Annotated in this window: 67 protein-coding genes and 9 tRNA genes (2 of these 76 cut by a window edge); 3 read left to right on the plus strand and 73 right to left on the minus strand. The window is 24.1% G+C overall.

The features are described 5' to 3' along the window. From rpsD to rpsU, 49 genes are all read right to left on the minus strand, one after another. On the minus strand, nt 1–540 hold the 5' portion of the coding sequence (gene rpsD, locus PAD_RS00575) for a 30S ribosomal protein S4 (protein WP_219848787.1). Its footprint begins 75 nt before the window's first position; only the first 540 of its 615 coding nucleotides appear in the window; it begins with the start codon at nt 538–540; its stop codon lies off the left edge, out of view. Between the two features lie 21 nt (nt 541–561). Further along, nucleotides 562–939, minus strand: coding sequence for a 30S ribosomal protein S11 (gene rpsK, locus PAD_RS00580; RefSeq protein WP_219848788.1), 378 nt, complete (start codon nt 937–939; stop codon nt 562–564). 24 nt (nt 940–963) lie between these two features. Then, a complete protein-coding gene (gene rpsM / locus PAD_RS00585) occupies nt 964–1,326 on the minus strand; it encodes a 30S ribosomal protein S13 (RefSeq protein WP_219848495.1) in 363 nt (120 codons plus the stop codon). Nucleotides 1,327–1,338: 12 nt separating this feature from the next. Beyond that, complete coding sequence (gene rpmJ / locus PAD_RS00590) at nt 1,339–1,452, minus strand: 50S ribosomal protein L36 (RefSeq protein WP_219848496.1); 114 nt, start codon at nt 1,450–1,452, stop codon at nt 1,339–1,341. After that, nucleotides 1,452–2,714 carry a preprotein translocase subunit SecY gene (gene secY / locus PAD_RS00595; RefSeq protein WP_219848789.1) on the minus strand — a complete coding sequence of 421 codons (1,263 nt, stop codon included), beginning with the start codon at nt 2,712–2,714 and terminating at the stop codon, nt 1,452–1,454. The genes rpmJ and secY overlap by 1 nt, the downstream gene beginning before the upstream one ends. Continuing rightward, nucleotides 2,714–3,148, minus strand: coding sequence for a 50S ribosomal protein L15 (gene rplO / locus PAD_RS00600; protein ID WP_219848498.1), 435 nt, complete (start codon nt 3,146–3,148; stop codon nt 2,714–2,716). Before rplO ends, secY begins: the two co-directional genes overlap by 1 nt. Before the next feature lie 2 nt (nt 3,149–3,150). Next, nucleotides 3,151–3,330 carry a 50S ribosomal protein L30 gene (gene rpmD, locus PAD_RS00605; protein WP_219848790.1) on the minus strand — a complete coding sequence of 60 codons (180 nt, stop codon included), beginning with the start codon at nt 3,328–3,330 and terminating at the stop codon, nt 3,151–3,153. Then, nucleotides 3,330–3,842: a 30S ribosomal protein S5 gene (rpsE, locus tag PAD_RS00610; protein ID WP_219848791.1), complete on the minus strand. Its 513-nt coding sequence runs from the start codon at nt 3,840–3,842 to the stop codon at nt 3,330–3,332. The genes rpmD and rpsE overlap by 1 nt, the downstream gene beginning before the upstream one ends. Before the next feature lie 24 nt (nt 3,843–3,866). Continuing rightward, the gene (rplR, locus tag PAD_RS00615) at nt 3,867–4,226 is read right to left on the minus strand and encodes a 50S ribosomal protein L18 (protein ID WP_219848792.1); all 360 of its coding nucleotides are present in this window, start codon (nt 4,224–4,226) and stop codon (nt 3,867–3,869) included. A 17-nt stretch (nt 4,227–4,243) separates the two neighbouring features. Next, nucleotides 4,244–4,771, minus strand: coding sequence for a 50S ribosomal protein L6 (rplF, locus tag PAD_RS00620; RefSeq protein WP_219848793.1), 528 nt, complete (start codon nt 4,769–4,771; stop codon nt 4,244–4,246). A 29-nt stretch (nt 4,772–4,800) separates the two neighbouring features. Continuing rightward, nucleotides 4,801–5,184 carry a 30S ribosomal protein S8 gene (gene rpsH / locus PAD_RS00625; protein WP_219848794.1) on the minus strand — a complete coding sequence of 128 codons (384 nt, stop codon included), beginning with the start codon at nt 5,182–5,184 and terminating at the stop codon, nt 4,801–4,803. A 21-nt stretch (nt 5,185–5,205) separates the two neighbouring features. Then, on the minus strand, nt 5,206–5,511 hold the full coding sequence (gene rpsN, locus PAD_RS00630; RefSeq protein ID WP_219848795.1) for a 30S ribosomal protein S14: 306 nt from the start codon (nt 5,509–5,511) through the stop codon (nt 5,206–5,208). A gap of 20 nt (nt 5,512–5,531) precedes the next feature. Next, the gene (rplE, locus tag PAD_RS00635) at nt 5,532–6,065 is read right to left on the minus strand and encodes a 50S ribosomal protein L5 (RefSeq protein WP_219848796.1); all 534 of its coding nucleotides are present in this window, start codon (nt 6,063–6,065) and stop codon (nt 5,532–5,534) included. Next, on the minus strand, nt 6,062–6,364 hold the full coding sequence (gene rplX, locus PAD_RS00640; protein ID WP_219848797.1) for a 50S ribosomal protein L24: 303 nt from the start codon (nt 6,362–6,364) through the stop codon (nt 6,062–6,064). The genes rplE and rplX overlap by 4 nt, the downstream gene beginning before the upstream one ends. A gap of 18 nt (nt 6,365–6,382) precedes the next feature. After that, nucleotides 6,383–6,754, minus strand: coding sequence for a 50S ribosomal protein L14 (gene rplN / locus PAD_RS00645; RefSeq protein ID WP_219848798.1), 372 nt, complete (start codon nt 6,752–6,754; stop codon nt 6,383–6,385). Between the two features lie 15 nt (nt 6,755–6,769). Next, a complete protein-coding gene (gene rpsQ / locus PAD_RS00650; protein ID WP_219848508.1) occupies nt 6,770–7,027 on the minus strand; it encodes a 30S ribosomal protein S17 in 258 nt (85 codons plus the stop codon). Beyond that, the gene (gene rpmC / locus PAD_RS00655) at nt 7,024–7,224 is read right to left on the minus strand and encodes a 50S ribosomal protein L29 (RefSeq protein WP_219848799.1); all 201 of its coding nucleotides are present in this window, start codon (nt 7,222–7,224) and stop codon (nt 7,024–7,026) included. Before rpmC ends, rpsQ begins: the two co-directional genes overlap by 4 nt. Nucleotides 7,225–7,227: 3 nt before the next feature. After that, nucleotides 7,228–7,641, minus strand: a complete 414-nt coding sequence (gene rplP, locus PAD_RS00660) for a 50S ribosomal protein L16 (RefSeq protein WP_219848510.1) — start codon at nt 7,639–7,641, stop codon at nt 7,228–7,230. A 1-nt stretch (nt 7,642) separates the two neighbouring features. Continuing rightward, a complete protein-coding gene (gene rpsC / locus PAD_RS00665) occupies nt 7,643–8,314 on the minus strand; it encodes a 30S ribosomal protein S3 (protein WP_219848800.1) in 672 nt (223 codons plus the stop codon). A 16-nt stretch (nt 8,315–8,330) separates the two neighbouring features. Then, the gene (gene rplV / locus PAD_RS00670) at nt 8,331–8,654 is read right to left on the minus strand and encodes a 50S ribosomal protein L22 (protein ID WP_219848801.1); all 324 of its coding nucleotides are present in this window, start codon (nt 8,652–8,654) and stop codon (nt 8,331–8,333) included. A 3-nt stretch (nt 8,655–8,657) separates the two neighbouring features. Beyond that, entirely contained in the window at nt 8,658–8,933 is a 276-nt protein-coding gene (rpsS, locus tag PAD_RS00675; protein ID WP_219848513.1) for a 30S ribosomal protein S19, read from the minus strand. Nucleotide 8,934: 1 nt separating this feature from the next. Further along, entirely contained in the window at nt 8,935–9,756 is an 822-nt protein-coding gene (rplB, locus tag PAD_RS00680) for a 50S ribosomal protein L2 (protein WP_219848802.1), read from the minus strand. A 9-nt stretch (nt 9,757–9,765) separates the two neighbouring features. After that, a complete protein-coding gene (gene rplW, locus PAD_RS00685; RefSeq protein ID WP_219848803.1) occupies nt 9,766–10,050 on the minus strand; it encodes a 50S ribosomal protein L23 in 285 nt (94 codons plus the stop codon). Nucleotides 10,051–10,052: 2 nt separating this feature from the next. After that, nucleotides 10,053–10,667: a 50S ribosomal protein L4 gene (gene rplD, locus PAD_RS00690; protein ID WP_219848804.1), complete on the minus strand. Its 615-nt coding sequence runs from the start codon at nt 10,665–10,667 to the stop codon at nt 10,053–10,055. Then, a complete protein-coding gene (gene rplC, locus PAD_RS00695; protein ID WP_219848805.1) occupies nt 10,664–11,293 on the minus strand; it encodes a 50S ribosomal protein L3 in 630 nt (209 codons plus the stop codon). The genes rplD and rplC overlap by 4 nt, the downstream gene beginning before the upstream one ends. A 2-nt stretch (nt 11,294–11,295) precedes the next feature. After that, a complete protein-coding gene (rpsJ, locus tag PAD_RS00700; RefSeq protein WP_219848517.1) occupies nt 11,296–11,610 on the minus strand; it encodes a 30S ribosomal protein S10 in 315 nt (104 codons plus the stop codon). Nucleotides 11,611–11,619: 9 nt separating this feature from the next. Then, a complete protein-coding gene (tuf, locus tag PAD_RS00705; protein WP_219848806.1) occupies nt 11,620–12,813 on the minus strand; it encodes an elongation factor Tu in 1,194 nt (397 codons plus the stop codon). A gap of 15 nt (nt 12,814–12,828) precedes the next feature. After that, complete coding sequence (gene fusA, locus PAD_RS00710) at nt 12,829–14,964, minus strand: elongation factor G (RefSeq protein WP_219848807.1); 2,136 nt, start codon at nt 14,962–14,964, stop codon at nt 12,829–12,831. 34 nt (nt 14,965–14,998) lie between these two features. Continuing rightward, nucleotides 14,999–15,472, minus strand: coding sequence for a 30S ribosomal protein S7 (rpsG, locus tag PAD_RS00715; protein WP_219848808.1), 474 nt, complete (start codon nt 15,470–15,472; stop codon nt 14,999–15,001). A 3-nt stretch (nt 15,473–15,475) separates the two neighbouring features. Continuing rightward, nucleotides 15,476–15,847 carry a 30S ribosomal protein S12 gene (gene rpsL, locus PAD_RS00720; RefSeq protein ID WP_219848809.1) on the minus strand — a complete coding sequence of 124 codons (372 nt, stop codon included), beginning with the start codon at nt 15,845–15,847 and terminating at the stop codon, nt 15,476–15,478. Between the two features lie 54 nt (nt 15,848–15,901). Further along, entirely contained in the window at nt 15,902–20,071 is a 4,170-nt protein-coding gene (gene rpoC / locus PAD_RS00725) for a DNA-directed RNA polymerase subunit beta' (protein ID WP_219848810.1), read from the minus strand. A gap of 37 nt (nt 20,072–20,108) precedes the next feature. Beyond that, complete coding sequence (gene rpoB, locus PAD_RS00730) at nt 20,109–24,188, minus strand: DNA-directed RNA polymerase subunit beta (protein WP_219848811.1); 4,080 nt, start codon at nt 24,186–24,188, stop codon at nt 20,109–20,111. 42 nt (nt 24,189–24,230) lie between these two features. After that, on the minus strand, nt 24,231–24,602 hold the full coding sequence (rplL, locus tag PAD_RS00735; RefSeq protein ID WP_219848812.1) for a 50S ribosomal protein L7/L12: 372 nt from the start codon (nt 24,600–24,602) through the stop codon (nt 24,231–24,233). Between the two features lie 15 nt (nt 24,603–24,617). Continuing rightward, nucleotides 24,618–25,127, minus strand: coding sequence for a 50S ribosomal protein L10 (gene rplJ, locus PAD_RS00740; protein WP_219848813.1), 510 nt, complete (start codon nt 25,125–25,127; stop codon nt 24,618–24,620). A gap of 11 nt (nt 25,128–25,138) precedes the next feature. Further along, nucleotides 25,139–25,825 carry a 50S ribosomal protein L1 gene (locus tag PAD_RS00745; RefSeq protein ID WP_219848814.1) on the minus strand — a complete coding sequence of 229 codons (687 nt, stop codon included), beginning with the start codon at nt 25,823–25,825 and terminating at the stop codon, nt 25,139–25,141. Continuing rightward, nucleotides 25,822–26,271, minus strand: coding sequence for a 50S ribosomal protein L11 (gene rplK, locus PAD_RS00750; protein ID WP_219848527.1), 450 nt, complete (start codon nt 26,269–26,271; stop codon nt 25,822–25,824). Before rplK ends, PAD_RS00745 begins: the two co-directional genes overlap by 4 nt. 36 nt (nt 26,272–26,307) lie before the next feature. After that, a complete protein-coding gene (nusG, locus tag PAD_RS00755) occupies nt 26,308–26,832 on the minus strand; it encodes a transcription termination/antitermination protein NusG (protein ID WP_219848825.1) in 525 nt (174 codons plus the stop codon). Nucleotides 26,833–26,847: 15 nt separating this feature from the next. Continuing rightward, entirely contained in the window at nt 26,848–27,216 is a 369-nt protein-coding gene (gene secE / locus PAD_RS00760) for a preprotein translocase subunit SecE (protein WP_219848815.1), read from the minus strand. A gap of 11 nt (nt 27,217–27,227) precedes the next feature. Continuing rightward, nucleotides 27,228–27,299: transfer RNA gene (locus PAD_RS00765), tRNA-Trp, on the minus strand. Between the two features lie 12 nt (nt 27,300–27,311). After that, a tRNA-Thr gene (locus tag PAD_RS00770) sits at nt 27,312–27,383 on the minus strand. Nucleotides 27,384–27,395: 12 nt separating this feature from the next. Next, a tRNA-Gly gene (locus PAD_RS00775) sits at nt 27,396–27,466 on the minus strand. 5 nt (nt 27,467–27,471) lie between these two features. Beyond that, nucleotides 27,472–27,552 (minus strand) — tRNA-Tyr (locus tag PAD_RS00780). 58 nt (nt 27,553–27,610) lie between these two features. Next, on the minus strand, nt 27,611–28,462 hold the full coding sequence (gene cyoE / locus PAD_RS00785) for a heme o synthase (RefSeq protein ID WP_219848816.1): 852 nt from the start codon (nt 28,460–28,462) through the stop codon (nt 27,611–27,613). Beyond that, a complete protein-coding gene (locus PAD_RS00790; protein ID WP_219848817.1) occupies nt 28,452–28,745 on the minus strand; it encodes a hypothetical protein in 294 nt (97 codons plus the stop codon). The genes cyoE and PAD_RS00790 overlap by 11 nt, the downstream gene beginning before the upstream one ends. A gap of 6 nt (nt 28,746–28,751) precedes the next feature. Then, nucleotides 28,752–29,345, minus strand: a complete 594-nt coding sequence (locus PAD_RS00795) for a cytochrome c oxidase subunit 3 (RefSeq protein WP_258172088.1) — start codon at nt 29,343–29,345, stop codon at nt 28,752–28,754. After that, nucleotides 29,317–31,272 (minus strand): cytochrome o ubiquinol oxidase subunit I, encoded by a 1,956-nt coding sequence (cyoB, locus tag PAD_RS00800; RefSeq protein ID WP_219848827.1) that lies wholly within the window; start codon nt 31,270–31,272, stop codon nt 29,317–29,319. The genes PAD_RS00795 and cyoB overlap by 29 nt, the downstream gene beginning before the upstream one ends. An 18-nt stretch (nt 31,273–31,290) precedes the next feature. After that, a complete protein-coding gene (gene cyoA, locus PAD_RS00805; protein ID WP_219848584.1) occupies nt 31,291–32,109 on the minus strand; it encodes a ubiquinol oxidase subunit II in 819 nt (272 codons plus the stop codon). Between the two features lie 34 nt (nt 32,110–32,143). Beyond that, nucleotides 32,144–33,790 carry an RNA polymerase sigma factor RpoD gene (rpoD, locus tag PAD_RS00810; protein WP_416352730.1) on the minus strand — a complete coding sequence of 549 codons (1,647 nt, stop codon included), beginning with the start codon at nt 33,788–33,790 and terminating at the stop codon, nt 32,144–32,146. A gap of 107 nt (nt 33,791–33,897) precedes the next feature. Beyond that, entirely contained in the window at nt 33,898–34,113 is a 216-nt protein-coding gene (gene rpsU, locus PAD_RS00815; RefSeq protein WP_219848828.1) for a 30S ribosomal protein S21, read from the minus strand. A gap of 42 nt (nt 34,114–34,155) precedes the next feature. On the opposite strand from rpsU, the gene tsaD reads away from it, so the two are divergent. Then, nucleotides 34,156–35,184, plus strand: coding sequence for a tRNA (adenosine(37)-N6)-threonylcarbamoyltransferase complex transferase subunit TsaD (gene tsaD, locus PAD_RS00820; RefSeq protein ID WP_219848586.1), 1,029 nt, complete (start codon nt 34,156–34,158; stop codon nt 35,182–35,184). On the opposite strand, the gene rsmA is transcribed toward tsaD, so the two are convergent. The 17 genes from rsmA to PAD_RS00905 all read right to left on the minus strand — a co-directional run bounded on the left by rsmA (nt 35,185) and on the right by PAD_RS00905 (nt 47,960). Beyond that, nucleotides 35,185–35,967 carry a 16S rRNA (adenine(1518)-N(6)/adenine(1519)-N(6))-dimethyltransferase RsmA gene (gene rsmA / locus PAD_RS00825; RefSeq protein WP_219848587.1) on the minus strand — a complete coding sequence of 261 codons (783 nt, stop codon included), beginning with the start codon at nt 35,965–35,967 and terminating at the stop codon, nt 35,185–35,187. Nucleotide 35,968: 1 nt separating this feature from the next. Continuing rightward, nucleotides 35,969–37,327: a replicative DNA helicase gene (dnaB, locus tag PAD_RS00830; RefSeq protein WP_219848588.1), complete on the minus strand. Its 1,359-nt coding sequence runs from the start codon at nt 37,325–37,327 to the stop codon at nt 35,969–35,971. Next, nucleotides 37,327–37,761 carry a 50S ribosomal protein L9 gene (rplI, locus tag PAD_RS00835; protein ID WP_219848278.1) on the minus strand — a complete coding sequence of 145 codons (435 nt, stop codon included), beginning with the start codon at nt 37,759–37,761 and terminating at the stop codon, nt 37,327–37,329. Before rplI ends, dnaB begins: the two co-directional genes overlap by 1 nt. Before the next feature lie 17 nt (nt 37,762–37,778). After that, a complete protein-coding gene (rpsR, locus tag PAD_RS00840) occupies nt 37,779–38,000 on the minus strand; it encodes a 30S ribosomal protein S18 (RefSeq protein WP_219848279.1) in 222 nt (73 codons plus the stop codon). A gap of 12 nt (nt 38,001–38,012) precedes the next feature. Further along, the gene (rpsF, locus tag PAD_RS00845) at nt 38,013–38,300 is read right to left on the minus strand and encodes a 30S ribosomal protein S6 (protein WP_219848589.1); all 288 of its coding nucleotides are present in this window, start codon (nt 38,298–38,300) and stop codon (nt 38,013–38,015) included. Between the two features lie 31 nt (nt 38,301–38,331). Further along, nucleotides 38,332–38,404: transfer RNA gene (locus PAD_RS00850), tRNA-Asp, on the minus strand. A gap of 5 nt (nt 38,405–38,409) precedes the next feature. Continuing rightward, nucleotides 38,410–38,482: transfer RNA gene (locus PAD_RS00855), tRNA-Val, on the minus strand. 658 nt (nt 38,483–39,140) lie between these two features. Next, nucleotides 39,141–40,292: a 2-oxo acid dehydrogenase subunit E2 gene (locus tag PAD_RS00860; protein ID WP_219848590.1), complete on the minus strand. Its 1,152-nt coding sequence runs from the start codon at nt 40,290–40,292 to the stop codon at nt 39,141–39,143. Nucleotides 40,293–40,308: 16 nt separating this feature from the next. Further along, the gene (gene aceE / locus PAD_RS00865; protein ID WP_219848591.1) at nt 40,309–42,981 is read right to left on the minus strand and encodes a pyruvate dehydrogenase (acetyl-transferring), homodimeric type; all 2,673 of its coding nucleotides are present in this window, start codon (nt 42,979–42,981) and stop codon (nt 40,309–40,311) included. A 28-nt stretch (nt 42,982–43,009) separates the two neighbouring features. Next, nucleotides 43,010–43,888, minus strand: coding sequence for a 4-hydroxy-tetrahydrodipicolinate synthase (gene dapA / locus PAD_RS00870; protein ID WP_219848592.1), 879 nt, complete (start codon nt 43,886–43,888; stop codon nt 43,010–43,012). A 14-nt stretch (nt 43,889–43,902) separates the two neighbouring features. Beyond that, nucleotides 43,903–44,997: a DNA polymerase III subunit gamma/tau gene (dnaX, locus tag PAD_RS00875; RefSeq protein ID WP_219848593.1), complete on the minus strand. Its 1,095-nt coding sequence runs from the start codon at nt 44,995–44,997 to the stop codon at nt 43,903–43,905. 21 nt (nt 44,998–45,018) lie between these two features. Beyond that, nucleotides 45,019–45,948 (minus strand): phosphogluconate dehydrogenase (NAD(+)-dependent, decarboxylating), encoded by a 930-nt coding sequence (gnd, locus tag PAD_RS00880; protein ID WP_219848594.1) that lies wholly within the window; start codon nt 45,946–45,948, stop codon nt 45,019–45,021. A gap of 33 nt (nt 45,949–45,981) precedes the next feature. Then, nucleotides 45,982–46,065: transfer RNA gene (locus tag PAD_RS00885), tRNA-Ser, on the minus strand. Nucleotides 46,066–46,072: 7 nt separating this feature from the next. Beyond that, entirely contained in the window at nt 46,073–46,846 is a 774-nt protein-coding gene (locus tag PAD_RS00890; RefSeq protein ID WP_219848595.1) for an ABC transporter permease, read from the minus strand. A gap of 17 nt (nt 46,847–46,863) precedes the next feature. Next, entirely contained in the window at nt 46,864–47,787 is a 924-nt protein-coding gene (locus PAD_RS00895) for an ABC transporter ATP-binding protein (protein WP_219848596.1), read from the minus strand. Nucleotides 47,788–47,802: 15 nt separating this feature from the next. Continuing rightward, a tRNA-Gly gene (locus PAD_RS00900) sits at nt 47,803–47,874 on the minus strand. A gap of 14 nt (nt 47,875–47,888) precedes the next feature. Further along, nucleotides 47,889–47,960: transfer RNA gene (locus PAD_RS00905), tRNA-Glu, on the minus strand. Between the two features lie 104 nt (nt 47,961–48,064). Between PAD_RS00905 and infA the strand changes: the two genes are divergently transcribed. Further along, entirely contained in the window at nt 48,065–48,283 is a 219-nt protein-coding gene (gene infA, locus PAD_RS00910; RefSeq protein ID WP_219848597.1) for a translation initiation factor IF-1, read from the plus strand. Then, the gene (gene mnmA / locus PAD_RS00915; protein WP_219848598.1) at nt 48,283–49,371 is read left to right on the plus strand and encodes a tRNA 2-thiouridine(34) synthase MnmA; all 1,089 of its coding nucleotides are present in this window, start codon (nt 48,283–48,285) and stop codon (nt 49,369–49,371) included. Before infA ends, mnmA begins: the two co-directional genes overlap by 1 nt. On the opposite strand, the gene PAD_RS00920 is transcribed toward mnmA, so the two are convergent. The 7 genes from PAD_RS00920 to mutL form a co-directional block, all read right to left on the minus strand. Beyond that, nucleotides 49,368–50,612, minus strand: coding sequence for an aminotransferase class V-fold PLP-dependent enzyme (locus PAD_RS00920; protein ID WP_219848599.1), 1,245 nt, complete (start codon nt 50,610–50,612; stop codon nt 49,368–49,370). The genes mnmA and PAD_RS00920 overlap by 4 nt on opposite strands. Before the next feature lie 9 nt (nt 50,613–50,621). After that, the gene (locus PAD_RS00925; RefSeq protein WP_258172080.1) at nt 50,622–51,707 is read right to left on the minus strand and encodes a SufD family Fe-S cluster assembly protein; all 1,086 of its coding nucleotides are present in this window, start codon (nt 51,705–51,707) and stop codon (nt 50,622–50,624) included. After that, on the minus strand, nt 51,691–52,431 hold the full coding sequence (gene sufC / locus PAD_RS00930) for a Fe-S cluster assembly ATPase SufC (RefSeq protein WP_219848600.1): 741 nt from the start codon (nt 52,429–52,431) through the stop codon (nt 51,691–51,693). The genes PAD_RS00925 and sufC overlap by 17 nt, the downstream gene beginning before the upstream one ends. A 13-nt stretch (nt 52,432–52,444) precedes the next feature. Continuing rightward, nucleotides 52,445–53,869 (minus strand): Fe-S cluster assembly protein SufB, encoded by a 1,425-nt coding sequence (gene sufB, locus PAD_RS00935; protein ID WP_416352731.1) that lies wholly within the window; start codon nt 53,867–53,869, stop codon nt 52,445–52,447. A gap of 194 nt (nt 53,870–54,063) precedes the next feature. After that, entirely contained in the window at nt 54,064–55,245 is a 1,182-nt protein-coding gene (locus tag PAD_RS00940; RefSeq protein ID WP_258172081.1) for an ATP phosphoribosyltransferase regulatory subunit, read from the minus strand. Between the two features lie 22 nt (nt 55,246–55,267). Then, nucleotides 55,268–56,206, minus strand: a complete 939-nt coding sequence (gene miaA / locus PAD_RS00945; protein ID WP_219848602.1) for a tRNA (adenosine(37)-N6)-dimethylallyltransferase MiaA — start codon at nt 56,204–56,206, stop codon at nt 55,268–55,270. A 2-nt stretch (nt 56,207–56,208) separates the two neighbouring features. Then, nucleotides 56,209–57,671, minus strand: partial view of a DNA mismatch repair endonuclease MutL gene (gene mutL, locus PAD_RS00950; RefSeq protein ID WP_219848603.1) — the 3' portion only. 208 nt of this gene lie beyond the right edge of the window; the window shows 1,463 of its 1,671 coding nt (coding positions 209–1,671); the start codon falls outside the window, past its right edge — the gene reads right to left on this strand; the stop codon is at nt 56,209–56,211.

A 57,671-nucleotide genomic window follows, 5' to 3' on the forward strand; every position in this document is an offset into this window, starting at 1 on the left:
TAAAATTCCTTCCATCTTTTTTTCATCTACCTGAATCCAATTTGCCCTATTATTAGCTATCGAAAGTGCATTTTTTATTCTTATTTGGTTCCTAGATTTTTCCCTTATAGATATCACATCTCCTATATTAACTTTATAAGAAGCTATATTTACTATTTTTCCATTAACTTTAATAGCTTTATGATTTACTAATTGTCTGGCTTCAGCCCGGGTAACGCTAAAACCCATTCTATAAACTATATTATCTAATCGAGTCTCTAAACTTTGCAATAACTCTTCTCCAGGGTCACCTTTTTTTTTAGCTGCTTTTTTATAATAAATTTTAAACTGTTTTTCTAATATTCCATAAATTCTACGAACTTTTTGTTTTTCACGTAACTGTTTTCCATATTCTGTTATTCTATTCCGATGTATTTTATTTTGCCCTGGCATCTTATCTCTTTTACATTTTTTTTCAATAGATACAATCCCACTTTTTAAAAACAAATCTGTTCCTTCCCTTCGAGCTAACTTACATTTGGGTCCTAAATAACGTGCCATAATTCTTTCCTTTCTATTTTTTTATACTCTTCTTCTTTTAGGGGGCCTACATCCATTATGTGGTATTGGTGTTGCATCAGTAATACTTTTTACATTTAATCCATGAGCATTTAATGCTCTGACAGCTGAATCTCTACCTGGACCAGGTCCTTTAACGATAACATCTATATTTTTTATTCCGTATTCTGATGCTGCTTTTGCTGCTCGTTCACTTGCGATTTGTGCTGCAAATGGAGTACTTTTTCTCGATCCTCTAAATCCTGAACACCCTGACGTTGCCCAAGCTAAAGTATTTCCATTTATATCTGTAATAGTAACAATAGTATTATTAAACGAAGCATTTATATGCGCGATTGCATCCACAATTTTTTTTTTTATTTTTTTCTTAACTTTCTTCATCTAATATTTCTTCCTTTCTTATTTTTATATTTCTTCCTTTCTTATTTTTGTCTTTTTTTTACAAGTCCTAGCATTCGTCTTTGTACGTTGGCCTCGTACTGGTAGATTTCTTTTGTGTCTCAAACCTCGATAACAACCTAAATCTATTAATCTTTTTATATTAATCGATACTTCACGACGTAAATCCCCTTCTACTATAAATTTACTAATTTTTTTCCGTAACTTCTCTAATTCTTTAGAATTCAATTCTCTTACTTTTATATTTTTTTCTATACCAAGTTTTTTACAAATAAGATTAGATCTATATTTTCCTATCCCATATATATATCTTAACGCTACCGATACACTTTTATTATCTGGTATATTAACTCCTGCGATCCGTGCCATCTATACCTTCTCCTAACCCTGACGTTGCTTATGACGCAAATCTTTACATATAACTCTTATTTTTCCTTTTCTACGTATCACTTTACAATTTATACAGATTTTTTTTACTGATGTTCTAACTTTCATTAAATTTCCTTTTTATTTCTATATCCTACTATTTCATACTTCTTTGACATTAAATAAGATTGTATTTGAGTTATAAAATCCATTACAACTACTACCATTATTAATATTGATGTTCCTCCAAAATAGAAAGGTATAGTACAATATACCATAATAATTTGTGGGATTAAAGAAAAAAATGTAATATATATAGCGCCAAATAAATTTAATTTTTTTGTTACTTTCTCTATATATCTAGCTGTTTTTTCACCTGGCCTTATACCTTGTATAACCCCTCCCGTTTTTTTTAAATTAAATGCCACTTCTTTTGAATTAAAAATTATTGAGGTATAAAAAAAAGAAAAAAATATTACAGAAACTACAAAAAATATGATATATAAAGGCTTGCCTGGACTTAATGCTTGTATTATTCCATTTGACTTATTTATCCACTGCCCTAATGAAGCTGTAAATAACAAAATACTTGAAGCAAATATAGGGGGAATTACCCCAGCCATATTAACTTTAATTGGTAAATAACTACTTTGACTTGCATACATTTTCTTTCCTATTTGATGACGTGGATAATTTACCTTAATTCTTCTTTGACCACTCTCTATTAATACAATTAGGGCAATCTTTATTATTACTAATATTAATAATTCAAATATTGGGATTAGATCCCATGAATTATCTTTTCTTGTCAAATATAATGTTTTTTTTAAAGCATTAGGAACACCTGCTAATAATCCTGAAAATATTATTAATGAAATCCCATTACCTATTCCTTTTTCTGTTATTTGTTCTCCCAACCACATTAAAAATATAGCGCCAGTAACAAATGTTAATATTATTGTCAAATAAAAAATCAACCCCTTGTAATTTAGTACCTTTCTTCCTACTAATCCTAATGCTATACCTGTTGATTGTATAAAAGCTAATATTACTGTACTATATCTTATATATTTTGTTATCTTATTTTTTCCTAATTCTCCTTCTTTTTTTAATTTTTCAATTTTTGGAAAACTTACTGACATTAATTGTATTATTATTGATGCAGAAATATAAGGCATCAACCCAAGAGAAAAAATACTCATTCTTTCTAATGCCCCACCAGAAAACATATTAAATAAACTAATTATATTTGCATTATTTTCTTTAAATAATATAGATAATTGATATGTATTAATTCCTGGTACTGGAATATGCACACCTATTCTATAAATTATAATTGAAACTAAAATAAAACGAATTTTTTTCAAAAGTTCTTTATATATATTAATCATTAATTCTTAATTTTTCCCCCATTTTTTTCAATTTCATTACGTACTCTTCTAGTTACATTTATTCCTCTAATAATAACTGGTTTTTTAAATTCACCTGAACTAATTATTTTAACAAATTTCGTTGATTTTTTTATTACTTTAGCTTTTTTTAAAGTACTTATATCAATAAAATTACTTTTAACTTTTGCCAATTTTAAAATACCTATTTCTTCTGAAAATAACGATTTTTTTGAAAAAAAACCAAATTTAGGGACTATACGTTTTAATGGTAATTGACCACCTTCAAAACCTGGTTTTATTTTTTTTCCTGATCTTGCTTTTTGGCCTTTATGCCCTCTTCCGCAAGTTTTTCCTTTACCTGAACCTATCCCCCTACCTAATCTTTTTTTTTCTTTTTTAGAACCTCTTTCAGGTTTTAATTTATTTAATTTCACTTTTACTTTTCTCCTTTTATTTGCACAATTTTTTTTACTTTTCGCAACATCCCTCTAGTTTCTAGATTATCTTTTATTTCTACTGTTTTATTAATACCTTTTAAACCTAATCCTTTTACGTTTGCTCTTTGTTTTTTTTTTCTTCCAATAATACTACGAATTTGAGTTACTTTTAATTTCATTATATTCTCCTATTTTTTATTACATTTATATCTAATCCTCGTTTTTTTGCTATATATTCAGGATAATACATTTTTTCTAATCCTTTTAAAGTTGCTTTTACTACATTTATTGGATTAGTAGATCCATAACATTTAGCTAATACATCATATATCCCTGCTAATTCCAATACTGCTCTCATTGCTCCGCCGGCAATAATTCCTGTTCCTTTATATGCTGGTTGCATAAATATTTTAGAAGCTCCATAAATCTGATATATTTTATGTTGTAAAGTACGCCCATTTAATCTAATTTTTATTAACTTTCTCCTAGCTTTATCAATAGCTTTCTGAATTGCAAATGATACTTCCTTAGCTTTTCCACTTCCTAACCCAATTATTCCTTTTCCATTACCTATTACTACAGTAGCTGAAAATCCAAATATTCTTCCTCCTTTTACTACTTTAGAAACACGATTTATCTTTACTAATTTTTCTTTAAACTCATTTTGTTTTTTTTCTGTATTAATAACCATTTTTTTAAACCTTAAAAACCTATCTTAAAATAATAACCCACCTTTCCGAGCTGCTTTTGCTAATGCTTTTACACGTCCATGATATTTAAATCCAGATCTATCAAAAGCTAATTTTTTATTAAACCCTATCCTTTTTGCACGGGTAGCTAACATTAATCCTACTTTTTTTGCTGCTTCCATTGGTTTTATATCTTTTATTTCTTTTTTTATATCTTTATCTAAAGTAGAAGCACTAACCAAGACGTTTTTACCATCTCCAGATATTATTTGTGCATATATATTTCTTGAAGTTCTATTAACACATATACGGTCAATCATTTTTTTCCGTATTTTTAATCTTACTCTTTTTGCTCTATTTATACGAATTTCTTTTTTTAATTTCATATTTTTAACTCTTGCTCTTATTTTTTCTTAACTTCTTTATATCTAATCTTTTCTTGACTATAACGTATTCCTCTACCTTTATAAGGTTCAATAGGACGCAAAGCACGAATTTCTGCAGCAACTTTACCTAGTTTTTGTTTATCCGCACTTTTTAAAATTATAATAGTATTGCTAGGCGTTTCTGCTAATATATTTTTAGGTAATTTATATTCAAGAATATGTGAATAACCAAGCATTAAATTAATTTTTCGCCCATTTATTTTAGCTCTATATCCTACTCCATTAATTTCTAATTTTTTAGTAAATCCTTTATCTACCCCAATTATCATATTATTTACTAAGGCTCTCATTGTACCTGCCATAATCCAATTGTTTTTAAACTTCGAATTAAATATTAATTTTTTATTTTCTTTTTTTATTAAAACTGATGTATGTTTTTTTAAATATAATCTTCCATATTTCCCACTTATTACTATAATTTCTTTATCCAAATTTATCTCAACTTTATCAGGTATTTTAATTGGACATTTTGCTATTTTTGACACTTTTACTTTTCTCCTTTATACTGCCTTAACTAAATTACTGTACAAATCACCTCGCCACCTATCCCTTTTTTTCTTGCTTCATAAGATGTCATTACACCCCTTGACGTTGATATTATAGCGATACCCAACCCATTTTCGACTGTTATGAAGTTACCTTTTCCTTGATAAATACGTAAAGAAGGTTTAGAAATACGTTTTATTTTCTCTATTACAGGTTTTCCTTTAAAATATTTTAATTTAATTTTTATATTTTTCTCATCATCTTCATAATCTATAATATAACCTTCTTTTTTTAAAATTCTTGTTATCTCTAATTTTATTTTAGATTTTGGTATAAAAACTGTTTCCAGATAAGCTATTTGTGCATTCCGAATTCTTGTTAACATATCTGCTATAGTATCTTGCATATTCATTTTTTTATACTCCTATTTTTTTTACCAACTTGCTTTAGTTAAACCAGGTATATAGCCCATCATTGCAACTTCGCGTAGCTTGTTTCGGCACAAGCCAAATTTCTTATAATATCCTCTTGGTCTTCCTGTAATGCAACATCTATTTCTTTGTCTTATTGGATTTGAATCTTTTGGTAATTTTTGCAATTTTAGTTGTGCTTTAAATTTTTCTTCATCTGATGTTTTTATACTACTAATTATTTTTTTTAATTTCTTTCTACGTACTGAATATTTTTTTACTAGACGTCTTCTCTTAACTTCTCTTACTATAATACTCTTCTTTGCCATAACAATCCCTCTTTCTTTTATTATTTTTTAAATTTAAATTTTAACGCCCTAAGAAGCTCAAAACATTCTTTATCTCTTTTTGCTGTTGTTGTTATTGTAATATTCAAACCACGTATTCCACTTATTTTTTCATAATCAATTTCGGGAAATATTATTTGTTCCCGTAAACCTATTGTATAATTTCCTTTTCCATCAAAAGATTTTTTATTTAAACCACGGAAATCTCTTATTCTTGGAATAGCAATATTCACTAATCTATCTAAAAATTCCCACATCCGTTTTCTTCTTAAAGTTACTTTAACTCCAATTGGAAGAGCCACACGTAGTTTAAAACTAGCGATAGATTTTCGTGCTTTTGTTCTTATTGGTTTCTGTCCTGTAATCAGTTTTAAATCATTTTCTGCATTTTCAATTATTTTTTTATCATTTACTGCTTTACCTAAACCCATATTTAAAGTAACTTTACTTATCTTTGGTATTTGCATTATATTCAAATAATTTAATTTTTTTTTTAATTTAATACTTATTATATTATATTTTTTTTTTAAATTCATTTTATTGGCTTCTTATTTTTTTTATAACTTCGTATTTTAACACCATCTTTATTTTTTTTAATTATTTTATCAGCTTGCCCTGTTTCTACATTTAATATAGCTATATTTGAATAATTTATTGGTGCTTCTTTCTTTATTATACCTCCTAATTTTTTTCCTTTATTTTTTTTATGATACTTCCTTATATTTATCCCTCCAACCCAAACTTTATTATTTTTAATCCGTTCTACTTTTCCACATTTACCTTTTTCATTACCTGTTATTACTATTACTTCATCATTCCGTTTTATCTTATACATACATCTTACTCTTATTTATTATAAGACTTCATTTGCTAATGAAACTATCTTCATAAATTTACCCGTCCGCAATTCTCGTGTAACTGGTCCAAAAATTCTAGTCCCAACTGGTTGTTCTGTAGTATCGTTTAATAATACTACTGCATTACTATCAAACCTAATTATTGACCCATCCATACGTCTAATCCCATTTTTTGTACGGACAACTACAGCTTTCATTACTTGCCCTTTCTTTACTTTTCCTTTAGGTATAGCTTCTTTTACAGTTATTTTTATCAAATCACCTATTTTAGCATATCTACGACGTGATCCTCCTAAAACTTTAATACATTGTACTTTTTTTGCTCCACTATTATCTGCTATTTCTAAAATAGTTTGTGTTTGTATCATTATTTTAAATCCAATTTATTTAAATTTTTTCAAAATTTTATTTAAAATCCAAGATTTTTTTTTAGACACTTTTAAAGTTTCTATACATTCAACTAAATCACCTATTTTAGCTTTATTTCTTGCGTCATGTACACTTATTTTATTTGATTTTTTTATATATTTTCCATATCGTTTGTGTTTTATAATCCTTTCAATTAAAACTACAATTGTTTTATCCATTTTATCACTAACTACTTTCCCTTTTATTTTTTTTACCGGAATATTACTTTTCATACTACTTTACCTAACTTTTCATTAATTCGAGTTTTAAATCTTGCAATTTTTCTGCGGATCTTTTTAAATAAATGAATTTTATTTAATTGTCCTATATTTTTTTGCATTCTTAACTTAAATTGTTCATTTAATAATAAAATTACTTTTTTCTTTAATTCTTCAATATATTTTTTTTTACTATTTTCTTCATTTAACATAACTTACATAATTACCTTTTTAACAAAATTAGTAATAAATGGCATTTTTTGAGATGCTAATTCTAAAGCTTCTTTTGCTAATTCTTCATTTACTCCTTCTATTTCATAAATTATTCTCCCTGGTTTTATTTGTGCTATCCACTCTTCTACTGACCCTTTCCCTTTTCCCATCCGTACTTCAAGTGGCTTCTTTGTTATTGGTTTATCTGGAAATACACGTATCCAAATTTTCCCTCCACGTTTTAAATGTCGAGTAATAGCTCTACGCCCTGCTTCTATTTGTCTTGATGTTATTCTACTATGAACTAATGCTTTTATTCCATATTCACCAAATTTAACCTCATTTCCACGATTTGATAAACCTCTATTTCGTCCTTTCTGTTGTTTCCGATATTTAGTCTTTTTAGGTTGTAACATTTTAATCCTTATTTTTTTTCTTATAATTATTTACTTCTTTCATCCCTCCTAATATTTCTCCTTTAAATACCCATACCTTTACACCTATTACACCATACTTAGTATATGAGACTTCATTATAATAATCTATATTTGCACGTAAAGTATGTAAAGGTACTCTACCTTCTTTATACCATTCTTTTCTAGCTATTTCTGATCCACCTAATCTACCTGACAATTTGATTTTCACACCTTGTGCCCCAATCCTCATCGCATTTTGTACTGCTCTTTTCATAGCACGGCGAAACATTACACGTTTTTCTAATTGTAATGCAATATTTTGAGATATTATTTTAGCTTCTAATTCTGGTTTTCTTATTTCTTCAATTTCAATATGTACTTTTACTCCCATAATTTTATTTAATTCATCTCTTAATTTCTCTACATCTTCTCCTTTTTTTCCAATTACAAGACCTGGTCTAGCTGTATGAATAATAATACTTGCATTATTTGCACTACGTTCTATACATATTCTGCTAATATTAGCTTTTTTTAAACGGTTTTCTATAAATTTTCTAACTTTAATATCTTTTTTTAATTTTTTTACATAATATTTTTTTTCTGCATACCAAATTGATAGGTGATTTTTTATAATCCCTAATCTCATGCCTATCGGATTTACTTTTTTTCCCATTTTTTATACCTATTTTTTATTTTCCTATTATATTTATATGACAAGTCCGCTTCAGAATCCTATCCATCCGACCTTTTGCTCTTGGTAAAATTCTTTTAAAACTTTTTCCTTCATTTACCCAAATCCTATATATTATTAATTTTTCAATTTTCATCCCTTTATTTTTTGCATTAGAAATTACTGATTTTAATGTTTTCTTTATTATATATGCTGCTTTTTTTGATGAAAACTTTAAAATTTCTAATGCTTTATATACTGATTTTCCTCTAATTTGATTAGCTACTAATCTAGCTTTTTGGGCTGACAACCTCACTCCACATAACTTTGCAATTACTTCCATTTTTTACCACTTAACTTTTTTATCAGCTGCATGACCTTTATAAGTTCGCGTGATAGCAAACTCCCCTAATTTTCTCCCTACCATTTCTTCTGTAATATAAACTGGTATATGTTTCCTGCCATTATGTATTGATATCGTTAATCCAACCATATTAGGCAAAATCATAGACCTTCGAGACCAAGTTTTTATAGGTTTTTTATCTTTTTTTTTTAAAGCTTTTTCTATTTTTTCTAAAAGATGTTTATCTATAAAAGGTCCTTTTTTTATAGACCTCGGCATATTATCTTTTCCTTACAATAAATTTGTTCGTCATTTTATTTTTTCGAGTTTTATAACCTTTAGTTGGTTTACCCCAAGGGCTCACTGGATGTCTTCCACCACTTGTCCGGCCTTCACCGCCACCGTGTGGATGATCTACTGGATTCATTGCAACTCCTCTGACCGTAGGACGTATACCTTTCCATCTTTTAGCACCAGCTTTCCCTAATTTACAAAGATTATATTTTGCATTATTTATTTCCCCAATTGTTCCTCGACAATTTGAATTTATTTTCCGAATTTCCCCAGACCTCAAACGTATAATTACATACCTTCCATCTCTAGAAATTATTTGTGCATAATTTCCTGCACTCCGAACTAATTTAGCTCCTTTTCCTGGTTTTAATTCTATACAATTAATTTTCGTTCCTAAATGTATATTTTTTAATGGTAAGCAATTCCCAATTTTTACAGCGACATTATTTCCTGATTCTATCTTACTACCTATTTTCATACCTTTATTTGAAATTATATAACTTCTTTCTCCATCTTTATATTTTATTAATGCTATCATTGCATTCCTATTAGGATCATATTCTATTCTTTCAACTCTTGCTGTAATATTATCTTTTTTTCTTTTAAAATCTATTTTTCTATAATATTTTTTATGTCCACCTCCTACATGCCGCACAGTTATTCTACCTTTATTATTACGACCCCCATGTTTCTTTTTTATTTCTATCAAATGCTTTATTGGCCTACCTTTATATATTTTTCTTTTTTTTAATTTTATAGCATGCCTAAGTCCAGCTGATGTAGGTTTTAATTTAACTAATACTGACATTTTATACTCCTAATTAACTCCCCCATTTAGATTAATCTCTTCTATACTTTCACCTTTTACTAATTTTACATATGCTTTTTTATACCTACCTTTTTTCTTTTTTTTTGGTATATTAACAATTCTAACTCTATCTACTTTTTTTTCAAATAATAAATTAACAGCTTTTTTTATTTCTTTTTTTATAGCTTTTTTAGATACTTTAAATACATATTGACCTTTAGATATGTTTAATAAAGCTTTTTCACTCATATACGGACCTAATAAAACTTTCAATATTTTTTCTTTATATTTCATCATTATATCTTTAATATTTGCTCTAATTTCCGTAAAGCTGATACTGTTATTAATACTTTATCTGTTTTTATAAGACTTAATGGGTTTATTAACCTTAAATTAATTGTATTAATATTAGGTATATTACGTGAAGCTAATTCAATTTTTTTATCAAACTTTTCAGTTATTATGATAATTTTAAACTTCTTAATATTTAAATCTTTCATTTTCATAATTATTTGTTTTGTTTTTATAATCTTTACATCTATTTCTTTTATTGCTATTAAACTCTTCTGGCGTATTAACTCTGATATTATTGAACACATTGCTAATCTATACATTTTTCTATTTACTTTTTTATAATATTTCTTTTTTTTTGCTGCAAAAGTTTTACTACCACCTCTCCACAAAGGTGACCTTATACTCCCTGCCCGGGCCCTTCCTGTTCCTTTTTGTCTCCAAGGTTTTTTCCCCCCACCCCTTATATTAGTATATTTTTTTTGTGCTTTTGTTCCTTGTCTTGAATTTGTTATATATGATGTTACTACTTGATGAATTAATGATTTATTGAATTTTTTATAAAATACTTCTTTTGATAATTTTATTTTTTCACTTATATTTATAATTTTTAAATTCATTTTTTAATCTTTTTTATTTTTTTTATAATTACTTTATTTCCTGAATATCCTGGTATAGAACCTTTAATTATAATTAAATTCAACTCTATATTTATTTTTACAATTTTTAAATTTTTTACTGTAATTTTCTCATTTCCCATTCTACCTGCCATCTTTTTCCCTTTAAATATTCTTCCTGGTGTTTGACATTGTCCTGTGGATCCAGCTTTACGATGAGATAGTGAATTTCCATGACTCTTATCTTGAGATTTGAAGTTCCACCTTTTTATAGTGCCTTGAAATCCCTTCCCTTTAGAAATTCCACTAACATTAACTTTTTCATCTATTTTAAACATAGATACTTTTAATTCACTACCTATTTTTTTTATATCTTCATTACTTATTTTAAATTCTTTTAACTTTGATCCACATCCTATATTTTTTAATTGTCCTAATATTGATTTAGATCTCTTTTTCTTTTTTAATCCACCTTCTGTAATTTGTATTGCATCATAACCATCTTTTTTTTTTGTCTTAATATTAACTATCCTGTTCGGCAATACTTCTATTATAGTAACAGGTATTGAAACCCCTTTATCTTTCAAAATTATACTCATTCCTATTTTTTTTCCTATTACTCCAATCATATTTAATTTCCTACCTTAATTTGTACTTCTACACCTGCTGATAATTCTAAATCCATCAACGCATCAACCGTTTTCTCTGTTTGTTCTGTAATATCTAATAATCGTTTATGTGTACGAATTTCATATTGATCACGCGCATCTTTATCTGCATGTGGAGATATTAAAATTGTATACCTTTCTATATCTGTAGGTAAAGGAATAGGTCCTTTTACTTGTGCTCCAGTCCTTTTTGCTGTCTCTACTATTTCTTTAGATGATTTATCTATTAATAACTTATCAAAAGATTTTAACCTTATACGAATTTTTTGATTTTTCATTTTTCTCTCTTATTCTAATATTTTAACTACTATCCCAGCTCCTACAGTCCTTCCTCCTTCTCTTATAGCAAATCTTAACCCTTCCTCCATTGCAATCGGTACTATTAATTTTATTATCATTTTTATCTTATCTCCTGGCATTACCATCTCTACACCTTCTTTTAATTCACATGTTCCAGTAACATCTGTCGTTCTAAAATAAAATTGTGGTCTATATCCATCCAAAAATGGTGTATGTCTTCCACCTTCTTCTTTATTTAAAATATAAACTTCTGATTCAAATTTTGTATGTGGGGTTATTGAACCTGGTTTCGCTAAAATTTGACCCCTTTCAACATCTTCTCTTTTAATTCCACGCAGTAAGGCACCAATATTTTCTCCAGCACGCCCTTCATCAAGTATTTTTCTAAACATTTCTATTCCTGTTACAGTTGTTTTTATAGTATCCTTCAACCCTATTATTTCAACTTCTTCTCCTGTCTTTATTATTCCACGATCTACTCTACCTGTAACTACTGTCCCTCTTCCAGATATTGAAAATACATCTTCTATTGGCATCAAAAATTGTTTATTTATTGCTCTTTCAGGTAACGGTATATATTTATCTAATTCTTCTACTAATTTTAGTATTGCACTTTTTCCCATACCTTTTTCATCTTTACCCTCTAAGGCCATTAAAGCCGAACCTTTTATTATTGGGGTTTTTTCTCCTGGAAACTCATATTCTGATAATAATTCTCTAATTTCTATTTCTACCAACTCAATCAATTCTTCATCATCTACTAAATCTGCTTTATTTAAAAAAACTACAATATACGGAACTCCTACTTGACGTGCTAATAAAATATGTTCACGAGTTTGCGGCATTGGACCATCAGCTGCAGAACATACTAATATAGCTCCATCCATTTGAGCTGCACCTGTTATCATATTTTTTATATAATCTGCATGTCCTGGACAATCTACATGGGCATAATGTCTTTTTTTTGATTCGTATTCTACATGTGCTGTAGCTATTGTTATTCCTCTTTCTTTTTCTTCTGGAGCATTATCTATTGTATCAAATTTTCTCCATTCCCCACCATAAATTTCTGAAGATACCCTAGTTAATGCCGCTGTTAAAGTGGTTTTTCCATGATCTACATGTCCGATTGTCCCAACATTAACATGCTCTTTATCCCTATTAAATTTTTCTTTAGCCACTAATCTTACCCTCTTTTAATAATATTTATTCTTTTTTATAACTTCTTTAACCACTCTATCTGGTGCTTCATCATATCTTTCAAATTCCATTGTATAACTTGCTCTGCCTTTAGTATTAGATCTTAGATCTGTTGCATATCCAAACATTTCATTCAATGGGACCATTGCCGTTATAATTTTTCCATAATAAGTATCTTCCATACCTTGGATAATCCCCCTGCGTCGATTTAGATCCCCTACTACTTCTCCCATAAATTTTTCTGGGCTTATAATTTCTACTCTCATAATTGGTTCTAATAAAACTGCTTCAGCTTTCTTTGCTCCTTCTTTAACTGCTATTGACGATGCAATTTTGAAAGCATTTTCATTAGAATCTACTTCATGATATGATCCATCAAATACAGTTACTTTTACATCTATCATTGGGTACCCAGCTAAAACCCCATTTTTTAATTGATCAAATGCACCTTTTTCTATAGCTGATATATATTCTTTTGGGATTGCTCCACCTACTATTTCTGAATTAAATTTTAAATTAATTTCTTTATTTTTTCTTTTTTCTAATTTATTTAATGGTTCAATTCGTAACCAAACATGCCCATATTGTCCTCTACCTCCTGATTGTCTAATAAATTTTCCTTCTTGCTTAACTACTTTTTTAATTGTTTCACGATATGCTACTTGTGGTTTGCCTATATTTGCTTCTACTTTAAATTCTCTACGCATCCTCTCTACTAGAATCTCAATATGCAATTCACCCATTCCAGATATTATTGTTTGTCCACTTTCCTTATCATAACTTACTTTAAATGAAGGATCTTCTTTTTCTAATTTATTAAGGGCAATTATCATTTTTTCTTGATCATCTTTATATTTAGGTTCTATTGCAACTGAAATTACTGGTTCTGGAAAATCTATTCTTTCTAAAATTATATTTCTTTTTGAACTTGAACAAAGTGTATCACCTGTTGCCGTTTCTTTCAAACCTACACAAGCTCCTATATCACCTGCTAAAATTTCTTTAATTTCTTCTCTTGAATTTGCATGCATTTGAACTATTCTTCCAATTCTCTCTTTTTTTTCTTTTACTGAATTATATACTTTATCTCCAGATCTAATTTTTCCTGAATAGACTCTGATAAATGTTAAATTTCCTACATATGAATCTGTTGCTATTTTAAATGCCAAAGCTGCAAATTCTGCACTTTCATCAGCTATATAATTTTTTATCTCTGATTTTTTTATTAATAATTTTTCTTTTCCTTTAAAAATCTCAATATCTAAAGGTGACGGTAAATATTCTATTACCGCATCTAATAAAGCTTGAACACCTTTATTTTTAAAAGCAGAACCACAAGTTACTAAAACAATTTCATTTTTTAAAGTACTAATTCGTAAACCTTTTTTTATTAATTTTTTAGATAATTTACCTTCTTCTAAATATTTTTCTAATATCTTTTCATCTGATTCTGCTGCTAGTTCTAATAAAATATTATTATATTTTTTTGATATTTTTTTTAGTTCTGAAGGTATTTCTACTCTTTCATATTCCATACCATTATTCTTTTCTAACCATGAAATAGCTTTCATTTCAATTAAATCTATTATACCTTTAAATTTTTCTTCACTTCCCCAATTTAGTTGTATTGGAACTGCTTTACAATTTAATCTTTCTTCAATTTGTTTTAAAACTTTTAAATAATTTGCTCCAGGTCTATCCATTTTATTTATAAATATTATCCGTGGTACTTTATATTTATTTGCTTGTCTCCACACTGTTTCTGTTTGTGATTGTACTCCTGATGAACCACATAATATTACTATTGCTCCATCTAAAACTCTTAATGACCTTTCTACTTCTATAGTAAAATCAACATGTCCAGGTGTATCAATTATATTAATTCTATGGTTTTTATATTGTCCTTTCATTCCTTTCCAAAATGTTGTTACTGCTGCTGATGTTATTGTTATCCCTCTTTCTTGTTCTTGCTCCATCCAATCTGTTGCTGCTGTTCCTTCGTGCACTTCTCCTAATTTATGAGTACTTCCTGTATAATATAATATTCTTTCTGTTGTTGTAGTTTTGCCTGCATCAACATGTGCAATTATTCCTATATTTCTATATCTTTTTATAGGTGTTTTTCTACTCACTTCCTCTTTTCCTTTTTTTTTTAACCCTATAATTTTAAAACCTATAATGTGCAAAAGCTTTATTAGCTTCTGCCATTCTATGAACTTCTTCTCTTTTTTTTACTGCTATACCTTTTCCTTCTAGAGCATCTAATATTTCTCCATATAACCGTTTTTCCATTGTTTTTTCTTTTCTTTCTCGTGATGCTTTAACTAACCATTTCATTGCTAATGAATCTCTTCTGGCAGATCTTATTTCTACAGGTATCTTATACTTTGCCCCACCAACACGTCTTGATTTTACTTCTACCATAGGTTTTATTATTTCTAACGCTTTTTCAAACATACTTAGTGCGACATTATTTTTAAATTTTTTATTTATTCTATTTAATGCACCATAAACTATGCCCTCCGCTCTTGCTTTTTTCCCATCAATCATTATATGATTTATAAATTTAGCTAATACAATACTTTTAAATTTCTTATCTGGTTTTATTTCTCTTTTGATCGATATATTCCGTCTAGACATTCTTTAACCTAGTTTTCTTTTAGTTCCATATTTTGATCGTGAACTTTTTCTCTTTTTTACACCAAATGTATCCAAAGCACCCCTTACCGTATGATATCTTACCCCTGGTAAATCTTTTACTCTCCCGCCTCTAATTAAGACTACAGAATGTTCTTGAAGATTATGTCCTTCTCCACCTATATAAGAGGTTACTTCAACTCCATTAGTTAATCTAACTCTACATACTTTTCTTAAAGCTGAATTTGGTTTTTTGGGCGTTGTTGTATAAACCCTTGTACAAACTCCTCTTTTTTGTGGCCCAGATAATGCAGGAACACCACTTTTTTTTATTGGTTTTTTACGTTTTTTTCTAATTAATTGATTTATTGTTATCATTTTTTTATTATAAATTTCTTTTTTTTTTATGTCAATTTATAGTAATCTCTTAACTTACTTTAATTCTAAATCTCTAAATTCTTCTATACTTTCTTTTATATATTTTTTATTTCTTCTACGACGTTCATTATGATAAGCTAAACCTGTTCCTGCTGGAATTAATCTGCCAACAACTACATTTTCTTTTAATCCTCTTAATTTATCATATCTACCATTAACTGCTGCTTCTGTTAAAACACGGGTTGTTTCTTGAAAAGATGCTGCTGAAATAAATGATTCTGTTGCTAATGAAGCTTTTGTAATCCCCAATAATATTCTTTCATATATAATTATTTTTTTTTTCAATTTATATAATTTTATATTTTCTTCTAAAACAGATACTAATTCTAGTTGATCTCCTTTAATAAAATTACTATCTCCTGAATCTATAATTTTTACTTTCCGTAACATTTGTCTTACTATAACTTCAATATGTTTATCATTTATTCCAACACCTTGTAATCTATATACTTCTTGTATTTCATTTATAATATACTTTGCTAATTTCTCTACTCCTAATAACCGTAAGATATCATGTGGATTACTTGGACCATCAGAAATTATTTCTCCTTTCTCTACTTTATCACCTTCAAAAACACTTATTTGACGGCCTTTGTTAATTAATATTTCTTTTTTTTCTTCATTTACTTCTGATTTTATTATTATTCTACGTTTCCCTTTTGTTTCTTTCCCATATTTTATTATCCCTGCTATTTCTGCCATTATTGAATATTCTTTTGGTTTTCTTGCTTCAAATAAATCAGATACTCGTGGTAATCCACCTGTAATATCTTTATTTCCTAATGCTTCAACAGGAATTCTAGATATGACTTCACCAATACCGATTTTGCTCCCATTTTCTACTGAAATCAAAGCTTTTCCTGGTAAATTATATTGTACCGGGGTATTATTACCTGGTAAATATATATTCTTACCTTCTTTGTCTTGTAATATAATTCTTGGTCTTTTATCTCTACCTGAGGCGGGTCTACTACCAATTTCTAATATTTCTATAGAAGATATTCCTGTCATTTCATCTACTGTCCTGTGCATGGTTAACCCTTCTTCTAAATCAATAAACTTTATATATCCTGATAATTCTGAAATTATAGGATGTGTATGAGGATCCCAATTAGCTATGATTGTACCTGAACTTACAAAGTTTCCTTCTATTATATTTAACTCTGTGCCATAAGGTAATCTATAATACTCACGTTCTCTGCCTTTTTTATCAATAATATATATTGCACTGTAACGAGAAACGACAATTAATTTTTTATCATTTCTTTCTACTGCTTTCATATTATGAAAGCGTACTCTCCCACCATACTTAACTTGAACACTATCTTTTATTAAAGTTCGGGACGCAGCCCCACCAATATGAAAAGTTCGCATAGTTAACTGAGTCCCAGGTTCGCCTATAGATTGAGCAGCTATTACACCTACTGATTCTCCAATATTTACTAAATTTCCTCTTGATAAATCTCTACCATAACACATTACACAAACTCCATATAAAGTTTCACAATTTATTATACTACGTACCTCAACCTCATCTATACCTAATCTATATATTTTATTACACCAATCTTCATCTAATAATGTACCAGCTTTTATTAATACTTTCCCTTTAAAATCTAAAATATTTTTTGCTAATATCCTACCTAATATTTTTTCAGTTATTGATACAATTATATCCCCTCCTTCTATTTCTGAATACATTAATAATCCTTTTTCTGTATTACAATCTATTTCAGTAATTACTACATCTTGTGCAACATCAACTAACCTTCTAGTTAAATATCCTGAATTAGCTGTTTTTAAAGCTGTATCTGCTAAACCTTTTCTAGCTCCATGAGTTGATATGAAATATTGTAATACATTTAATCCTTCCCGAAAATTTGCTGTAATTGGGGTTTCAATAATTGAACCATCTGGTTTTGTCATCAATCCACGCATTCCCGCTAATTGTCTAATTTGCGCGGCACTTCCTCGCGCCCCTGAATCTGCCATAATAAATACACTATTAAAAGATTCTTTTTCAATTTTTTTACCTAATTTATCTAATACTACATCTTTTGATATCACCGTCATCATAGCTTTCGCAACTTTATCATTAGCTTTTGACCAAATATCTATAACTTTATTATATTTTTCTCCTAATGTTACAAATCCATAAATATATTGATTACCTATTTCTTTTACTTCTTTTTCTGCTTTATTTATTATATCTTCTTTTGAACTAGGTATAACAAAATCATTAACACCAATAGAAGCACCTGACCAAGTTGCTAAGTTTAAACCTGTATACATAAGTTTATCTGCTAAGTCTACAGCTTCTTTTAATCCAAGATTTCTATAAACTAAATTTATTAATTTAGATATTACTTTTTTTTTCATAGGTCTATTTATTAATTCAAAACTCATTCCTTTTGGTAACATCTTATATAATATAGCACGACCTACTGTAGTACTATGTATTGATGTCTGTTTTATTAATTTTTCTTTTTCATCTTTTATCCAATCTGTTAACCTTACTTTAATACGAGCATGCAAATCAACTTTTTTATTACTAAAAGCCAATTCTACTTCACTTATATTAGAAAATATCATCCCTTCACCTTTTACATTACATTTGTCCCTTGTCATATAATATAAACCTAATACTACATCTTGTGAAGGCACAATTATTGGTTCACCACTTGCAGGTGATAATAAGTTATTTGTTGACATCATTAATTTTTTAGCTTCTAATTGGGATTCTAAGGTCAATGGAACATGAACTGCCATTTGATCTCCATCAAAATCCGCATTATATGCCGCACAAACTAATGGATGTAATTGTATAGCTTTACCTTCTATCAAAATAGGTTCAAATGCTTGTATACCTAATCTATGTAATGTTGGTGCTCTGTTTAACAAGACTGGATGTTCACAAATTACATCTGCTAATATATCCCATACTTCTGTCACTTCTTTTTCAACCATTTTTTTTGCTGCTTTTATTGTTGCTGCATGTCCATTTCTTTGCAACTTTGAATATATAAAAGGTTTAAATAATTCAATCGCCATTTTTTTAGGTAACCCACATTGATTTAATCTTAAATTCGGACCTACTGTTATTACAGATCTACCTGAATAATCTACACGTTTTCCTAATAAATTTTGACGAAACCTACCTTGTTTCCCTTTAATCATATCCGCTAATGATTTTAACGGTCTCTTATTTGAACCAATAATTGCTCTTCCCCTTCTTCCATTATCTAATAATGCATCGACGGCTTCTTGTAACATTCTCTTTTCATTACGTACAATTATTTCTGGAGCTTTTAATTCTATTAATCTTTTTAATCTATTATTACGATTTATAACACGTCTATATAAATCATTTAAATCTGATGTTGCAAATCTTCCTCCATCTAATGGTACGAGAGGTCTTAAATCTGGAGGTAAGATAGGTAAAACATTTAAAATCATCCAACTAGGTTTATTTCCTGAATTATTAAAAGATTCTATTAATTTTAACCGTTTAGATAATCTTTTCATTTTATTTTCTGAACTAATTTCTTTTATTTCTTTTCTTAATTTTTTTATTTCTTCTTCTAAATCTAGATCTTCTAATAATTTTTTTATAGCCTCTGCTCCCATTATTGCATTAAACTCATCACCATATTCTTCTATTGATTCAAAATATTTTTCTTCATTTAATAATTGTCCTTTCTTAAGCTTAGTCATTCCAGGCTCTATCACTACAAATGCTTCAAAATATAAAATTCTTTCTATATCTCTTAAGGTCATATCTAATAACATGCCTATACGACTTGGTAATGATTTTAAGAACCAGATATGTGCTACAGGAGATGCTAACTCTATATGACTCATCCTTTCTCTACGAACTGAGGTTTTTGTAACTTCTACACCACACTTTTCACATATTATTCCCCTATGTTTCATTCTTTTATATTTACCACAAATACATTCATAATCTTTTATAGGTCCAAAAATTTTAGCACAAAATAAACCATCTCTTTCTGGTTTTAAGGTCCGATAATTAATCGTTTCAGGTTTTTTGACCTCACCATATGACCAAGATCTTATCATTTCAGGAGAAGCTAATGAAATTTTTATTGCATCAAACTCTTCATAATACGTTTTAGATTTAATTTTTTTTACCAAATACTTCATAAGTTTGTACCTAACTAAATCATAATTATTATTTTTCTCATTCCATTTCTACATCTATACCTAATGATCTAATTTCTTTTACTAATACGTTAAATGATTCAGGCATACCGGCCTGCATAGTATAATCTCCATCTACAATACTTTTATAGATTTTTGTACGCCCTCCTACATCATCTGATTTAACGGTTAACATTTCTTGTAATGTATAAGCTGCTCCATAAGCTTCTAAAGCCCATACTTCCATTTCCCCAACTCTTTGTCCTCCAAATTGAGCTTTTCCACCCAAAGGTTGTTGAGTTACTAATGAATATGATCCAGTTGAACGCGCATGCATTTTATCATCCACTAAATGATTTAATTTTAACATATACATATAACCTACTGTTACTTCTCTATCAAATTTTTCTCCTGTCCGTCCATCAAATAATCTTAATTGTCCTGATTCTGGTACTCCTGCCATTTTTAATAACCCTTTTATTTCTTTTTCTGTTGCGCCGTCAAAAACTGGGGATGCAATAGGCACTCCTTTTGATAAAATTTTAGCTAAATTTCTTAGTTCATTATCAGTTAAAATATCTATTTTTTCTTTACACCCTCCTGTTTTATTATAAATTTTATCTATTAATTTCCTTATTTCTTTTGGTTTACTAATATTTTTTAACAGTTTCTCAAGTTCTAAACCTAAACAATGAGCTGCCATTCCCAAATGTGTTTCTAATATTTGTCCAACATTCATTCGAGAAGGAACACCCAAAGGGTTCAGCACAATATCTACTGGTTCACCTTTTTCATCAAAAGGCATATCTTCTACAGGTTTTATAGCTGATATTACTCCTTTATTACCATGACGACCTGCCATTTTATCACCAGTTTGGATTTTTCTTTTTATAGCTAAAAAAACTTTTACAATTTTTAAAATTCCTGGCGCTAAATCATCACATTGAATTAATTTTCGTTTTTTTTCTATAAAATACCTTTCCATTTCTTCGTGTAGTTTTTCTATTTGATCTTTAGTTTTTTTTATTTTTTTATTTAAATTCTCATCTTTCATTTTTAATTTATACCATTTGATATAATTTAATTTTTTTAAATATTCCTCATCGACTATCTCACCTTTTTTTATATTTGGACCTTTAAAAGCTTCTTTACCTTTTATTGCTAATTTTAATCTTTTTATTGTTGCTTCTTCTGTTATACAAAAAGCTTCTTTTAAATCTTTACTTATTTCTTCTATTTTTCTTTTTTCTATTTCTCTTGCTCTTAAATCTTTTTTTATTCCATCTCTTGTAAAAATTTGTACATCTATTACCGTTCCTACAGTTCCTGAATTTGCACGTAAAGATGTGTCTTTTACATCTGACGCTTTATCACCAAATATAGCACGTAATAATTTTTCTTCGGGGGTTAATTTATTTTCACCTTTAGGTGTTACTTTACCTACTATAATATCTCCTGCTTTAATTTCAGCTCCTATATAAACTATCCCTGATTCATCTAATTTACTTAAAGCAGATTCACTAACGTTTGGTATATCTGATGTAATTTCTTCTGGACCTAATTTTGTATCACGAGATATACAATTTAATTCTTGTATATGAATAGTAGTAAATCTATCTTCTTTTACTACTCTTTCTGAAATTATAATAGAATCTTCATAATTATAACCATTCCAAGGCATAAACGCTATTCTCATATTTTGTCCTAACGCTAAGTCGCCTGTCTCTACTGCTGTGCCATCAGCTAAAATATCTCCTACTTTTATTTTATCTCCTTCATTTACTATTGTTCTTTGATTTTGACATGTATTTTGATTAGAACGCATATATTTTTTTAAGTTATATATATCTACACAAATTTCATTTTCTTTTATTTCTTTTTCATTTACACGAATAACAATTCTTTTTGCATCTACAAATTCTACAATCCCACTACGTTTAGCCAATATACATACCCCAGAATCTTTAGCTACTACCTTTTCCATACCGGTACCTATTAAAGGTTTTTCTGATCTTAATGTTGGAACTGCCTGTCTTTGCATATTTGAACCCATTAAAGCCCTGTTAGCATCGTCATGTTCTAGAAAAGGAATTAAAGCAGCAGCTACTGAAACTATTTGACACGGTGAAACATCCATTAAATTTACTTGAGTTGATTGCATAAAAGTTGTTTCACCTTTATTTCTTACTTGTACTAAATCATCTATTAATTCTTTATTTTTATTAACTTTTGCAGAAGCTTGTGCAATTACATAATCTGATTCTTCTATTGCAGATAAATGGATTACTTCTTTTGTAACTTTATTTTTTACTACTCTTCTGTAAGGAGTTTCTAAAAAACCATATTTATTTATTTTACTATATGTCGCTAAAGAATTTATTAAACCTATATTTGGTCCTTCAGGAGTTTCGATAGGACATAATCTTCCATAATGAGTTGAATGAACATCCCGAACTTCAAATCCAGCTCTATCTCTTGTTAAACCCCCTGGTCCTAAAGCTGATATTCTTCTTTTGTGGGTTATTTCAGCCAACGGGTTATTTTGATCCATAAATTGTGATAATTGACTTGAAATGAAAAATTCTTTCATAGAGGCAGTAATAGGTTTTGCATTTATTAAATCTTTAGGCATTATTTTTACATCTGTTTCTGTTAAAAATAACCTTTCTCGTATTGATTTTTCTACACGTAATAAGCCTGCTTTTAAATTATTTTCTGCCATTTCTCCAACACTACGAACTCTTCTATTGCCTAAATGATCTATATCATCTATTACACCAAACCCATTTCTAATTTTTATTAATTCTTTAATTACATCTATTATATCATTAGCATTTAATATCCCACTACCTTTATTTTTTAATCTATTTAATCTTCTATTAAATTTCATTCTTCCTACTTCTGAAAGATCATAACGTTCAAGAGATAAAAATAAACTTTTAAATATTAATTCTGCTGTATCTTTATTTGGCGGTTCTCCAGGTCTCATTATACTAGAGATTTCCAATATTGCTTCCATTTGTGAATTTGTTGTATCTATTTTTAATGTATCTGATATAAAAGAACCAGTATCTAAATGATTTATATATAATGTTTTTATTTTTTTTATCTTATGTTTAAATAATTTATTTAAAAGTTCTAAACTTATTTTATTATTACTATTACATATATTTTCTTTTGTATTTTTATTAACCTGTTTATTAACTAATACTTTTCCTAATAAATATTCTAGTGGGACTTTTAATTTTTTTATATTTAATTCTTTTAATTTTAAAATTTTTTTCTGAGTTATTCTACATCCTTCTTCTATTATAACTTTATTTAATATAGGATCTCTTATATTCAAACTTGCTATTTCTCCTCTTAATTTAGAAGGATTAAAATCTTCCCAATAAATATTATTTTTATCTTTAATATTAAAAGTATTAATTTCAAAAAAACTTTTTAATATTTTTTCATTATTTAAACCTAATGCACGTAATAAGACAGTGACAGGAATTTTCTTTCTTCTATCTATTCTAACATAGATATTATCACGTTGATCAAATTCAAAATCTAACCAAGAACCACGAGAAGGTATTATTCTTGCTGTTGCTATTAATTTTCCTATCGAATTACTTTTATTTTGATCATAATCAAAAAATAAGCCTGGGCTTCGATGCAATTGAGAAACTACTACCCGTTCTGTGCCATTTATCACAAATGTCCCATTTTTAGTCATTAATGGTATATCACCCATATATACTTCTTGTTCTTTTATATATTTTATAATTCTTTTTTTTTCAAATTCATCAAAAATTACTAACCTCATTTTTACTCGTAAATTTGTAGAATATGTCATTCCTCGTATCTGACACTCTTTTACATCAAATAATGGCTTCATTAATTTATAATCTAAATATTCTAATATAGATTTTCCAGATAAACTTTTTATAGGAAATATTGAATTTAATGCGGCATTTATTCCTATATTTTTCTTTTTTTCACTTTTTTTTTCATTTTGTAAAAATTTTTTATATGATTCAATCTGAATTTCTAACAAGTACGGTACATCAACAAGATGAGGGATTTTACCAAAATTTTTACGAATACATTTTTTCTCAGTATATGAATAAACCATTTATATTACACTCCTCAACTTCAATTATTTTTTTTTACTTATTTACTTTATTTCTACTTTTGCACCAACCTTTTCTAATTTTTTTTTTATATTTTCTGCTTCTTCTTTTGATATTGCTTCTTTTATTTTAACTGGTGCACTTTCTACTTTAATTTTAGCTTCTTTTAAACCTAATCCTGTTATTTCACGTACAATTTTTATTACACCAATTTTTTTATCCCCTATTGATTTTAATATCAAATCAAATTCTATTTTTTCTTCTTTCTTTTCTTCTTTCATTTCATTTTTATTGCTTATATTATTAAAAAAATATTCTTTTTTTATATCAAATCTTTTTTCCATTTCGGACACTAATTCAATTATTTCAACTACATTCATTTTGGAGAGTATATTAATTATTTCTTCTTTATTCATTTTTAGAATTCCTTTTTATAATTCCTTTTTATAACTACAAATATTTTTTTTATTTATTAAAAACATTAGTATATATATTAATTTTCCAATAGTTATTAACTTAAGCATATTAACTATATTAAAGAATATTATTTTTTTCTTAGGCATATTTGCAATAACTTTTATTTTATTTTTTTCAACTACTTTACCGTTATATACAATTACTTTAATTTTTTCTTCTTTTAATTTTGTTTTATTCCATAAATCTACACTATTTTTTAAATTTTTTTTAGAATAAAAAATCATTAACTGACCGTTAATATAAGATTTTAAAAATTCATATTTTGTTCCTTTTATTGCTTTTATAAATAATTTATTTCTTATAACATATAAATTCACATATAATTTTTTTCCTTTTATATGTAATTCATTCATAATATTTGAATTAATATTTTTATAATTTACTATTATAAGTGATCTTGATTCTCTTATATTTTTATTTATTTTTTTTACTATTATTTCTTTTTTTTTCAAATTTTTTTTCAAAACTTTTACTCCTAATTTGATTTTTTTATAACTAGTTCTTTATTATCTACGATTAAACTTGGCCCCATTGTTGAAGATATATATATTTTTTTTATATATGAACCTTTAACTTTTCCTTGTTTTTTATTTAATAAATCTTTAATTAAAACATAAAAATTTTCTTTTATTTGTTTTATAGAAAAATTTATTTTTCCTATACCTATATTTAGTATACCATTTTTATCTGTACAATAATTTATTTTTCCTTCTTTTATTTCTTTTACTTTTTTAAATATATCTTTTGTAATACTTTCTTTTTTAAGTTTTATACCTTTTGATTTTAATATCTTTTTTATTTTTTTTAATTTTTCAAAACTTTCTGGGTCACATAAAATTACATTAAATTTTATTTCTTTTTTTTTTATATTTTCTATTAATGCATTTATTCCTATTATATATACACCTAATTCTAAGAATTTTTTTTTTTCATTCAAATCACAATTATTTAAAACAACAATTATTTTTTTATCTAAACTAGATGGTAATTTTATATTATTTTTTTTTAAATTTTTTCCTAATTTTATTACTAAATCTATTGTCTCACAAAATTTTACGAAAGTAACTTTTTTTAATATTTCTATAGCTTCTACTAAGCTATATTTTTTATTTGTTTCTATAATCTTATTTATTAAAACTTTTCTTTTTGAAATATATCTCATATATTTTTTTCTTCCTCTTTTATATCTATCCCCATACTTTTTGCTGTACCAATTATACTTTTTATTGCTGATTTTATTTCAATTATATTCATATCTTTTTTTTTAATTTTTGCAATTTCTTTTATTTGTTTTTTTGTTATTATTCCTACTTTTTTTTTCTTATTTTCATTAGACCCTTTATTTATACCTATAATTTTTTTTAATAAACTAGATACTGGAGGGTTTTTTATAATAAATGTAAAACTACGATCTGAATATATACTTATTATTACTGGGATAGGCATACCTTTTTCTATATTTTTTGTTTCTAAATTAAAACTTTTACAAAACTCCATTATATTTATTCCTTGTTGTCCTAATATTGGTCCAATAGGAGGACTAGGATTTGCTTTTCCTGCTTCAACTTGTAATTTTACTATATTTATTATTTTTTTTTTCTCACTCATTTAATTTTCCTTACTCATTTAATTTTCCTTACTCATTTAATTTTCCTTAATTACTTTATGAAAATCTAATTCAACTGGAGTTGATCTCCCAAATATTAAAACACTAACTTGTATTTTTTTTTTTTCATAATTTATTTCTTCTATAATACCTGTAAAATCCGTGAAAGGTCCTTCTATTACTCTTACTCTTTCTCCTAAATTAAAACTATTATTTTCAATACCTTTTTTTATATTTTTTAATATATTTATTAATTCATTTTTTTTTATAAATTCTGGTTTTATTGCGTTTGCTCCTATAAATCTAACTACTCTTTTTGTTTCATTTACTAAATTCCATGTTTTATCATTTAATTCCATTTCTATTAATATATATCCTGGATAATATTTACGTTCAATTTTACGAAGTTTACCTGAGATATTTTCAATTTTTTTATCTGAAGGCACTATCATTTTTCCAAAATATTTTTCTAACCTTGATAATTTTATTCTATTTTTTAAATCTAAAATAACTTTTTTTTCAGAACCTGAATATATATGTATAACATATAATCTTTTTTTCAATTTTTTATCCATTAACTAGTTTTTATTTATAATAATTGCTATTAACCCACTAATTAAAGTATCTAATATCCATATTAGTATACCTAATATAAATATAAAAAATACTACAATTAAAGTAGTTTTTATTATTTCTTTTTTTTTTGGCCAAAATACAAATTTTATTTCTTTTTTTGCATTTTTTCCTAAAAATATTAATTCTTTCCCTTTTATAGTAATTAACATTAAATATATACTAAAACTATATAAAAAGATTATACATATCTCAGATATTAATAAATATCTATATAAATATCTATTAGAGCTATTTATTAATATTGCAAATATAATACTTATTATAGAAAAAAACCATTTTAAAAATTCAGATTTTATATTTTTTTTTATCATTTTTTTCTTCTCAGGCCAGGAGGGACTTGAACCCACAACCTGCGATTTTGGAGACCGCTGCTCACCCATTAAGCTACTGACCTTTATTAAATTAAGACTCATGAACAGACTTGAACTGTCGACCTCACCTTTACCAAGGGTGCGCTCTTCCTCTGAGCTACATGAGCAAAAAATATTTTAGCGAACAACGGGAATCGAACCCATATCATCAACTTGGAAGGCTAATGTTTTACCATTAAACTATGTTCGCTTTTTTGGAGAGAGAAGGATTCGAACCTACGAAGCTTCCGCGGCAAATTTACAGTCTGCTCCTTTTGTCCACTTAGGTATCTCTCCTTTTTTTATTTTATAATATAAAAATAATTATACAATATTTTCTTTATCTTACTTATTTTCAATGTTTTTTTACATCAATAAATATCATTAAATTAAAAATTATAATAAGAAAGATTGATATTAAAAATAATTTTTTTATAATTTCACTTTTTTTATTTTTATAATTTATAATAGCGATTAATAACCAATAAAGGCTAAATAACGTAATTAAAATTAAATACATATATCCAGTATAACCATTTAAAAATAACATGATTTCTGAAATAATAAATAATATAATATATATTATTATATGTTGCTTTGTTATTAATAAACCTTTATTTATTGGAAATACTGGTATTGATGCTAACAGATATTCTTTTTTTTTTAATATCGCTATAGAATATGAATGTGGAATTTGCCATAACCAATAAATTAATAAAATTATTATTGCTGCTAAATCTATCTTCTTGCTAATTGAACAATAACCCAAAATCGGAGGAAGAGATCCAGCAAAACTACCAACTAAAGTACTGTATGGAGAATTTCTTTTATAATATAAACTATATAATAATAGATATATAATTATTCCTATTAAGGCTAAACATACAACTAAGATATTAGTTATATTATAAAGTAAGAATATCCCTATTAGTAACAAGATATAAGCATAATTAATAGCATTTTTAATAAAACTAAATTCTCTAACTAATACTCTTTTTCTAGTTCTCAACATTATACTATCAATATCTAGATCTATATAGTTATTTATTATACAACTTGCCGCTATAATTAATATAATTCCTAACACACTACCAAACAATATTTTTATATTCCATTTATAAGATAAAAAAATCCCTCCTAATATTGATATTAAATTTCCTATTATTATTTTAGGTTTAATTATTAATAAATAATTTTTATTTACCATTTATATTATACATGATCCATAAAGACCCACCTATTATTATCATTATTATAAATATTGTAAATATTAAAGATCCTATATATAAGTTAATATCTATTTTTGAAATTTCTTTTATATTTATAAAATAAATAATTTGTGAAATTATTTGTATAATTGCACATAAAATAATTAATATTTTAATAAAAAATATTGGAAATATTAGTTTTACTGCTAAAATATATGCGATTATTGTTAAAAACAAAGATATAAATAATCCTTTTATACAATCATTTACATGTTTTTTCATAGAATTTTATTTTATTAACCCATATAAATATACTATTGTATAAATGCAAACCCATATTATATGTAAAAAATGCCAAAAAATACTTAAACATAATAAACTAGTTCTAGTTTTAATATTTAAACCATTAAATAAAATATTAAATAATAAACATATTCCCCAATATATACCTATTATTATATGTATACAATGTATACCAACTAAGGCTAGATATGCTGAAAGTAAGCTATTTATTTTATGTGTAATATATATATTTCTTATTTCATTTATTTCTAATATCACAAATAAAACTCCTAACAATAAAACAAAAAATAAACTATAGAAAAGTTGATTTTTATTAAAAAATAATATAACTATCCCTATAGTAAAACTACTAAACAGCAATATTAATGTTTCTAGATTTACAATATACATATTAAAAAGATTTTTTATATTCATATATTTAATACTTAATACCACATAAACAGAAAATATTCCAGAAAATAATATACAATCACTTAAAATATATATCCAAAAACCTAATAATACTTTACTATTATATTTTTTTTTATTTAAACTTTCTAAAGTATACATTTTAATACCATTTTTTATAACTCTTTTCATTTTTTTTTATTTCTTCAATACTTATATAATAAGATTTATTTTTACTATACATATAACACATATATATAATTAATATTCCAAAGAAACTTAAAATAGATAACCACCAAATATACCAAACCATTGAAAAACTAAAAATTAAACTAAATAAAGATATTATAAAACCTTTACTTGTATTTTTAGGCATTTTTATTTTTTCATATTTTATTTTTTCTACATATTTTTGTTTTTTTATATACCAAAAGTGATCCCGTACAAGGATTTTTGGGATATATGAAAAATTATAAACTGGTGGAGGAGAAGATATACTCCATTCTAAAGTTCTACCATTCCAAATATCTCCTACTTCTTCAGTTTCATCTTTAGAGGTTATACTTATAATTAATTGTAAGATTTGAAATATTATACCCAGTAATATTAGTAATGTTCCAAATAACGCAGTTAATAATAATAAATGCCAATTATGATCATTATAATAACTCAGTCTTCTTGTCATACCTAAAAAACCTAAAATATATAAAGGAATAAAAGCAAAAAATAAACCTATTACCCAACAAAAAAATGTATATTTACCTAATCTTTCATTTAATTTAAAACCAAAGATTTTAGGAAACCAATAATTTAATCCAGATAAATAACCAAAGATTACTCCACCTATAATTACATTATGAAAATGTGCTACTAAAAATAAACTGTTATGTAATAAATAATCTATTCCAGGTATAGATAATAAAACTCCTGCCATTCCACCTATACTAAAAGTTATTAAAAATCCTAAAGTCCAAAACATCGGAATACTAAATTCTATTTTTCCTTTATACATAGTAAATAACCAATTAAATATTTTTACTCCAGTAGGAATTGAAATTATCATGGTCGAAATTCCAAAAAAAGCATTAACATCTGCACCAGCTCCCATTGTAAAAAAATGATGTAACCATACTAGAAATGATAAACCTGTAATTACACAAGTGGCATAGACTAATGAATTATAACCAAATAATTTTTTTTTACAAAATGTTGCCACTACTTCAGAAAATATACCAAAAGCCGGTAAGATTAATATATAAACTTCTGGATGACCCCAAGCCCAAATAAGATTTATATATATCATTGGATTTCCACCAAAATGATTAGTAAAAAATTGCATACCTAAATATCTATCTAATGTTAACAATAAAATAGTAGCAGTTAATATAGGAAATGACATTATTATTAAAATATTACTGCATAAGATTGTCCATGTAAAAATAGGTAATCTCATAAAATCCATACCTGGAGCACGCATTTTTATTATTGTTACTAAAAAATTTATACCTGAGATTAAAGTTCCTATCCCAGATAATTGTAAACTCCATATCCAATAATCGACTCCAACTCCTTTACTAAACTCTATACCAGATAATGGTGGATATGCTAACCAACCTGTAGAAGCAAACTCACCTATAAATAAAGAAATATTAATTAATATTCCAGAAAATACAGTTAACCATAAACTCAAGGAATTTAAAAACGGAAATGCCACATCTCTAGCACCAATTTGTAAAGGTATAATTATATTCATTAACCCAAAAAGAAAAGGCATTGCCATAAAAAATATCATTATTACCCCATGAACTGTAAATATTTGATCATAATGAGAAGAAGGTAAATAACCTATATTATCTTTATAAGCAATAGCTTGCTGAAATCTCATCATTAGGGCATCTGTAAAGCCACGAATTAACATAATTAATGCAAAAATTATATATATAATCCCTATTTTTTTATGATCTAATGTTTTTATCCAATTTTTCCATATATATAACCACTTTTTGAAATATGTTATTATAAATATAATAAATATACTAATAAAAAAAACTATACAAGCTGTAAAGACTATTATTGGTTCTTTATATGGTATAGATTCCCAATTTAATCTACCTATCAACATCTTTATACTCCTTTATCAATTAAATTTATTTATCAAAACTTTTAAAGAATTATTTTCTAAAGATGAATAATATTCTATTTTAGAATTTATACTTTTATTTAATAAAATTTTATAATTTATTTGTTTTCTATATTCTTTTATTTTTTTTATCCATATTTCAAAATTTTTTAAAGATACTACTAAAACTTTAAATTTCATACCTGAAAATCCTTTGCCACTAAAATTAGTGGACATTCCTATATAATTACCTTTTTTGTTAGATATTAAAAAATTTTTACTAATCATACCCGACATTGAATAAATTTGACTAGATATTTGAGGTATAAAAAAAGAATTCATTACCGTATTAGACGTTATTTTTAATTCAATAGGAACATTTATTGGTAATACTAATTGATTTATTGTCGCAATTCCTACTTTATTATAAATAAATAACCATTTCCAATCTAATGATATTACTTCAATATTAATTAAATTTTTATTATTATTTAAAACTTTTTTTCCTGGATCTAATTCATGTGTACTTTTCCATGTAATTATTCCTAATATTAAAATTATAAAAATTGGTATCAACCACACTACAATTTCAATTTTTTTTGAATAATCCCATTCAGGTTTATATTTTACATTTTTATTTTTTTTTCTAAATTTATATGAAAAATAAAAAGTCATAAATATAACAGGGATAACAACAATTAACATTAACAATGTAGATATTAAAATTAAATATTTTTGTTTTAAACATATCGGACTACTTGGTTTTAAGATACTTATATATCCTACATTATTTAATATTAATATAATTAATAAACTTAAATATATTTTTTTTATCATTTATATTTCCAATTTAAATTTCATTTTTCTTTTTTTATTCTTCAATAAATGACCTTAAGGCTTCAGAGCGTGAAGGATGTCTTAATTTTCTTAAAGCTTTTGCTTCTATCTGACGAATTCTTTCCCGAGTTACCTCAAATTGTTTGCCAACTTCTTCTAAAGTATGATCTGTATTCATATCTATTCCAAATCTCATTCGTAAAACTTTTGCTTCTCTCGCTGTTAATTCACTTAAAACATTTCTTGTTGCTTCTACTAAGCCCTCATCTGTCGCTGCTTCTATTGGTGATGCAGTTATATTATCTTCTATAAAATCACTTAAATAATAATCTTCATCTTCGCCTATTGGTGTTTCTATAGATATAGGTTCTTTTGCTATTTTCATTATTTTTCTTATTTTTTTTTCTGAAATTTCTAGTCTATTGCTTAACTCTTCAGGTGTAGGTTCTCTACCTCTTTCCTGCAACAGTTTTCTAGATAACCTATTTAATCTATTTATTGTTTCTATCATATGTACTGGGATTCTTATTGTTCTTGCCTGATCTGCTATTGATCTAGTAATAGCTTGACGTATCCACCATGTAGCATATGTAGAAAATTTATAGCCTTTGCGATATTCAAATTTCTCAACTGCTTTCATTAAACCTATATTCCCTTCTTGTATTAAATCTAAAAATTGTAAACCACGATTCGTATATTTTTTTGCTATTGATATTACTAATCTTAAATTTGCTTCAATCATTTCTTTTTTTGCTTTATGAGCTTTAGTTTCTCCTATTAAAAATTTTTTGTTTATTTCTTTTAATTCACCAACAGATAAATTTATTTGTTGTTGTTCTAATAAAATTTTTTTTTGTGCTTTAACAATCTCACTTCTATATTTTTTTATACTATTTTTTTTATCTGAATTCTTATATATAAATTTATCTAACCAGTTTAAATTAGTTTCATTACCTATAAAACTATCTATAAATTTTTTTCTTGAGTAGTTTCCATATTTTACCATATATTTTAATATTAATTTTTCTTGACTTCTTATATTATCTATACTAAATTTAACTTTATTTAATAAACATTCAAAATGTTTTGGTAATAATTTTATATGTGAAAATAAATTAGATAGCAATTTTAATTCTATTTTTGTTTCTTTTGATTTATATCCATATTTAAACATGGTTTTTTTTACTTTTTTATTTTGTTTACGAATTTTTTCAAACTTTATATTTGTTAATATTGGATCTGGTCCTTCATTCTGATAAGTTTTATTATTAGAATTTTCATTATTTTTTTTTATATCTTTTTTTTCTAAATTTATAAAACCTGTAAATAAATCATAAAAATTTTCCCCTGATTCTTTTTTTATTAAATCATAAATTTCTATTATATAATCTACTGCACCTGGCAAATAAACTATTGCTGCCATAATTTCTTTAGTACCTTCTTCTATTTTTTTTGCTATTTCTATTTCCCCTTTTCTATTTAATAATTCTATATTTCCCATTTCTCTCATGTATATTCGTACAGGATCATTATTACGTATATCACTTTCTTTATTCCAAGAAACTAATTCCTCTGTTTCTTCAATATTATTATAATTTTTATATCTTAATGTATCTTCTTCAGATAATTTATCAAGAAGATTAATTCCTTTTTCTTTAAACATACTAATAATATCCTCTATTTATTTTATCTTACATAATATAAATTATTATTCTTTTATTTTAAACTCCATATTTCTCAGTCACTATTTTTTATCCAATAATTTTTATCAATCTTCAAATTGAGTAGTTAATATTTCCGTTCAAACCGTTTTCGCTCTCGGTTAATTTTTTTCATATATCTTTTTATAGCCGCTGCTGCTTTTCTTTTCCGAATTGTTGTTGGTTTTTCATAAAATTCTCTACGACGTACTTCTGATAAAATACCTACTTTTTCACAAGATCTTTTAAATCTTCTTAAAGCAACATCAAATGATTCATTTTCTTTAATTTTAATATAAGGCATTTTTTCTCCTTTCATTTATAAATAATATATAATATATATTATATGATTATTTTAGGAATAGAAACATCTTGCGATGATACATGTGTAGCATTATATGACACTAAATTTGGTTTAATTGCAAATAAAAAATATAATCAACCTATACATCAAGTTTTCGGAGGAGTTTTACCTAATTTATCATCTATTTATCATTTAAATAAATTAATCCCTATTATTAATAAATTATTCTTGTTATTAAATATAAAAAAAAAATATATAAAAGCAATTGCTTATACTGCTGGACCTGGTTTATATAATTCCTTATTTATTGGAGCTTATATTGCATATAGTATTTCATATACACTTAATATACCTATTATTGGAGTTAATCATTTAGAAGGACATATTTTTTCTCCTATGCTTAATAAAAAAAAACCTAAATTTCCTTTTATTTCTTTATTAATTTCTGGAGGAAATACGCAGATAATTGATGTAAAAAATATAGGGAATTATAAAATTTTAGGATATTCTATAGATGATTCAATTGGAGAAACATATGATAAAATAGCCAAAATGCTTAATTTAGATTATCCAGGAGGGAAAAAATTATCTAATTTAGCTAAAGTAGGAAATAATAAAAAATTAATATTTCCTAAATCTTTTTTATATGAAACTAATTTAAAGTTTAGTTTTTCTGGAATTAAAACATATATTTTTAATATATTAAAAAATAAAAAAAACAATTCTCAATATAAAGCTAATTTAGCAAAATCTTTTGAAGAATATATTATTAATATACTAAGTATAAAATCTTTTCATGCTTTAAAAAAATATGGTAGAGTTAATCTTTTAGTTTCTGGAGGAGTAAGTGCAAATAAGAATTTACGTAATAAGTTAAAAAAACAATTAAAAAAATATATAAATAAATTAAAAATTTATTTTCCAAATAAAAAACTTTGTACAGATAATGCGGCAATGATTGCTTATCTAGGTGCTCTTCGTATAAATTCAGGAGAAAAAGTATATAAGAATATTAAGATATTTCCTAAATGGCCTTTAGAAAAACTAAAATATCCTTTATATAATAATTAGTTAATTTAATTCTATTATTTTATTAGTTAATTTTACAAATTCATTTATACTTAATGTTTCTGCTCTTCTTTCTGGATTAATTTTTAATAACTTCAGATTAAAAGAATCTATTAATCCTTTTAAATTATTTTTTAAGGTTTTTCTTTTTTTTGAAAAAGATTTTTTTACTATAAAAAAAAATCTTTTTTTATTAGTTACAATAAAAGGCAATTTTTTATATGGGATTAATTTAATCAGAGTCGAATCTACTTTAGGTTTTGGAATAAAGTTTTCAGAACTTAAATCAAATATTTTAAAAACCTTAAAATAATATTGTATAATTACAGTAAGACCTCCCCAATATTTTTGTCCTTTTTTTGCTAAAATTCTCATTGCTACTTCTTTTTGAAACATTAAATACATATCTTTTATATTTTTTTTATAAATTATTAATTTAAATAAAATTTTTATAGATATATTATATGGTAAATTGCCTAAAACTCTAATATTATTAATATTTAATTTATTTAAATTTAAATTAATAATATTTTTTTTATAAAGATAATAATTAGGATAAAAATAAAATTTATTTAATAACATAATTATTAAATCATTATCAATTTCTATTGAATATAATTTATTTGTAATATCTAAAATTTTTTGTGTTATTAAACCTATACCTGAACCAATTTCTAAAATATTATCATATTTATTAATCTTAATTATCTTTATCATATTTATTATTATTTTTTTATTAATAATAAAATTTTGACCGAACTGTTTTTTTATTTTTAAATTCAACATCTTATTTTAAATTTTCAAATTTAGTATATTTACCTATAAATCCTATATTTATGACACCAATTGGCCCATTTCTTTGTTTCCCTATTATTATTTCTGCTATTCCTTTATTATCTATCTTATCTGTATTATATAATTCATCTCTATAAATAAATAAAATTAAATCTGCATCTTGTTCTATTGCACCAGATTCTCTTAAATCTGAAATTATTGGCCGTTTATTTATACGTTGTTCTAAAGATCTATTTAATTGTGATACCGCTAATACTGGACAATTAAATTCTTTAGCTATACTTTTTAAAGATCTAGATATTTCTGATATTTCAGCAGTTCTGTTATAAGATAATCCAGAAATATGCATCAGTTGTAAATAATCTATCATTATTAAACTTATTTTTCCTGTTTCTCTTATAAATCTTCTTATTTTATTTCTGATTTCTATAGGTGAAAGCATAGGAGTGTCATCTACATATAATTTACAATTTTTAATTAATTTTAATGATTCCGTTAATTTTAACCAATCATCTTCTCCTATTTTACCTTTTCTTATATTATTTTGATCTATACGACCCAATGAAGACAACATTCTTAATATTATTTGTTCAGCAGGCATTTCCATAGAAAATATTATTACAGGATCTTCTTTATTATTGAGGATTATATATTCTACAATATTCATTGCAAAACTAGTTTTGCCCATTGAGGGCCGTCCCGCTATTATTATTAAATCTGATTTTTGAAAACCAGATGTTAGTTCATCTAAATCTGTAAAACCAGTAAATAAACCTGTCAGGTAACTCTTTTTATTATACATTTTATTTATACGATCAAGAGTTCTATTTAATAAATCATTAATATTTAATATATTATTACCTCTAAATCTTGATTCTGATATTTTAAATATTAATTTTTCTGCTTGATTTATAATTTCTTGTATACTTTTCCCATCTCTATTAAAAACATCTTCTGATATTTTATTTGCTATCGTTATTAACTTACGTAATATTGCACGCTCTCTTACTATATCTGCATATGCTACTATATTATTTATAGAAGGAATATTTCTAGATAATTCTGCTAAATAACTAATACCACCAATTTTTTCTAAATTATTTTTTTTTTTTAAATATTCTGCAACTGTTACTATATCTATCGTATTATTTTTTGAAGCTATATCTTTAATAGCTTCAAAAATATATTTATGTTCTATACTATAAAAATCTTCATTTATAATAATTTCTGATATTTTATTCCATGCTTCATTATCAAGCAGCAAGCCACCTAATATTGATTGTTCTGCTTCTAATGAATGAGGAGGAATTTTTAATTTAATTAAATCTTTATCAGAAATTATTTTTTTCATTAACATTTTACATTTATTATTATATTTATTTTTTCATATAATTTTATTGTATATTTTCCAATTTTTTTTATTATATTCTTATTTAGATTTATTTCGTTTTTATTTATTTTTATACCATATTTTTCATAAAAAAAATTAGATAAATAGCGTCTTCCTATTGAACCAAATAATTTTCCAGTTGGTCCCGATTTTAAAAATAAATTTATATTTAATTTTTTTAATTTTTCTAAAATTTTTTTATTTTTTTTTATACGCAACTTATATAAATTTATAAATGAATTACGTTTTTTATTAAAAAAATCTATATTTAATTTATTTGCAATTATTGCTAACTTTTTTTTTAGTAAATAATTTCTAGCATATCCTTTTTTTACATTTACTAAATCACCTAACTTTCCAAGTTTAAGATTTTTTTCAAGTAATATAACTTTCATATACTTAATTTCCTTTTTTATATTTTTTTATCAATATAAGGTAATAAACCTAAATATCTTGCTTTTTTTATTGCTTTTGTTAATTTTCTTTGATATCTTGCTTTTGTACCTGTTATTCTACTTGGAATTATTTTTCCATTTTCAGAAATATATATTTTTAATAGATCTACATTTTTATAATCTATTTCTTTTATTTTTTCAGCAGTAAATCTACAATATTTTTTTTTTCGAAATAACATTAATTTTTCCTATTAATTTTTTTTTAACAAAACAATTATATGTCTAATTATAAATTCATTATATTTTATTATTTTTTCTAATTTTTTTATAACATTTTTATTACATTCTATATTTAATATTATTAAATTAGCTTTTTTTTGATTTTTAATAAAATAATATAAATTAATATTTCCTAAATCTTCACAATTTTTTATTAATCCTTTATATTCAATAATTAAATTTATTATTTTTTTTATAATCTCAGATTTTATTATATTTTTATTTATATAAAATAAAATAACTAATTCATAATTAATCATTTTTATAACTTCCTTATAATAATTTTATTGACGGATCGGACGGGACTTGAACCCGTGTTTTCGGTTCGACAAACCGATATTCTATCCTTCTGAACTACCGATCCTTTTTTGGGTAGTGCAAGATTCGAACTTGCGACCCTCAGTTTGTAAAACTGATGCTCTTCCTTCTGAGCTAACCACCCTTGATTTAATAAATTATATAATGCTAAACGAATAATATAATTTGATTCTGGGAGACGTTCTATATCTAAGATTTTTATATATTTATTTATTTTTTTTATTCTATTTAAATATAAAACTCCTCTTCCTGTACAAACAAATTTTTTTAAAATAATGTTTTTTATATTATTTTTTTTATTTATATTTATTTTTTTTTCTTTAATTAAAGATATAGGTATATAATAAAAAAAGTTTTTTTTTAATTCAAAAAAACCTATATTATATATATTTTTTTTTATTTTAATAACACTAATTACATACTTATAATTATAATCAAACCATACACCTAAAGCCAGAGCTTTTAATTTTGAAATTTCTAATATTGGGATATTTAATATATATGATATTCCTTTACTTATACATTTTATTATTCTAATACATTTTATATCTCCTATTAATTTCCCATAAATAATATAATTAATTTCTGATAAATTAATTTTTTTTTTATTTAAAAAATTTTTTAAAAAAATAAAAAATAAAATCTTATTTTTATATATATTTTTTTTATAAAATCCAATTATATTTATAAATTTCTTTTTTTGAAATTTAAATAAAGATATAGAATAAACATTATAAGTATAATCAATAGATAAAAATATTTTCATATTAATGATATGATTTTCAATAAATAATTACATTACGAATATCAATTAATAATTTTATTATAAAATTAATAAATTTTGCCGCATATACACCATTTATAAATCTATGATCATAAGATATAAAAATAGGTAATATTATTTTTGGTTTAAATTTTTTCCCATTCCAGATTGGTTTTATTTTACTTTTTCCAATACCCAATATTCCTAATTCTGAATTATTTATTATTGGAGTAAAACCTTTTCCACCAATTGATCCTAAATTTGAGATTGTAAAACAACTTCCATTCAGATCTTCAAGTTTATTTTTTCCTAATAAAGTTCTTTTTGTTAAATTCTTTAATTCTATTGCAATATCAATTATATTTTTTTCATCTACATTTCTTATTACAGGAACTAATAAACCTTTTGATGTATTAATTGCAATACTAATATTTATATATTTTTTTAATAAAATTTTATTTTTTTTTATATCATATGACATATTAAATTTTTTAAATTTTTTCAAAGCACAAGAACATATTTTAATTAAAAATGATAATAATGTTATTTTTATCCCTCTTTCATATTTTATTTTTTTTCTAAATTCTTCTAATTTTGTAATATCTACCTCATCAAAATGTGTTACATGTGGTATAGTTATCCAACTCTCATGCAATTTTTTAGCATTTATACTTAATATTTTATTTATATTTTTTTCTTCTATAGAACCAAAATTATTACTTATACTTTTTTTATCTTTTTTGTTATTTTTTATAAAATCTTGTAGATCTTCTTTTAAAATACGATTTTTTTTTCCAGTCCCGATTATTTGATTTTTTTCTAAATCAATGCCTAATTTTCTAGCCATTAATCTAACAGAAGGACCAGCATGAACTGTTATATTTTTATTATTTTCTTTTTTTAAATCAATTTTATTAATTTTTTTATTAACATTAACAATATCTTCTTCTATTTCTATTATTGAATTACCTGAATAAATCTTATCACCTTCTTTAATTAAAATTTTTTTTATTTTTCCTGATTTAGGTGTTGGTAAATCAATAGTAGCTTTTTCTGATTCTAATACAACAATAATATCATCTTTTTTTACATAATCATCTATTTTTACTAATATTTCTATTACTTCAACTTTTTTATTTATATCACCAATTTCAGGTAGTTCAATTATCAATTTTTTTCTTTTCCTTTTATACCACTACTGGATTGATTTTATTTGTATTTATATTATATTTTTTTAAAGCTTTTTTTACAATTGATATATCTAGAAGCCCTTTATTATTAAGTGCTTTTAACGCTATTATAGTTATAAAATATCTATCTACTTCAAAAAAATATCTTAAAGTTTTACGAGTATCTGATCTACCATAACCATCAGTCCCTAAAACATAATAATCATTTGGAACCCAAGCACGTACTTGGTCTGCATATAATTTTATATAATCTGTACTTGCTATTATTGGACATTTATCTTTTTCTAAACATTTTGTTATCCAAGGTTTTAAAACTTTTTTTTCACACAGTAAAAATTTTTTTCTATCTAATTCCACCGCTTCCCTCCTTAACTCATTAAAACTTGTTACACTCCAAACTTTAGAAGAAATATTAAAAGTATCTTTTAAAATTTCAGAAGCATATTCAACTTCTCGTAAAATACTACCAGATCCTAATAAGTGCACTTTTAACTTTTTATTAGTTTTAATTTTTATTTCACGTAACAAATACATTCCACGTATTATACCTTCTTCACTATTTTCAGGCATTTGAGGATGTAAATAATTCTCATTCATTAAACTTATATAATAATAACAATTTTCTTTATTTACATACATTTTTTTTAAACCAGTTTGTAAAATTACAGCTAACTCATAAGAATAAGTAGGATCATAAGAACGGCAACTAGGTATAATCGATGCCAATAATTGTCCGTGTCCATCTTGATGTTGTAAACCTTCTCCATTTAAAGTAGTTCTTCCTGATGTTCCACCTAATAAAAAACCTCTTGATTGCAAATCTCCTGCTGCCCAAGCTAAATCTCCTATTCTTTGAAAACCAAACATGGAATAATAAATATAAAACGGGATTAAGGTATAACCATGATTTGCATATGAAGTTGCAGCAGCAATCCAGGAGCACATAGCCCCTAACTCATTTATTCCTTCTTCAAGAATTTGACCTTTTTTATCTTCTTTATAATAAATTAATTTTTCAGCATCCATTGGTATATATTTTTGTCCGACTACTGAATAGATTCCTACTCTACTAAACATAGTTTCCATTCCAAATGTTCGAGCTTCATCTGGACATATCGGTACTATTCTTTTACCTAAAGTTTTATCTTGCATTAAATTGTTTATTATACGTACACAAATTAATGTAGTTGATATTTTTCTATTACCTATATTTTTTATAAAATTCTTAAAAATTTTATTTTCTAATGTAGGAATTTTTAATTCAACAAATTTTCCATTCCGTTTTGGTAAATACCCATTAAGTTTTTTCCTACAATTGTGTAAATACTTTATTTCTGGTGAATCTTCATCAGGCTTGTAATAAGGGATATTATTTTCTTTTATATTTTCATTATTTATAGGTATATCAAATCTATCCCTAAACATTTTTAATGTTTTATAATCTATATATTTTATATTGTGAGCTTCCATACTTGATTCACAATTATAAATACCGTATCCTTTTATTGTATGTGCTAAAATTACTGTTGGTTTTCCAAAAGAATTATGAACTGCCTCATAATATGCAGCATATACTTTTTGAGGATCATGTCCCCCTCGATTTAAATTATAAATTTCTTTATTCGATAAATTTTTAACTATTTTTGCTGTTTCTTCATATTTCCCAAAAAAATGTTCTTTTGTATATTTTCCACCTAATGCTTGATATCGTTGATATTCACCATCAATTGTTTCATTTATACATTTCTGTAAAAAACCTTTCTTATCTTTTTTTAATAACTTATCCCATAAACCTCCCCAAACTACTTTGATCACATTCCAATTAGCTCCTTTAAATATTCTCTCTAAATCATCTATTATCCTACCATTTCCACGTACAGGACCATCTAATCTTTGTAAATTACAATTTATTACAAATATTAAATTATCTAATTTTTCTATGCTAGCAACATTTATTGCACCTAGAGTTTCAACTTCATCACATTCTCCATCTCCTAAAAACGCCCAAACTTTTCTATCTTCCATATTTTCAATTCCCCGAGAATGCATATACTTCATTAACCTGGCTTGATATATAGCTTGAATTGGACCCAAGCCCATTGAAACTGTTGGAAATTCCCAATAACTTGGCATTAAATATGGATGTGGATATGAGGATAAACCTTTTCCTTTTATTTCTTTCCTAAAATTATCTAATTGTTTTTCTGTAATCCGACTTTCCAAATAGGACCTGGCATAGATTCCTGGGGCAATATGTCCTTGAAAATATATTAAATCTCCTTTAAAAAAATTATTTTTTCCTCTAAAAAAATGATTAAATCCAACTTCATATAACGTACAACTTGACATATAACTTGAAATATGTCCACCTAAATTATGTTTTTTATTGGCTCTAATTATTAAAGCTATTGTATTCCATCTTACTGCAGATCGTATCTTTCTCTCTAAATATTTTTTACCAGGAAAAAGTTTTTCACAATTTTCTGGGATTGTATTTTTATAACTACTAAAATTATTAATGAGATTATCTTTAACAAGATAAGAATTATTAATATAATTTACCATACTATTTAATAAATATTTTACACGAAATATTCCCTCTCGATCCATTACTGAAATTATAGAGTCAATCCATTCTTTCGTTTCTAAAGGATCAAGATCTTTTATCATAAAAATATCTCCTAATATTTTTATTAATTTATTTTAATACTTCTAATAATTGCAATGTTTTTAATAAGGTTGAGTGATATTTATTTGCTAACCATGTTAAAGGTAATCTTATTCCTTTTTTTACTAAACCCATTTTATTTAAAGCCCATTTTACTGGTATAGGATTTGATTCGATACTTAAAGCATAATGCAATGGCATTAATTTTTTATTTATTTTATAAGCTAATTCAATATTACCTTCTATTGAAGCAATACATAATTCATGCATTTTTTTAGGAACTATATTTGATGAAACAGAAATTACTCCGTGACCACCAGATAATAAAAATTCACAAGCTGTACTATCATCCCCTGAATATAAAGCAAAATCTTTATATTTTAATTTTTCAATTAACTCTACAGCTCTTTCTAAATCACCTGAAGATTCTTTTATTCCTATAATATTTTTAATTTCTGATAATTTTAAAATTGTTTCATTATAAATATCTACACCCGTTCTTTTTGGCACATTATAAATTATTATTGGAAGGCCTACAGAAGCTATTTCTTTAAAATGGTCTAACATCCCACATTGAGTAGGTTTATTATAATAAGGAGTTACAGATAAACCAGAATGAGCACCAGCTTTTTTTGCAGATTTTGTTAAATTAACTGCTTCACTGGTTGAATTAGCACCTATTCCCGCAATTACTGGAATCTTATTATTTACCTCATTAACTATAGTACGTATTACTTTAAAATGTTCTTCTAAATTTAGTGTGGTTGTTTCACCTGTTGTTCCTGCTGCTACTATTGCATCTGTATTATTTTCTAAATGAAACTTTACTAAAGTTCTCAAAGATTCCCAATCTATTACACCATTTCTTTTCATGGGTGTAGCAATTGCAACTATGCTTCCCCTTATCATATTTAACCTCTTATTTAAATTTTATTTTTTTTTAAAAATATTAGATTTAATAATATCATTTCTAATCCTGATTTTAAATCTGATAATTCTAACATAGTTTTACGTCCTTTTAATATTATTTTATAATATATCTTTATTTCTTCTATAGTAAAATTTTTAGAAAAATAAATTAAATCTTCATCTAGATCTTCATTTATTAATTTAAAATAATTTGGTAGAAGTTTTGATAAAAATATTTTATGAAACAAAATAATTAACTCATCACATATATAAATAAAATCTACACCTAATTCATAGAAATTTATTATTAATTCTAAGATTTTATATATATCATTTTTTATTAAAGCTTTTACTATTAAATAAATATAATATTTATCTATTACTCCTAAAATATTAATTATATTTTTTTCTTTAATTTTTTTACCACAAAAAATTATAGCTTGTTCTATTAAAGATAAAGCATCTCTCATAGAACCTTTTGAAAGTTTACATATTAAATTTAAAGCATTATTTTCTATTAATATATTTTCTAAAAACAAGATTTTTTTTAAATATTTAACCATTAATTTAAAGGGGATTAATTTTAAATTAAATTGTAAACATCTTGATAAAATTGTAATTGGAATTTTTTTAAATTTTGTAGTAGCTAATAAAAATTTTATATATTCAGGTGGTTCTTCTAAAGTTTTTAATAATGCATTAAAACTATATAAAGAAAGCATATGTACTTCATCAATTAAATATATTTTATACCGTCCTTTAATTGGAGGATATTTTATATCTTCTAATAATTCTTTTGTTTCTTCAACTTTTGTTCTTGAAGCAGCATCTACTTCAATTAAATCACTAAATTTTCCTAGATTTATTAATTTACAATTTTTACATTTTTCACATGAATTTATTAATATCCCTTTTTCACAATTTAAACATTTTGCAAAGATTCTAGCTAGTGTAGTTTTCCCAACCCCTCTACTGCCTGTAAATATATAGGCATGATGTAATCTAAAATTTTTTATAGAACTTTTTAAAGATTTTATTACATGATTTTGTCCTATTAAATCATCTAATTTTTTTGGTCTTAATTTTAGAGCTAAAATTTTATAGCTCATTATTTTTATGTCCTTATAAATTTAATTTTCTAAATGTCCTCCAAATTGCTTACGCATTGCTGACAATAATTTCTCTCCAAATTTTTTTTTTATTCTTGATCTAAATCTAATATATAAAGATGTTGTTAAGACTTCTAACGGTATTGATTCTTCTAATGCTGTTTTTACTATCCATCTGGCTTCACCAGAATCATTAACCTTACCATTAAATTCATTAAGTTTAATATCATTAGCTAATGATATTGAAATTAAATCTAATAACCATGAACTTATTACGCTACCAACACGCCATGTTGAAGATATATAATATAAATTTAAATTATAACGATTTTTATATGAGACATTTTTTTTATTAAAATTTTTCATAAAATTAAAACCTTCAGAATATGATTGCATCATTCCATATTCTATTCCATTATGTATCATCTTAACAAAATGTCCTGAACCTATTTTTCCACAATACATATAACCTTTATTTTTTTTATTTTTTGGAGATAAAACATAAAAAATATTATTATTTTTTTCAAAAATTTTTTGATTTCCTCCTATCATCATACAATAACCTCTTTTTAATCCCCAGATTCCACCTGAAACACCTACATCTATATAATTAATTCCTTTTATAAATAATTTTTCAGATCTAATAATATCGTTTTTAAAGTATCCATTACTCCCGTCGATTAATGTATCACCAATTTCCATATACTTTATTATTTTTATAATTACTTCTTCTGTTATTTCACCTGCCGGTAACATCAACCAAATTGTTCTAGGATTTTTTAATTTTAAAACCAAATTTTTTAATGATTTTACTCCTTTCCCTCCTTTTTCTTCAATTTTTTTTATATTTTTTATATTTTTATCATAAATATAACATTTATATTTATTTCTTATTAATCTTATAGAAATATTACCCCCCATTTTTCCTAAACCAATAATCCCAATATTCACTTAATAATCTCCTAACAAATTTAATTTTATTTAAGGAGAGAGAGGGATTCGAACCCTCGAAGTTTATAACTTACACACTTTCCAGATGTGTTCCTTCAGCCACTCGGACACCTCTCCAATCTTCTTAACTATGTATACCTTTTCCTTTTATTAATAATTTTATTGATATTGAATATAATAATATAATAAATATTATTATTGCTACTAATGATTTCTCTATAACTATATCTGATATCCCTAATATTCCATATCTAAAAATATTAACCATATAAAGTATTGGATTTATTAATGAGATTTTTTTCCAAAAATCAGGTAATAAATTTATAGTATAGAATACCCCACCTAGATAACTCAAAGGAGTTAATACAAAAATAGGAATTATTGAAATATCATCAAATTTATTAGCTATTAAAGCATTTATAAATCCTGCTAATGAAAATAATATAGATGTTAAGATTATTACCAATATAGTTAAAAAAGGATGTATAATTTTTATTTTTATAAAAAACATTGAAACAAATGTAACTATAAAACCTACTAATAAACCTCTAAATAAACCACCTATAATAAAACCATCTAATATTACCCAATCTGGCATTGGGGAAATTATTAATTCTTCTATAGATCTTTGAAATTTATTACCAAAAAAAGAAGAAGCCACATTAGAAAAACTATTTGTGATAACTGCCATCATTATTAATCCAGGAATAATATAAGTTATATAACTTACCCCACCCATCTTACCTAATCTAGAACCTATTAAATTTCCAAAAATTATAAAATACATAGTACTTGTAATGGAAGAAGGCAATAATGTTTGAGGCCAAATACGTATAAACCTACGAATTTCTCTTTTTATTAATGTAAATAACGCTATAAATAATTTTTTATTTTTCAATTTAATTTAAATACTCTTTATTTATCATTATCTATTAAATTTAAAAACATTTCTTCTAATCTCTTAGATTTATTACGAATAGATAAAATTTCTATTTTTTTCTTATAAAAGATATTAAATATCTCATTTATATTTATTCCTTTTTTTATTGATAATAAAATTTTATAAGAATCTTTAATTTTTAATTTTACCCCATTTATTACTGGGAATTTTTTTAAAGGTTTTTTTATTTCTAGTAAAAAAGTATTAACATCTAATTGTGTCAATAAAGAATGCATACTAGTATTTTTTATTATTACACCTTTATTTATAATAGCTACATTTCTACATAATCTTTCAGCTTCTTCTAAATAATGAGTTGTTAATATAATAGTTTTTTTTTCATTTTTATTTATATTATACATATAATTCCATATAATTCTTCTTAATTCAATATCTAATCCTGCTGTAGGTTCATCTAAAATTAATAAATTTGGATTATGCACTAAAGACCGTGCAATCATTAAACGTCTTTTCATTCCTCCAGATAAATTTCTTACTATCATTTCTCTTTGTTTAAACAACCCTAAATCGTTTAACAATTTATAAATACGTATTTTTGAAAAAATTTTAGATAAACCATAATATCCAGCTTGTGTAAAAAGAATATTTTCAACTTTTTCAAATTGATTTAAATTATATTCTTGAGATACAATTCCTAATTTGTATTTAGCTTTTGAAAAATTTTTATCTATATCTATATCAAAAATTTTTATTTTTCCAAATGTTTTTTTTATTAAAGAACTTATTATCCCAATCGTTGTTGTTTTGCCTGCGCCATTAGGTCCTAATAACGCAAAAAAATCTCCACTTATAACATTTAGACTTATATCTCTTAAAGCATAATTTTTATTATTATAAATTTTTGTTAAGTTTTTTATACATAAAGCTATATTTTTCATATTTTAAGTTACCTTAGCGGGAAACGAGATTCGAACTCGCGACCTTCACCTTGGCAAGGTGACACTCTACCGCTGAGCTATTCCCGCAAACATATAGATGATGTCCCATAGGAGGATCGAACCCCTGTTGTCACCGTGAAAGGGTGATGTCCTAACCACTAGACGAATGGGACTATTTAATAATTTTTTTATTATTATATTAATAATCTTACTTGTCAATATTAACTATATTAATATAAAGATTACGATATAATTAATATATTTAGGAGAAGAAATTATGATAAAAGAAGAAAATATTGAAATGGAAGGATTAATTATAGAAACATTACCAAATACTATGTTTAGAGTAAAATTAGAAACTGGTCATATAATTCTAGCTCATATTTCAGGTAAAATTAGAAAAAATTATATTAGAATTTTAACTGGAGATAAAGTAAAAATAGAACTTACCCCTTATGATCTTACAAAAGGTCGTATAATATATAGATCACGTTAATGAATAAAAATAAAAAAATTATTGTTTGTCTGTCAGGAGGAATTGATTCTTCTATATGTGCTTTTTTATTAAAAAAAAAATACCTTATTGAAGGATTATTTATGAAAAACTGGGAATTTATAAATAATTCAAAGAAATGTACAATAAAAAAAGATTATAAAGACGTAATTTATATATGTAAAAAATTAAAAATATTTTTACATATTGTTAATTTTTCAGCTGAATATTGGAATAAGGTGTTAAAAAGAACTATTAAAGAATTTATTTATGGGAATACACCAAATCCAGATATATTATGCAATAAAGAAATAAAATTTAAGTTATTGATTAAATATGCATTTAATATATTAAATGCAGATTATATAGCTACTGGTCATTATGTTAGATCAACAAATAATTTTTTAATAAAAAGTATTGATTTAAATAAGGATCAAAGTTATTTTTTATATAATATAAATAAAAAATTTATAAAAAAAATTATCTTCCCAATAGGAAGTTATAAAAAATTTGAAGTAAGAAAAATTGCAAAAAATAATTTATTTAAAATATATAATAAAAAAGACTCTTTTGGAGTTTGTTTTATACAAAATAAAAAATTTATTTCTTTTTTAAAGAAATTTATTCCTTTAAATTTTGGAAAAATACAAACAAGAAATAATTTTTTTATAGGTAAACATATCGGTTTTTCTTTTTATACTATTGGTCAACGTTATGGTTTCAATATAAATAAAAAATTTAATACTATTTATTGGTATATTATAAAAAAAAATTTAAAAAAAAATCTTTTATATGTAACAAATAAAAATAATAAATATTTATATAAAAATTCATTAATTACAAAAAATATACATTGGATTTATAATCCTTTTAATAGAAAAATAAAAAATCCAATAATTTTATCTGCTAAAATTAGATATAGACAAATAGATCAAAAATGCCTAGTTTATAACTTTATTAATTATATCAAAGTATATTTTTTATATAAACAAAGATCAATAACTGAAGGACAATCCATTGTATTATATAAAAATAATATTTGTTTAGGAGGAGCTCTTATAAAATCAGCATATAATAGAAAAGAAAATTAATATAAAAAAATTTTTATAATTTTTTTTAAAAAATTAACAAAAAGTTTAATTTCTTCTAAAGAATTATAAATTGCAAAAGAAATTCTACAAACTGTATTTATTCCATAATTATTTAACATAGGTTGGACACAATGATTTCCTGTCCTAATAGCTATCCCATATTGATCTAATAATAATCCTATATCATGTGAATTAATACCTTCTATTATAAAAGATAATACTGAAATTCTTTTATTTTTTCCTAAAATATGAATATTTTTTATATTATTTAATTTTTTTATTAAATAAAAAATAAGTATTTTTTCCCAAATTTTTATAAAATTTAAATTTTTTTTTAACCATTTTAATGATGTATAAAATGCTATAATATTACATATAGCTTGTGTACCTGCTTCAAATTTATAAGGAACTTCTGAAAAGTTAATTTTTTTTTTAAAAAAAGTAAAATTCCTTACCATCTCTCCACCAAATTGCCAAGGAACCATACATCTTAAGATATCTAATCTTACATATAATATTCCTACACCTGTTGGCCCGTAGCTTTTATGTGAAGAAAAAACATAAAAATCTACATTTAATTTTTGTACATCAATTTTTTTATGAGATATTGCCTGAGCTCCATCTACTAAAATTAATGATTTTTTTTTATGAGCTATAATTGATAATTTTTTTATAGGATTTATTACCCCTGAAACATTAGAAACATGAGTAATAACTACTAATTTTGTTTTTTTAGTAAACAACCTTTTATATTTTTTTATATCTACTAAACCTTTATCATTTACAGGGATTATTTTTAATTTTAATTTTTTTTTTTCAGATAATATTTTCCAAGGAATTATATTTGAATGATGTTCCATAATAGAAATTAAAATTTCATTTCCTTTTTTTAATTTAAATCCATAACTATTAGAAACCATGTTTATAGATTCTGTTGTTCCTTTTGTAAATATAATCTCTTCTTTATATTTTGCATTTATAAATTTACAAACAATTTTTCTTGTACGTTCATACGCTAAAGTAGCAGAATTTGATAAATAATGTGTTCCCCTATGAATATTAGAATTATAATAGATGTTATATTCATTAATTACTTTTATTACATTATTTGGCATTTGAATTGTAGCTGCATTATCAAAATATATTAAATTATATATTTTATATATAATTCTTTTTAAGAATGGAAAATCTTTTCTTATTTTTATAATTTTTTTATTTAGAAATTTATAATTTATTAACATATCATATGTTTATAACATATATTTATCTTTAAAAGAATTTATTTTTTTTGATATATTTTTTATTATTTTTAAAAAAAAATATTTTTTTAATGAAATATTTTTTATTTTTTTAAAAAATTGATTAATGATACTTAATAAAATTAAATTTTTTGCGATTTCTTTTTTTATACCTCTAGTTCTTAAATAAAAAATATAATCTTTATTTATTTTTCCTGTAACTGTGCTATGTGTACAAAATACATCTTTTGATTTAATTTTTAATTTTGGATTTGTTTTAATAATAGAATTATTAGATAATAAGATATTATTATTTTTTTGAATTCCATATACATTTTTTATATTATTTCTTATCATAATATAACAATTAAAAATACCTTTACCATTATTATCTATTATTCCTTTAAAATCTATATTTGAACTTGTAAAGTTATAATTATGATTAATAATTATATTATTTTTTATAAAATTTTTATATTTAGGATAAAACAACCCTAATAATATACATTTACTATACTTTTTATTTAAATTTATTATTAATTTATTATATAATAAATAACAAAATAAATTTATATTATAAAAATAATATTTACTAAATTTTTTTTGATTTACAATCATATTTGACAGATGAATATCTAAGATATTTAATTCTTCTAACTTATAAAAGTCTATTTTTGTATTATTATTTATATTTATTTCAAAAAATATATTATTTATATTTTTTATATTATTTTTATTTATATAATGTTCTATTATTTTAATATTTATATTTTTTTCAATATAAATTAATATTTTTAAATTATTTTTTTTTATATAAATTTTTTTATTTGATATATATAAAAAATATATTGGTTTTTTTATTTTTATATTCGATTTAATATAAAGTATTAAGCCATTAAATCTATTTAATTTTATAAAACCTTGTTTTATTTTATATTTAATATTATTTAATATAATATTTTTTAAATAAATTATTTCTATCCCATATAATTTATTTATAGTTGAATATTTTTTTGATAATCTGCCATCTATAAAAACTATCAAATATGCATCAATATTTAAAATACTTTTTTTTATATTACTAAACATATTTTTCATAACCAAATAATTCTAAATCATTAACTAAATTTTTCTCACCAGATTTTATTAATTTTCCATTTAATAATATATGTATATAATTTGGTATTATATAATTTAATACACGTTTATAATGAGTAATTAAAATAATTGAACAATTAGTTTTTGATCTTATCAAATTTATACCTTTTGATACTATTTTAAGAGAATCAATATCTAAACCTGAATCTATTTCATCAAGTAAAATTATTTTTGGTTTTAACATTAACATTTGTAAAAGTTCATTTTTTTTTCTTTCTCCACCTGAAAAATTTTCATTTACAGATCTTTTAAAAAGTTTTTTATCAAATTTTAAATATTCCATATTTTTTTTTATTTTTTTTATAAAAGTATAAATACTTATTTTATCTTTTCTTAAATAAATTAATTTTTCATTTAATGCTGTATGTAAAAAATATATATTTTTTACACCTGGAATTTCTATTGGATTTTGGAAACTTAAAAAAAATCCTAATTTTGATCTTTCTTCTATATTTAAATTAGTAATATTAATATCATTAAAAAAAATTTTACCTTTAGTTATTGTATTTTCTTCTTTTCCTGCTAATGTTGATAATAAAGTAGTTTTGCCAGACCCATTTGGGCCCATTATTACATGGGTTTCACCTTGATTAATTTTTATATTAATACCTTTTAAAATTTGAGTTTTTTTTATTTTAACATTTAAATTTTCTATTTTTAACATATATAATTTTTTATTATCCTAAAGAACCTTCTAAAGTTATTTCTAATAAAGATTCTGCTTCAACTGCAAATTCCATTGGTAAATTTTGAAATACATCTTTACAAAACCCATTAACTATCAGATTTATAGTATCTTCTTTTTTTATTCCTCTTTGCATACAATAAAAAATTTGATCTTTATTTATTTTATAAGCTGTCGCTTCATGTTCTAATATCGATGTTTTATTTTTTATATTTTGATAAGGGATAGTATATATGATACTATTATTGCCTATTATTAATGAATCACATTGGGTATAATTTCTTGATTTGATAGAATTTTTTGTTATTTTTACTAAACCTCTATACGCTTGTTTTGATTTTCCAATTGCTATGCCTTTCGCTATTATCGTTGATTTAGTATATTTACCAACATGAATCATTTTTGTCCCAGTATCTGCTATTTGTTTATTTTTAGTTATAGTTACTGAATAAAATTCCCCCTTAGAATTATCTCCTTTAAGTATACAAGAAGGATATTTCCATGTAATGGCTGAACCTATTTCTAATTGTATCCAACTAATTCTAGATCTCAAACCATTACATAATCCACGTTTAGTTACAAAATTATAAATACCGCCTATACCTTTTTCATTACCTGGATACCAATTTTGTACTGTAGAATATTTTATATAACTATCTTCAAAAGCTATTAATTCTACTACAGCAGCATGTAATTGATTTTCATCATAAATTGTTGCAGTGCATCCTTCCAAATATGAAACACTTGATCTTTTTTCACATATAATTAATGTTCTTTCAAATTGTCCTGTCTTATTAGTATTCATTCTAAAATAAGTAGATAATTCAATAGGACATTTTATGCCTTCCGGTATAAAAACAAAAGTTCCATCTGTAAAAACTGCTGAATTTAACGCTGAAAAATAATTATCATCTTGCCGAACAACAGAACCTAAATATATTTTTATTATATAAGAATATTTTTTTATTGCTTCTGAAATAGAACAAAAAATAATTCCTAAGTTATATAATTTTTCTTTATAAGTAGTAGCAATTGATACAGAATCAAATACTGCATCTACTGCTATTCCTTTAATTTTATTATTTTCATATAAATTTACACCTAATTTTTTATAGGAATATAAGAATTTTTTATTTAAATATTTTTTTTTTGGAGAACTAAAAAAAGAAATTTCTTTATAATTTATTTTAGGTGTTTTAAATATAGCCCAAAAAGGTGGTTTCATATTTAACCATTTATAATAAGATCTTAATCTCCATTTTAACATCCAGTTTGGTTCTTTTTTATATTTTGATATATTATTTATTATTTTTTTATTTAATCCAGGTAATTGTATATTACAATCTATATTTATTTTAAAACCATGTTTATATTTTTTTTTATATAATTTTTTTAAAATCTTATTATTTGTATTTATCAAAATTCTAATCTCTAAATATTATTTTTTAATATAATAGTATCAGTTCTTACAGGTCCAGTAGATATCCCTATTTCATTTTCTATACCTTTAGTAGGTTTGATTTCTTTATCTCTAACCCTGTGTCCCTTTACTTATGTCTTCCTATTATTACTATATTTTTACCAATCATATTTTTCTTAATTTTATTTTTTTTATAATGATATTACTTGCCATTCTTTATTTATCAAACATAATTTTCTATTACAATTATTTTCATTTAAATTAATAATTTGATTTGGTAATTCTTGTATTACTTTTTCACCATAAAATCTTAATTCCTCAATTTTTTGTTTTAATTTTAAATCATCTAAATCTGGAGCCCAGATTCCTTCTATATTATTTTTTTTTTCATTTAATAATGTCAATAAATTTAAATCCATAGTACAACCCGTCGAAGGTCTTTTTTTTCCATAATTTTTTCCAATATCATATCTACCTCCTTTAGCTATAGATTGTACAATTCCTGATACATAAACTGTAAATATTATACCATTATGATATTGATAACCTTTAAAATCAGACAAATCAAAATATATTGATATATTTTTATAATTTTTCTTAATAAATTTATATATAATTATTAACTGATCCAAAGCAATTTTAATATCTTCCAGAAAGGATATTTTTTTATATGCTGATTTAAGCATATTAAAATCACCATGTAATCTTGGTAATATTTTTAATATTTTACTTATATTTAAATCTATATTTATTTTTTTTATTATATTTTCAACATCTGTATATGATTTATTTTCTATTGATTCAAATAAAATATTTAAATATTCTTTTTCTATTTTAGATTTTTTTATTAATATCCTATATATACCTAGGTGCCCAAAAGATAAATTTATTTTTTTTGCTCCAGATAATCTTAAACTTTTAATAGTAAGATTTATTATTTCTATATCTGCTTCAATCCCAATATAACCTAATAATTCTATGCCAACTTGTATAGGATTTCTTCCTAAATCATTTTGTTCCTCAACTGTAAAAGCTCTAAAAACATTTGTACAATAACATATTCTATATGGACCTTGATTTTTTAATATACGAGAATCTAACCTTGCAATTTGTGGAGTTGAATCTGCACTTAAACCAATTAATTTCCCACTTAATGTATCTATTAATTTGAATGTCTGTAATTCTAAATCAGATCCTACATTATTTAATAATGTTTCTAAATATTCGATTTGTGTAGTAATAACAAAATTATAACCATATTTATAATATAAATCTAATAAATCTCTTCTTGTTTTTTCTAATTTTATTGCTTGATTTGGTAAGATTTCATTTATCCCATCCGGTAATAAAAAAGTTTTCATAATTTTTTTCATAATTTTATATTATTTATTTTTATTATATATTATATTTTTTTATCCAATATCTTGAAATATTACTTTTTAATAAATATATGAAATAATCACTTATTTTTGGATTACAAGCATCTAACCAAAAAGCATCATTAAATTTACGTAACCATAATTTTTGTTTTTTTGCTAAATTTCTATTAGCAGCTAATAATTTTTCTTTTAATATAAAAAAATTATATTTCCCATCAATATATTCCCAAACTTGACGATAACCTATACTTTGCATAGCTGGTAATTCCAAATACATATTTTTCATATTTTTTAAAAATTCTACTTCTGTAATCAAACCACTTTCTAACATAAAATTTAACCTAAAAAAAATATTTTTATATAAAATATCTTTATTATTATGTGTTACTATAAATTTTATTACCTCACATGGAAAATTTTCTTTATTTTTTTTTTGCCAAAAAAAATTAATAAATTTATTAGTATTTAAATATACTTCTAAAAATCTTTTATTTCTATAAATATCATTATTATTTATTTCTTTTTTTATAAATTTATTTTTTTTAAATATTTTTTTTAATAATAAAAAATAATATTTATCATAATGTTCTATTTTATATTTTAAAACCGGTATTTTAGCAATTCCTTCCAATAAAATATTAAAATAAAACATAGAACCACCAACTAATATTGGAATTTTTCCAGAAGTACTAATTTTTTTCATTGCTTTTAATGCATCATTTCGAAAATTCCAAACTGAATATATTTCATAAGGATATCTTATATCTATTAATTCATGATATATCTTTTTAGGTTTTGCTGTACCGATATTCATATATCTATAAACCATAGCTGAATCAACACTAATTAATTCACAATTTAATAACTTTTTTAATTTTATAGCTAATTCTGTTTTTCCTGATGCAGTTGTCCCCATTAAAAAAATAGCAATTGGTTTTTTATTATATATTTTCATAATCAACGTTTACGTAAAAATAAATTATCTAGTTTCTTATTAGAAATTTTAATCCAAGTGGGTCGGCCATGATTACAAATTTTTATATTATTTGTTAATTCCATTTCACGTAAGAATGAATTCATTTCTATGATTGTTAATTTTTTATTTGATCGTATACTATTATAACAAGAATATTTTATAAAAATTTTCTTTAAGTTATTTAATATATTTTTCTCAGAATCAATAATTTTTAATTTTTCAAAAATTTTTTTAATTATTAAATAAATATTTATATTTTTTAAAAAATAATTAGGTATTTCTTTTATTAAAATTATATTTGAATTTATTATTTCTAACGTTATTCCTAATTTTAAAAAAATTTTTTGGTTTTTTTTTATTAAATAAATTAATTCATTATCTAATTTTAAATTTATAGGAAATAATAATTTTTGTTTTAAAGTTTTATTATTAAATTGTTGTTTTTTTATTTTTTCATAAATCATTCTTTCATGAGCCGCATGTATATCTACAAGAATTAAACCTTCTTTATTTTGTGATATAATAAATTTTTCTTTATATTGACCTATAGCAAATCCTAAATAATTTTTATTATTTATTTTTTCTAAATTTAAATTTTCTTTTTTTTGATTTTTTTTTATTTTATTATTTTTTAATTTACAATTACTTTTTAATAAATTATAAATATTTTCATAAATAAAATTACTTATTATTTTTTTATTTACAAAATTAACTTTATACTTATTAGGATGTACATTTATATCTAACATACTTTTTTTTATACTTATATATAAAATATATGATGGTTTTAAACCTTTAAACATAGTTTCATTATAAGCATTTAATATAATTTTTTTTAAAAAAGGATCTTTTATTATTCTTCTATTTATAAAAATATATTGTTTATTTTTTCCAAAAATATAATTTGGTAAAATAAACCATCCTATAATTTTTATTTGATTATATTTATCAAGTTTATTTATAAACAAACTATTTTTTATAAAATTTTTACCAAAAATATTACTAATTCTATTTCGACATTCATTTATATTTAAACAAGGTAATAATTTATATATATTTTTTTTATTTATAAAAGTCCAACAAATATCAAAACTTGATAAAACTAAATTATAAAACATTTCAACAATTTTATTTTTTTCAATTCTATCACTAGATAAATTATTTAATTTTATAGGATTATTATAAAATAAATCACTTACAGATACAGTCGTACCTTTCAAATGTGGATAAGGAAAAATATCTATTCTTCCAAAATTTTTAGATATTCCATATCCTTTATAAGTTTCATTATAAGGATTAGATAATAAAGAATAATTAGATATTGATCCTATTGCTGATAAAGCTTCACCTCTAAAACCTAATGTTTTAATATTATTAATCTCATAAAAATTACTTATTTTACTTGTTGCATTTTTTAAAAATACTAATTTTAAATCATCTTGAT

This window comes from Candidatus Portiera aleyrodidarum, assembly GCF_000953295.1.
Lineage (GTDB): Bacteria > Pseudomonadota > Gammaproteobacteria > Johnevansiales > Johnevansiaceae > Portiera > Portiera aleyrodidarum_A.

Excerpts from the sequence above, each read along its gene's own strand:
- cyoA (WP_219848584.1), bottom strand. The coding sequence starts at position 32,109 with ATGATAAAAAAAATATATTTAAGTTTATTAATTATATTAATATTAAAT.
- sufC (WP_219848600.1), bottom strand. The coding sequence starts at position 52,431 with ATGTTAAAAATAGAAAATTTAAATGTTAAAATAAAAAAAACTCAAATT.
- rpsH (WP_219848794.1), bottom strand. The coding sequence starts at position 5,184 with ATGAATATGCAAGATACTATAGCAGATATGTTAACAAGAATTCGGAAT.
- rpsK (WP_219848788.1), bottom strand. The coding sequence starts at position 939 with ATGAAGAAAGTTAAGAAAAAAATAAAAAAAAAAATTGTGGATGCAATC.
- rplW (WP_219848803.1), bottom strand. The coding sequence starts at position 10,050 with ATGAAATATAAAGAAAAAATATTGAAAGTTTTATTAGGTCCGTATATG.
- PAD_RS00745 (WP_219848814.1), bottom strand. The coding sequence starts at position 25,825 with ATGAGATATATTTCAAAAAGAAAAGTTTTAATAAATAAGATTATAGAA.
- dnaB (WP_219848588.1), bottom strand. The coding sequence starts at position 37,327 with ATGAAAAAAATAATTTCTGATAAAGATTTAATTAAATTAAAAATTCCT.
- tsaD (WP_219848586.1), top strand. The coding sequence starts at position 34,156 with ATGATTATTTTAGGAATAGAAACATCTTGCGATGATACATGTGTAGCA.
- secE (WP_219848815.1), bottom strand. The coding sequence starts at position 27,216 with ATGATAAAAAAAAATATAAAATCTGAATTTTTAAAATGGTTTTTTTCT.
- secY (WP_219848789.1), bottom strand. The coding sequence starts at position 2,714 with ATGATTAATATATATAAAGAACTTTTGAAAAAAATTCGTTTTATTTTA.
- rpsC (WP_219848800.1), bottom strand. The coding sequence starts at position 8,314 with ATGGGAAAAAAAGTAAATCCGATAGGCATGAGATTAGGGATTATAAAA.
- rpsS (WP_219848513.1), bottom strand. The coding sequence starts at position 8,933 with ATGCCGAGGTCTATAAAAAAAGGACCTTTTATAGATAAACATCTTTTA.
- rplC (WP_219848805.1), bottom strand. The coding sequence starts at position 11,293 with ATGATTGGAGTAATAGGAAAAAAAATAGGAATGAGTATAATTTTGAAA.
- PAD_RS00895 (WP_219848596.1), bottom strand. The coding sequence starts at position 47,787 with ATGAAAAATATAGCTTTATGTATAAAAAACTTAACAAAAATTTATAAT.
- rsmA (WP_219848587.1), bottom strand. The coding sequence starts at position 35,967 with ATGTTGAATTTAAAAATAAAAAAACAGTTCGGTCAAAATTTTATTATT.
- rpsJ (WP_219848517.1), bottom strand. The coding sequence starts at position 11,610 with ATGAAAAATCAAAAAATTCGTATAAGGTTAAAATCTTTTGATAAGTTA.
- rpmC (WP_219848799.1), bottom strand. The coding sequence starts at position 7,224 with ATGTTAAATGAAGAAAATAGTAAAAAAAAATATATTGAAGAATTAAAG.
- miaA (WP_219848602.1), bottom strand. The coding sequence starts at position 56,206 with ATGAAAATATATAATAAAAAACCAATTGCTATTTTTTTAATGGGGACA.
- PAD_RS00795 (WP_258172088.1), bottom strand. The coding sequence starts at position 29,345 with ATGAAAAGAGTTATAAAAAATGGTATTAAAATGTATACTTTAGAAAGT.
- dnaX (WP_219848593.1), bottom strand. The coding sequence starts at position 44,997 with ATGAGCTATAAAATTTTAGCTCTAAAATTAAGACCAAAAAAATTAGAT.
- rpoC (WP_219848810.1), bottom strand. The coding sequence starts at position 20,071 with ATGAAGTATTTGGTAAAAAAAATTAAATCTAAAACGTATTATGAAGAG.
- rpsU (WP_219848828.1), bottom strand. The coding sequence starts at position 34,113 with ATGCCTTATATTAAAATTAAAGAAAATGAATCATTTGATGTTGCTTTA.
- rplD (WP_219848804.1), bottom strand. The coding sequence starts at position 10,667 with ATGAATTTAAAAATTATAAATATAAGTGAAAAAATAAAATTATCAAAA.
- dapA (WP_219848592.1), bottom strand. The coding sequence starts at position 43,888 with ATGATAAGGGGAAGCATAGTTGCAATTGCTACACCCATGAAAAGAAAT.
- rplK (WP_219848527.1), bottom strand. The coding sequence starts at position 26,271 with ATGAGTGAGAAAAAAAAAATAATAAATATAGTAAAATTACAAGTTGAA.
- infA (WP_219848597.1), top strand. The coding sequence starts at position 48,065 with ATGATAAAAGAAGAAAATATTGAAATGGAAGGATTAATTATAGAAACA.
- rpmD (WP_219848790.1), bottom strand. The coding sequence starts at position 3,330 with ATGAAATTAAAAGTAACTCAAATTCGTAGTATTATTGGAAGAAAAAAA.
- rplI (WP_219848278.1), bottom strand. The coding sequence starts at position 37,761 with ATGAAAGTTATATTACTTGAAAAAAATCTTAAACTTGGAAAGTTAGGT.
- cyoE (WP_219848816.1), bottom strand. The coding sequence starts at position 28,462 with ATGGTAAATAAAAATTATTTATTAATAATTAAACCTAAAATAATAATA.
- rpsM (WP_219848495.1), bottom strand. The coding sequence starts at position 1,326 with ATGGCACGGATCGCAGGAGTTAATATACCAGATAATAAAAGTGTATCG.
- rpsG (WP_219848808.1), bottom strand. The coding sequence starts at position 15,472 with ATGTCTAGACGGAATATATCGATCAAAAGAGAAATAAAACCAGATAAG.
- rpsN (WP_219848795.1), bottom strand. The coding sequence starts at position 5,511 with ATGGCAAAGAAGAGTATTATAGTAAGAGAAGTTAAGAGAAGACGTCTA.
- rpsR (WP_219848279.1), bottom strand. The coding sequence starts at position 38,000 with ATGTTATTTCGAAAAAAAAAATATTGTAGATTTACTGCTGAAAAAATA.
- rpoB (WP_219848811.1), bottom strand. The coding sequence starts at position 24,188 with ATGGTTTATTCATATACTGAGAAAAAATGTATTCGTAAAAATTTTGGT.
- rplN (WP_219848798.1), bottom strand. The coding sequence starts at position 6,754 with ATGATACAAACACAAACTATTTTAGAAATAGCAGATAATAGTGGAGCA.
- rpsL (WP_219848809.1), bottom strand. The coding sequence starts at position 15,847 with ATGATAACAATAAATCAATTAATTAGAAAAAAACGTAAAAAACCAATA.
- rplL (WP_219848812.1), bottom strand. The coding sequence starts at position 24,602 with ATGAATAAAGAAGAAATAATTAATATACTCTCCAAAATGAATGTAGTT.
- rpsE (WP_219848791.1), bottom strand. The coding sequence starts at position 3,842 with ATGGTTATTAATACAGAAAAAAAACAAAATGAGTTTAAAGAAAAATTA.
- PAD_RS00925 (WP_258172080.1), bottom strand. The coding sequence starts at position 51,707 with ATGAAAAATATGTTTAGTAATATAAAAAAAAGTATTTTAAATATTGAT.
- rplE (WP_219848796.1), bottom strand. The coding sequence starts at position 6,065 with ATGAATTTAAAAAAAAAATATAATATAATAAGTATTAAATTAAAAAAA.
- mnmA (WP_219848598.1), top strand. The coding sequence starts at position 48,283 with ATGAATAAAAATAAAAAAATTATTGTTTGTCTGTCAGGAGGAATTGAT.
- rplX (WP_219848797.1), bottom strand. The coding sequence starts at position 6,364 with ATGTATAAGATAAAACGGAATGATGAAGTAATAGTAATAACAGGTAAT.
- PAD_RS00790 (WP_219848817.1), bottom strand. The coding sequence starts at position 28,745 with ATGAAAAAACATGTAAATGATTGTATAAAAGGATTATTTATATCTTTG.
- rplP (WP_219848510.1), bottom strand. The coding sequence starts at position 7,641 with ATGTTACAACCTAAAAAGACTAAATATCGGAAACAACAGAAAGGACGA.
- PAD_RS00920 (WP_219848599.1), bottom strand. The coding sequence starts at position 50,612 with ATGTTAATAAATTATAAATTTCTAAATAAAAAAATTATAAAAATAAGA.
- rpmJ (WP_219848496.1), bottom strand. The coding sequence starts at position 1,452 with ATGAAAGTTAGAACATCAGTAAAAAAAATCTGTATAAATTGTAAAGTG.
- aceE (WP_219848591.1), bottom strand. The coding sequence starts at position 42,981 with ATGATAAAAGATCTTGATCCTTTAGAAACGAAAGAATGGATTGACTCT.
- rpsQ (WP_219848508.1), bottom strand. The coding sequence starts at position 7,027 with ATGAAAAGTAATATTCCGGTAAAAAAAATAAAAGGGAAAGTAGTTAGT.
- PAD_RS00940 (WP_258172081.1), bottom strand. The coding sequence starts at position 55,245 with ATGAAAAAAATTATGAAAACTTTTTTATTACCGGATGGGATAAATGAA.
- rpsF (WP_219848589.1), bottom strand. The coding sequence starts at position 38,300 with ATGATTAATTATGAATTAGTTATTTTATTTTATATAAATAAAAATATA.
- rplB (WP_219848802.1), bottom strand. The coding sequence starts at position 9,756 with ATGTCAGTATTAGTTAAATTAAAACCTACATCAGCTGGACTTAGGCAT.
- rplV (WP_219848801.1), bottom strand. The coding sequence starts at position 8,654 with ATGGAAGTAATTGCAAAGTTATGTGGAGTGAGGTTGTCAGCCCAAAAA.
- rplR (WP_219848792.1), bottom strand. The coding sequence starts at position 4,226 with ATGAAATTAAAAAAAGAAATTCGTATAAATAGAGCAAAAAGAGTAAGA.